General features: G+C 65.1%; 52 protein-coding genes and 1 riboswitch (2 of these 53 cut by a window edge). Of the genes, 24 read left to right on the forward strand and 28 right to left on the reverse strand.

All coding sequences use genetic code 11. The features are described 5' to 3' along the window. The 9 genes from AAHK21_RS16075 to gshB form a co-directional block, all read right to left on the reverse strand. On the reverse strand, window positions 1-678 hold the 5' portion of the coding sequence (locus AAHK21_RS16075; protein ID WP_367857759.1) for a dihydroorotase. It extends 594 nt beyond the left edge of the window; only the first 678 of its 1,272 coding nucleotides appear in the window; its start codon is at window positions 676-678; its stop codon lies beyond the left edge, outside the window. Then, the gene (locus AAHK21_RS16080; protein ID WP_038706925.1) at window positions 675-1,679 is read right to left on the reverse strand and encodes an aspartate carbamoyltransferase catalytic subunit; all 1,005 of its coding nucleotides are present in this window, start codon (window positions 1,677-1,679) and stop codon (window positions 675-677) included. Before AAHK21_RS16080 ends, AAHK21_RS16075 begins: the two co-directional genes overlap by 4 nt. Before the next feature lie 12 nt (window positions 1,680-1,691). Further along, window positions 1,692-2,210, reverse strand: a complete 519-nt coding sequence (pyrR, locus tag AAHK21_RS16085; protein WP_102682235.1) for a bifunctional pyr operon transcriptional regulator/uracil phosphoribosyltransferase PyrR — start codon at window positions 2,208-2,210, stop codon at window positions 1,692-1,694. Window positions 2,211-2,262: 52 nt separating this feature from the next. Beyond that, window positions 2,263-2,688: a Holliday junction resolvase RuvX gene (gene ruvX, locus AAHK21_RS16090; RefSeq protein ID WP_028688357.1), complete on the reverse strand. Its 426-nt coding sequence runs from the start codon at window positions 2,686-2,688 to the stop codon at window positions 2,263-2,265. Next, complete coding sequence (locus AAHK21_RS16095) at window positions 2,688-3,257, reverse strand: YqgE/AlgH family protein (RefSeq protein WP_046853921.1); 570 nt, start codon at window positions 3,255-3,257, stop codon at window positions 2,688-2,690. Before AAHK21_RS16095 ends, ruvX begins: the two co-directional genes overlap by 1 nt. 139 nt (window positions 3,258-3,396) lie before the next feature. After that, window positions 3,397-3,567, reverse strand: a complete 171-nt coding sequence (locus tag AAHK21_RS16100; RefSeq protein WP_367857760.1) for a hypothetical protein — start codon at window positions 3,565-3,567, stop codon at window positions 3,397-3,399. After that, window positions 3,564-4,541, reverse strand: coding sequence for an ankyrin repeat domain-containing protein (locus AAHK21_RS16105; RefSeq protein ID WP_367857761.1), 978 nt, complete (start codon window positions 4,539-4,541; stop codon window positions 3,564-3,566). Before AAHK21_RS16105 ends, AAHK21_RS16100 begins: the two co-directional genes overlap by 4 nt. A gap of 82 nt (window positions 4,542-4,623) precedes the next feature. After that, window positions 4,624-5,523 (reverse strand): energy transducer TonB, encoded by a 900-nt coding sequence (locus AAHK21_RS16110; RefSeq protein ID WP_023631717.1) that lies wholly within the window; start codon window positions 5,521-5,523, stop codon window positions 4,624-4,626. 147 nt (window positions 5,524-5,670) lie between these two features. Then, a complete protein-coding gene (gene gshB, locus AAHK21_RS16115) occupies window positions 5,671-6,624 on the reverse strand; it encodes a glutathione synthase (protein WP_110702117.1) in 954 nt (317 codons plus the stop codon). A gap of 185 nt (window positions 6,625-6,809) precedes the next feature. Here gshB and pilG point away from each other — a divergent pair, with 185 nt between their 5' ends. The 7 genes from pilG (at window position 6,810) to AAHK21_RS16150 (ending at window position 16,720) form a co-directional block, all read left to right on the forward strand. Next, the gene (pilG, locus tag AAHK21_RS16120; protein ID WP_046853924.1) at window positions 6,810-7,211 is read left to right on the forward strand and encodes a twitching motility response regulator PilG; all 402 of its coding nucleotides are present in this window, start codon (window positions 6,810-6,812) and stop codon (window positions 7,209-7,211) included. A gap of 46 nt (window positions 7,212-7,257) precedes the next feature. Beyond that, a complete protein-coding gene (gene pilH / locus AAHK21_RS16125; protein ID WP_046853925.1) occupies window positions 7,258-7,623 on the forward strand; it encodes a twitching motility response regulator PilH in 366 nt (121 codons plus the stop codon). Then, window positions 7,620-8,174, forward strand: a complete 555-nt coding sequence (locus AAHK21_RS16130; protein WP_367857762.1) for a chemotaxis protein CheW — start codon at window positions 7,620-7,622, stop codon at window positions 8,172-8,174. The genes pilH and AAHK21_RS16130 overlap by 4 nt, the downstream gene beginning before the upstream one ends. Window positions 8,175-8,237: 63 nt before the next feature. After that, a complete protein-coding gene (locus AAHK21_RS16135) occupies window positions 8,238-10,262 on the forward strand; it encodes a methyl-accepting chemotaxis protein (protein WP_156177729.1) in 2,025 nt (674 codons plus the stop codon). Window positions 10,263-10,273: 11 nt separating this feature from the next. Beyond that, complete coding sequence (locus AAHK21_RS16140; RefSeq protein WP_367858996.1) at window positions 10,274-15,568, forward strand: Hpt domain-containing protein; 5,295 nt, start codon at window positions 10,274-10,276, stop codon at window positions 15,566-15,568. After that, entirely contained in the window at window positions 15,561-16,034 is a 474-nt protein-coding gene (locus AAHK21_RS16145; protein ID WP_367857763.1) for a chemotaxis protein CheW, read from the forward strand. The genes AAHK21_RS16140 and AAHK21_RS16145 overlap by 8 nt, the downstream gene beginning before the upstream one ends. A 68-nt stretch (window positions 16,035-16,102) precedes the next feature. After that, window positions 16,103-16,720, forward strand: a complete 618-nt coding sequence (locus AAHK21_RS16150; RefSeq protein WP_046853930.1) for a hemolysin III family protein — start codon at window positions 16,103-16,105, stop codon at window positions 16,718-16,720. On the opposite strand, the gene AAHK21_RS16155 is transcribed toward AAHK21_RS16150, so the two are convergent. The 3 genes from AAHK21_RS16155 to AAHK21_RS16165 form a co-directional block, all read right to left on the reverse strand. Then, window positions 16,717-17,436: a 16S rRNA (uracil(1498)-N(3))-methyltransferase gene (locus AAHK21_RS16155; RefSeq protein WP_367857764.1), complete on the reverse strand. Its 720-nt coding sequence runs from the start codon at window positions 17,434-17,436 to the stop codon at window positions 16,717-16,719. The two genes, AAHK21_RS16150 and AAHK21_RS16155, sit on opposite strands and share 4 nt — an antisense overlap. 81 nt (window positions 17,437-17,517) lie before the next feature. Then, window positions 17,518-18,924 (reverse strand): adenosylmethionine--8-amino-7-oxononanoate transaminase, encoded by a 1,407-nt coding sequence (locus AAHK21_RS16160; RefSeq protein ID WP_367857765.1) that lies wholly within the window; start codon window positions 18,922-18,924, stop codon window positions 17,518-17,520. Window positions 18,925-18,997: 73 nt separating this feature from the next. Further along, entirely contained in the window at window positions 18,998-19,429 is a 432-nt protein-coding gene (locus AAHK21_RS16165) for a hypothetical protein (RefSeq protein ID WP_367857766.1), read from the reverse strand. Window positions 19,430-19,633: 204 nt separating this feature from the next. Here AAHK21_RS16165 and AAHK21_RS16170 point away from each other — a divergent pair, with 204 nt between their 5' ends. From AAHK21_RS16170 to AAHK21_RS16180, 3 genes are all read left to right on the forward strand, one after another. After that, window positions 19,634-21,475 carry an FAD-dependent oxidoreductase gene (locus AAHK21_RS16170; RefSeq protein ID WP_367857767.1) on the forward strand — a complete coding sequence of 614 codons (1,842 nt, stop codon included), beginning with the start codon at window positions 19,634-19,636 and terminating at the stop codon, window positions 21,473-21,475. A 213-nt stretch (window positions 21,476-21,688) separates the two neighbouring features. Then, on the forward strand, window positions 21,689-22,240 hold the full coding sequence (locus AAHK21_RS16175) for a cytochrome b (protein WP_367857768.1): 552 nt from the start codon (window positions 21,689-21,691) through the stop codon (window positions 22,238-22,240). Between the two features lie 34 nt (window positions 22,241-22,274). Then, window positions 22,275-22,874 (forward strand): YceI family protein, encoded by a 600-nt coding sequence (locus AAHK21_RS16180; RefSeq protein WP_367857769.1) that lies wholly within the window; start codon window positions 22,275-22,277, stop codon window positions 22,872-22,874. A 94-nt stretch (window positions 22,875-22,968) separates the two neighbouring features. On the opposite strand, the gene AAHK21_RS16185 is transcribed toward AAHK21_RS16180, so the two are convergent. The 5 genes from AAHK21_RS16185 to ahcY all read right to left on the reverse strand — a co-directional run bounded on the left by AAHK21_RS16185 (window position 22,969) and on the right by ahcY (window position 29,509). Next, window positions 22,969-24,876 carry a DEAD/DEAH box helicase gene (locus AAHK21_RS16185; protein WP_367857770.1) on the reverse strand — a complete coding sequence of 636 codons (1,908 nt, stop codon included), beginning with the start codon at window positions 24,874-24,876 and terminating at the stop codon, window positions 22,969-22,971. A gap of 222 nt (window positions 24,877-25,098) precedes the next feature. After that, the gene (locus tag AAHK21_RS16190; RefSeq protein WP_367857771.1) at window positions 25,099-25,899 is read right to left on the reverse strand and encodes a substrate-binding periplasmic protein; all 801 of its coding nucleotides are present in this window, start codon (window positions 25,897-25,899) and stop codon (window positions 25,099-25,101) included. A gap of 36 nt (window positions 25,900-25,935) precedes the next feature. Continuing rightward, the gene (locus AAHK21_RS16195) at window positions 25,936-27,012 is read right to left on the reverse strand and encodes a hypothetical protein (RefSeq protein WP_367857772.1); all 1,077 of its coding nucleotides are present in this window, start codon (window positions 27,010-27,012) and stop codon (window positions 25,936-25,938) included. Window positions 27,013-27,112: 100 nt separating this feature from the next. Further along, window positions 27,113-27,958, reverse strand: a complete 846-nt coding sequence (metF, locus tag AAHK21_RS16200; RefSeq protein ID WP_046853938.1) for a methylenetetrahydrofolate reductase [NAD(P)H] — start codon at window positions 27,956-27,958, stop codon at window positions 27,113-27,115. A gap of 141 nt (window positions 27,959-28,099) precedes the next feature. After that, window positions 28,100-29,509: an adenosylhomocysteinase gene (ahcY, locus tag AAHK21_RS16205; protein WP_046853939.1), complete on the reverse strand. Its 1,410-nt coding sequence runs from the start codon at window positions 29,507-29,509 to the stop codon at window positions 28,100-28,102. Between the two features lie 21 nt (window positions 29,510-29,530). Further along, window positions 29,531-29,627, reverse strand: a riboswitch (S-adenosyl-L-homocysteine riboswitch). A gap of 177 nt (window positions 29,628-29,804) precedes the next feature. On the opposite strand from ahcY, the gene AAHK21_RS16210 reads away from it, so the two are divergent. After that, window positions 29,805-30,206 (forward strand): acyl-CoA thioesterase, encoded by a 402-nt coding sequence (locus tag AAHK21_RS16210; RefSeq protein ID WP_003257757.1) that lies wholly within the window; start codon window positions 29,805-29,807, stop codon window positions 30,204-30,206. 33 nt (window positions 30,207-30,239) lie between these two features. Here the strand turns inward: AAHK21_RS16210 and AAHK21_RS16215 are convergent, their stop codons facing one another. Continuing rightward, window positions 30,240-31,475, reverse strand: a complete 1,236-nt coding sequence (locus AAHK21_RS16215; RefSeq protein WP_023629467.1) for a sodium:proton antiporter — start codon at window positions 31,473-31,475, stop codon at window positions 30,240-30,242. Between the two features lie 218 nt (window positions 31,476-31,693). Between AAHK21_RS16215 and AAHK21_RS16220 the strand changes: the two genes are divergently transcribed. Then, a complete protein-coding gene (locus AAHK21_RS16220; RefSeq protein WP_263159952.1) occupies window positions 31,694-32,527 on the forward strand; it encodes an EamA family transporter in 834 nt (277 codons plus the stop codon). A gap of 31 nt (window positions 32,528-32,558) precedes the next feature. Beyond that, complete coding sequence (locus AAHK21_RS16225; RefSeq protein WP_367857773.1) at window positions 32,559-32,945, forward strand: MAPEG family protein; 387 nt, start codon at window positions 32,559-32,561, stop codon at window positions 32,943-32,945. A 61-nt stretch (window positions 32,946-33,006) separates the two neighbouring features. Here the strand turns inward: AAHK21_RS16225 and AAHK21_RS16230 are convergent, their stop codons facing one another. After that, window positions 33,007-34,158 (reverse strand): murein transglycosylase A, encoded by a 1,152-nt coding sequence (locus AAHK21_RS16230; RefSeq protein ID WP_046853942.1) that lies wholly within the window; start codon window positions 34,156-34,158, stop codon window positions 33,007-33,009. Window positions 34,159-34,277: 119 nt separating this feature from the next. Here AAHK21_RS16230 and AAHK21_RS16235 point away from each other — a divergent pair, with 119 nt between their 5' ends. Further along, window positions 34,278-34,724 (forward strand): cytochrome c, encoded by a 447-nt coding sequence (locus tag AAHK21_RS16235; protein WP_046853943.1) that lies wholly within the window; start codon window positions 34,278-34,280, stop codon window positions 34,722-34,724. A gap of 53 nt (window positions 34,725-34,777) precedes the next feature. Here the strand turns inward: AAHK21_RS16235 and AAHK21_RS16240 are convergent, their stop codons facing one another. The 4 genes from AAHK21_RS16240 to AAHK21_RS16255 form a co-directional block, all read right to left on the reverse strand. Then, window positions 34,778-35,170, reverse strand: coding sequence for a DUF1090 domain-containing protein (locus AAHK21_RS16240; RefSeq protein WP_023632841.1), 393 nt, complete (start codon window positions 35,168-35,170; stop codon window positions 34,778-34,780). A gap of 117 nt (window positions 35,171-35,287) precedes the next feature. Further along, window positions 35,288-36,988 (reverse strand): NAD-dependent DNA ligase LigB, encoded by a 1,701-nt coding sequence (ligB, locus tag AAHK21_RS16245; RefSeq protein ID WP_367857774.1) that lies wholly within the window; start codon window positions 36,986-36,988, stop codon window positions 35,288-35,290. Window positions 36,989-37,132: 144 nt separating this feature from the next. Continuing rightward, complete coding sequence (gene metK / locus AAHK21_RS16250; protein WP_367857775.1) at window positions 37,133-38,323, reverse strand: methionine adenosyltransferase; 1,191 nt, start codon at window positions 38,321-38,323, stop codon at window positions 37,133-37,135. Window positions 38,324-38,342: 19 nt separating this feature from the next. Next, window positions 38,343-39,335, reverse strand: a complete 993-nt coding sequence (locus AAHK21_RS16255; protein WP_367857776.1) for an ArsR/SmtB family transcription factor — start codon at window positions 39,333-39,335, stop codon at window positions 38,343-38,345. 228 nt (window positions 39,336-39,563) lie between these two features. On the opposite strand from AAHK21_RS16255, the gene tkt reads away from it, so the two are divergent. The 9 genes from tkt to AAHK21_RS16300 all read left to right on the forward strand — a co-directional run bounded on the left by tkt (window position 39,564) and on the right by AAHK21_RS16300 (window position 49,045). After that, on the forward strand, window positions 39,564-41,561 hold the full coding sequence (tkt, locus tag AAHK21_RS16260) for a transketolase (RefSeq protein WP_367857777.1): 1,998 nt from the start codon (window positions 39,564-39,566) through the stop codon (window positions 41,559-41,561). Window positions 41,562-41,690: 129 nt separating this feature from the next. Next, window positions 41,691-42,752, forward strand: a complete 1,062-nt coding sequence (epd, locus tag AAHK21_RS16265; protein ID WP_046853947.1) for an erythrose-4-phosphate dehydrogenase — start codon at window positions 41,691-41,693, stop codon at window positions 42,750-42,752. A gap of 12 nt (window positions 42,753-42,764) precedes the next feature. Then, a complete protein-coding gene (locus tag AAHK21_RS16270) occupies window positions 42,765-43,928 on the forward strand; it encodes a phosphoglycerate kinase (RefSeq protein WP_046853948.1) in 1,164 nt (387 codons plus the stop codon). 32 nt (window positions 43,929-43,960) lie between these two features. Further along, window positions 43,961-44,179 (forward strand): hypothetical protein, encoded by a 219-nt coding sequence (locus AAHK21_RS16275; protein WP_031315764.1) that lies wholly within the window; start codon window positions 43,961-43,963, stop codon window positions 44,177-44,179. 160 nt (window positions 44,180-44,339) lie between these two features. Next, a complete protein-coding gene (locus AAHK21_RS16280; RefSeq protein ID WP_023631711.1) occupies window positions 44,340-44,669 on the forward strand; it encodes an MliC family protein in 330 nt (109 codons plus the stop codon). Window positions 44,670-44,769: 100 nt separating this feature from the next. Beyond that, on the forward strand, window positions 44,770-45,834 hold the full coding sequence (fba, locus tag AAHK21_RS16285) for a class II fructose-bisphosphate aldolase (protein WP_023631710.1): 1,065 nt from the start codon (window positions 44,770-44,772) through the stop codon (window positions 45,832-45,834). 237 nt (window positions 45,835-46,071) lie between these two features. After that, on the forward strand, window positions 46,072-48,189 hold the full coding sequence (locus tag AAHK21_RS16290) for a bifunctional diguanylate cyclase/phosphodiesterase (RefSeq protein WP_046853949.1): 2,118 nt from the start codon (window positions 46,072-46,074) through the stop codon (window positions 48,187-48,189). Window positions 48,190-48,227: 38 nt separating this feature from the next. Further along, window positions 48,228-48,728 (forward strand): M48 family metallopeptidase, encoded by a 501-nt coding sequence (locus tag AAHK21_RS16295; protein ID WP_367857778.1) that lies wholly within the window; start codon window positions 48,228-48,230, stop codon window positions 48,726-48,728. A gap of 14 nt (window positions 48,729-48,742) precedes the next feature. Further along, a complete protein-coding gene (locus AAHK21_RS16300) occupies window positions 48,743-49,045 on the forward strand; it encodes a helix-turn-helix domain-containing protein (protein ID WP_023631707.1) in 303 nt (100 codons plus the stop codon). 31 nt (window positions 49,046-49,076) lie between these two features. Here the strand turns inward: AAHK21_RS16300 and AAHK21_RS16305 are convergent, their stop codons facing one another. Beyond that, window positions 49,077-49,529, reverse strand: a complete 453-nt coding sequence (locus tag AAHK21_RS16305) for a GNAT family N-acetyltransferase (RefSeq protein ID WP_046853950.1) — start codon at window positions 49,527-49,529, stop codon at window positions 49,077-49,079. Window positions 49,530-49,741: 212 nt separating this feature from the next. Here AAHK21_RS16305 and AAHK21_RS16310 point away from each other — a divergent pair, with 212 nt between their 5' ends. Further along, a complete protein-coding gene (locus AAHK21_RS16310; RefSeq protein ID WP_367857779.1) occupies window positions 49,742-50,479 on the forward strand; it encodes a substrate-binding periplasmic protein in 738 nt (245 codons plus the stop codon). A 27-nt stretch (window positions 50,480-50,506) separates the two neighbouring features. On the opposite strand, the gene yccS is transcribed toward AAHK21_RS16310, so the two are convergent. The 4 genes from yccS to mdtD all read right to left on the reverse strand — a co-directional run. Beyond that, window positions 50,507-52,690 carry a YccS family putative transporter gene (gene yccS, locus AAHK21_RS16315; protein ID WP_046853952.1) on the reverse strand — a complete coding sequence of 728 codons (2,184 nt, stop codon included), beginning with the start codon at window positions 52,688-52,690 and terminating at the stop codon, window positions 50,507-50,509. Window positions 52,691-52,897: 207 nt separating this feature from the next. Further along, window positions 52,898-54,079 carry an NAD(P)/FAD-dependent oxidoreductase gene (locus AAHK21_RS16320; protein ID WP_367857780.1) on the reverse strand — a complete coding sequence of 394 codons (1,182 nt, stop codon included), beginning with the start codon at window positions 54,077-54,079 and terminating at the stop codon, window positions 52,898-52,900. Window positions 54,080-54,180: 101 nt separating this feature from the next. Beyond that, window positions 54,181-55,518 (reverse strand): ATP-dependent RNA helicase DbpA, encoded by a 1,338-nt coding sequence (gene dbpA / locus AAHK21_RS16325; RefSeq protein ID WP_367858997.1) that lies wholly within the window; start codon window positions 55,516-55,518, stop codon window positions 54,181-54,183. Between the two features lie 112 nt (window positions 55,519-55,630). Then, window positions 55,631-56,141, reverse strand: the end of a protein-coding gene (gene mdtD / locus AAHK21_RS16330; protein WP_023632381.1) for a multidrug transporter subunit MdtD. 917 nt of this gene lie beyond the right edge of the window; only the last 511 of its 1,428 coding nucleotides appear in the window; the start codon falls outside the window, past its right edge; it ends in the stop codon at window positions 55,631-55,633.

Here is a 56,141-nt window from a genome sequence, read left to right on the forward strand (position 1 = left end):
GCCGCTCTGCTCGACCAGCAGCAGGTTGCGGGCCAAGGCCACGGTTTCGGCGGTTTCCGGGATGCCGGGCAGGCCGAGGAAGCTGGCCATCGGGCCCTCGTGGGCGAGGCCGCCCTGGGCCAGGTCGCGGTCCTGGGAATGGAACACCACGGTCAGGTCGAAGGTTGCGGCGTATTCCAGGGCGCGAGCCAGGGTGCGGTTGTTGGGGATCTCTTTCAGGCCGTTGCCGAAGGCCACGCAGCCGGTGTCGCGCAGGGCGACCAGTTCGGCCAGTTGCTCGCCTTCCAGGCCTTTGGTCAGGGCGCCGATCGGATAGACCTTGCTGTTGGCGGCTTCGCGGGCGCGGTCGAGGATCAGTTCGGCGACCGCCGAGGTGTCCAGTACCGGCTTGGTCTGCGGCGGGCAGCACAGGCTGGTGACGCCGCCGGCGACCGCGGCGCGGGTTTCGCTGGCGATGTTGCCCTTGCGGCTGTAGCCCGGTTCGCGCAGGGAGACGCCGAGGTCTACCAGGCCGGGGGCGGCGACCAGGCCTTCGGCCTGGATCGTGCGGCTGGCGCTGAAGCCGGCCGGGGCCGCGCCGATGGCGGCAATGTGCCCGCCATCGAGGTGCAGGTCGGTGATGGTGTCCAGGCCGCTGGCAGGGTCGATGACCCGGGCGCCGATGATGCTTAGGGTCACTGGGCGTTCTCCTGCTCGAATTGACGTTGCGCGTTCTGCCCGCTCATGGCCATGGACAGCACGGCCATGCGCACGGCGATGCCGTAGGTGACCTGGTTGAGGATCACCGAGTGCTTGCCGTCGGCCACCGCCGACTCGATCTCCACGCCCCGGTTGATCGGACCCGGGTGCATGACGATGGCGTCGGGCTTGGCCCCGGCCAGGCGTGCGGTGGTCAGGCCGAACAGGCGGTAGAACTCGCCTTCGCTGGGCAGCAGGCCGCCGGCCATGCGCTCACGCTGCAGGCGCAGCATGATCACCACGTCGACATCCTTGAGGCCTTCGGCGAGGTCGGTGTAGACCTTCACGCCGTACTGCTCGATGCCGATCGGGATCAGTGTCTTCGGGCCGATCACGCGGATGTCCGGGCAGCCCAGCGCCTTGAGCGCGAGCATGTCCGAGCGGGCCACGCGCGAGTGCAGGATGTCGCCGACGATGGCCACCGACAGGTTCTCGAAGCTGCCCTTGTGCCGACGGATGGTGAGCATGTCGAGCATGCCCTGGGTCGGGTGCGCGTGGCGGCCGTCACCGCCGTTGATCACGGCCACGTCCGGGCACACGTGCTCGGCGATGAAATGGGCGGCACCGGAGTCGGAGTGGCGCACGACGAACATGTCGGCGGCCATGGCCTCCAGGTTGCGCAGGGTATCGAACAGGGTCTCGCCCTTGCTGGTCGAGGAGGTCGACACGTTCAGGCTGATCACGTCCGCCGACAGGCGCTGGGCGGCCAGCTCGAAGGTGGTGCGGGTACGGGTGGAGTTCTCGAAGAACACGTTGCACACGGTCTTGCCGCGCAGCAGCGGGACTTTCTTCACGGCCCGGGCGCCGACTTCGAGGAACGAGTCGGCGGTGTCGAGGATCTCGGTCAGCAGTTCGCGGGGCAAACCGTCGAGCGAGAGGAAGTGGCGCAGCTGGCCCTGATCATTGAGCTGCAGCGGGCGCTTGGCGTCGAATGGCGTCATCGCGGGGGACTCTTAAAGGGCGGATGCGGGAGCGAGGTCCTGGCGCTCGAGGGCGAGCGGCGTGGGTCCGGTCAATTTTACCCGTTCATGGGCGGCCAGGGACAGCGTGGCGCCAAGCACATTCGGGCGGATCGGCAGTTCGCCGGCATCCAGGTCGAGCAGGCACACCAGCGTCACGCTGGCCGGGCGGCCGTAGTCGAACAGCTCGTTGAGAGCGGCGCGGATGGTACGCCCGCTCATCAGCACGTCGTCCACCAGCACCAGGTGCTGGCCTTCGATCTCGAAAGGCAGTTCCGAGGGGCGCACCTGCGGGTGCAGGCCGTTCTGGCTGAAATCGTCACGGTAGAAGGAGACGTCCAGGGTACCCAGCGGGCTCTGGTCGCCGAGCTCGGCCTGCAGGGCCTGGGCCACCCACACGCCGCCGGTGCGGATACCGATGAAGCGTGGCTCGGCGATCGTGCGGCGGGCCAGGTGGGCGCGAAGGTCGACGGCCATCTGCCGGATCAGGTCGGCGGGATTGGGTAGGCTCATTGCGTGCTCCTCGGAAGGCGGGCGCCGGCAAGCAGCCGGCGGCAAAGCGGATTTAAGTGTTGGCCTCCAGCCAGCCTTGCAGCAGCAGGGCCGCGGCGATGGCGTCGACCGGGTTGTCGCGGTAGCTGCCGTGACGGCCGCCACGGGCCATCTGCTCGCCCTTGGCTTCGAAGGTGGTGAGCCGTTCGTCGTGGGTGTGTACTGGCAGGTTGTAGCGGCCGTGCAGGCGACGGGCGAATTTTTCGGCGCGTTCGCTCATCTCGCTGGGCGTGCCGTCCATGTTCAGCGGCAGGCCGACGACGATGGCGTCGGGTTTCCATTCCTTGATCAGCTTCTCGACCTGGTTCCAGTCCGGCACGCCGTTCTGTGCCTTGAGCGTGCACAGTTCTCGGGCCTGGCCGGTGATCACCTGGCCGACGGCCACGCCGATCTGCCGGGTGCCGTAGTCGAAGCCAAGCAGCAAGCGCAGTTCGGCCATCAGGCGTGGCCCGCCTGGCTGGTCAGCAGGCTGAGGTTGATCCCCAGGCTGGCGGCGGCGGCGCCCAGGCGCATGTCGCTGGCCATGCCGAAGATGATCTCTGGGTCGAACGGGCAGTTGAGCCAGGCGTTGTCGGCAAGCTCGGCCTCCAACTGGCCGGCTTCCCAGCCCGCGTAGCCCAGGGTGATCAGGCTCTTGCGCGGACCGTCGCCGGCGGCGATGGCGAACAGCACGTCCTGGGAGGTGGACAGCGACAGGCCCTCCAGTTCGACCGTGGCCTGGTAGCTGCGATCGTTGCTGTGCAGCACGAAGCCGCGGTCGGTCTGCACCGGGCCGCCCTGGTAGATCGGGACGTGCAGGGTGCTGGCCGGCGGCTCATCGTCCGGGCGCAACTGTTCGAGGATGTCGGCCAGGTTCAGCTCCTGCGGGCGGTTGACCACCAGGCCCATGGCGCCGTGGGCATTGTGCTCGACGATGTAGGTGAGGGTCTGGGCAAAGTTCGGATCGGCCATGTGCGGCATGGCGATCAGGAACTGGTGCTTGAGGTAGCTGGGGGCGAGGGTCTTCATGACCGCTAGTGTGGCGCCAGGTGGCGAGGCTGACAAGGTGCCAGGGGCACCTTGTCAGCGACACTACGGGTTACTGGAACAGCTTCACCACTTCGGGCGAGTACAGGCTGCGGGGTTCCGCTGTACGGGACAGGATGTACTACCTGACCGTTTCCTGCTCGGTATCCGGGAAGTTCTTCATGTAGGTCGGCGAATGGGCGGGTGCCTCCGGGTCGGCACCTGCGGCGATCAGTGCCGCAACACAGTCCGGGTTGTTCGAGCGGGCGGCCTCCAGCAGTGGGGTATGGACCGCCGTGCCTGGGGAAGTCACTTGAACAGCTTGACGATCTCGGCGGGATACAGGTCCGGCTCGGCGTCGGCCTGGGACAGTACATAGGCCTTGATCGTCTGTTGCCTGGCGGTCGGGTACTGCGCCAGGTAGCTCGCCGGGTACACCGGGGCCTGGGGGCTGGCGCCGGCCTTGATCAGGGCGGCGACGCAGTCTGGGTTGTTGCTCATCAGCGCTTCCTTGAGCGGCGTGCCGATCGGGAAGGTGCCTTGCTGCTCGTGAATGGCATCGATGGAGCTGCCCTTCTTCAGCAACAGTGCGATGCGCTGGTTCGCCTGAGGGTCCGGCTGGCCATTGAGTTCATAGGGGCGTTGGCAGACAAAGTGCAGAGGGGTGGAACCCGCGCCTGTCACCTGGTACGGGTTGGCGCCGGCCTCGACCAGCAGCTTGATCACCTCCAGGTTCGAGGCGCCTTTGCCGGTCAGGGGCGTGAAGTTGTTGGCCAGGGTGGCCTTGGCATCGGCGCCGGCGGCCAGCAGCAATTTTACCAGCTCTGGCGAGCCCTTTTCCGCCGCGGTGTTGAGGGGCGAAGCCGTGTCTTCCTGGGCCTGCACGTTCACATTGGCTTTTGCTGCGATCAGCGCCTTGACCATGCTCAGGTCGGCCTTGGAGGCCGGCTGCTCAGCCTGGTTGAGGGTCAGTAGCAGCAAGGTTTCGCCGTTTTCCTGAATCGGGGCATTGACGTTCACTTTCGGCAGGAACAGCTCGAAAGGTGCGGTCGCCTTGTAGGAGGCCGCCAGGAACACCGGTTGACCATCAGGATCGGCGCCCTGGTCGAGCAGGGCCTTGATGGCGGCCAGGCGCTGCGGGGTTTCGTCGTAGTGGTATTCGCCTACTTCGTCGATCAGTTTCTGCGTCAGGGCGGCGGCATCGGCGCACGCCACGGCGGGCAGTGCGAAGGTGCCAAGGGCAAAGACAAAGGCAGCGGTATTGCGGGCGAAGAGGGCGCGCGCCATGGAAGAGTCCTTTCTCTGTGGGATCCAAAGGCGCGCATGATTACAGAAGGGCTATTGTTTTGCCATCAGGTAAGCCCTGATGTCAGTTGCTCTGCAGCCGGTCACCCCTGGCAAAGCGCCAGGTACGGATGATCTCCAGGCGGTCGAACTCCGCCAGGTCCCCGGTGAACGGCGCGAAGGGCGCCGCCAGGCGCACGATGCGCTGGGCGGCCTGGTCCAGCACTGGCTGGCCGGAGGACTCCAGCACCAGCACCTCATACAGCGAGCCGTCGCGGTTGATCGACACCATCATCCGCAGGCTGCCGTACATCTGCTGGCGCCGGGCTTCTTCGGGGTAGTTGAGGTTGCCGATGCGCTCGACCTTCTTGCGCCACTCTTCCTTGTACCAGGCGCCCTTGTCGCGCAGGGTCGAGGCGGCGTTCAGGCGGTGGATGCGCGGGCGCTTGGCGTAGAGCTGCTGTTCCTGGGACAGCTCGGCCTCGAGGCTGGCGATCTGGCTGGACAGCTGCGAGCTGTCGAAGTCCGGAACCTTGGCCTGGGGCTGGGGTTGCGGCTTGCTTTCCTTCGGCTTGGGCTCGACTTTCTGCGGCTTCGGCGCCTGGGTGGCGACCACGGCCTTGGCCGGTGCCGGGGGTGTTTGCGGTTTCGCCGCCGGGGGCGGGGTGATCTTGTTGATCTTGCTGTCCTGGAACGGCGCGACCTCGGTGGTCTTGGGCACCGCTTTCTTGTCCAGGGTGCCGCTGCCCTGCTGGTTGTCCTGGGCCTGGAAGTCGGCCTTCTCGGGCGCTTTCTCGCTCTTGAAGGTGGCCAGGGTGATGTCCATGGCGTGACGAATCTCGGCCGGTTTGACCACGGTGAAACCCACGCCCAAGATCAGCGCCAGGTGCACCAGGGCGGCCAGGAACAGGGTGAAACCAAGCCGGTCCACCGGGCGGACGCGCGGTGGCAGCAGGTCGGGTGGGATGTCAGCGGGGAGCGTCATCGGGTATCCAAAGGCAGCTTCGAGTTACAAGCTGCAAGCTTCAAGTAAAAGCGGCTCGGTGCAGGCCTGCACATACTTGCGGCTTGCAGCTTGAAGCTTGCGGCTGCGCATCATACCCCACTGCGCGGTGTTGCCACGTGTCCTCGGTCAGCGCGCCTGAAGCTTGCGATCAATGGCGTCCATCAATTGCCCGCCGATATTGGTGTTGAAGGCGGCGTCGATCTCGCGGATGCAGGTCGGGCTGGTGACGTTGATTTCGGTGAGGTAGTCGCCGATCACGTCCAGGCCGACGAACAGCAGGCCCTTTTCACGCAAGGTTGGGCCGACCTGGGCGGCGATCCAGCGATCGCGCTCGCTCAACGGGCGGGCTTCGCCGCGACCGCCGGCGGCCAGGTTGCCGCGGGTCTCGCCGCTGGCCGGGATGCGCGCCAGGCAGTAGTCCACCGGCTCGCCGTCGATCATCAGGATGCGCTTGTCGCCGTCCTTGATCGCCGGCAGGTAGGCCTGCGCCATGATCTGCTGGGCGCCGAGCGCGGTCAGGGTCTCGAGGATCACCGACAGGTTGGGGTCGCCGACCCGGTGACGGAAGATCGAAGTGCCACCCATGCCATCCAGCGGCTTGAGAATCACATCACCATGCTCGGCGGCGAACTCGCGGATGATGTCGGGGCGACGGCTGACCAGGGTGGGGGGCGTGCACTGCGGGAACAGCGTGGCGAACAGCTTTTCGTTGCAGTCGCGCAGACTCTGCGGTCTGTTGACCACCAGCACGCCCTCGGCCTCGGCCTGTTCCAGCAGGTAGGTGCTGTAGACGAACTCCATGTCGAAGGGCGGGTCCTTGCGCATCAGGATCACGTCCAGCTCGGCCAGGGTGCTGTCCTGCTCTTCGCCCAGTTCGAACCAGCGGGCCGGGTCGGCGAACACCTTGAGCGGGCGCATGCGTGCGCGGGCCTTGCCCTGGCCCTGGTACAGGTCGCGCTGCTCCATGTAGAACAGGCTCCAGCCGCGGGCCTGGGCGGCCAGCAGCATGGCCAGCGAGCTGTCCTTTTTGTAGGAGATGGACGCGATGGGGTCCATGACAATCCCGAGGCGAACGCTCATGGGGTGGTTCCTCTTGGCGGCGCTTGGCCGCATGGCACGAAAGAAAAAGTGGCTCAGGGTGGCGCCGGGCGCGCCCACGGTCAAGGGGTGGGCGGATGGAATGGCCTTCGGGAGTGTGCTAAAAAGGCCAGGCACATGGCCTGCACGGCCTTTTGGCGAATTCGCTCCCAGGCAGAAGCGCAACTATGGAACAACCCCTGAAGGTGATGGTGATCGACGATTCCCGCACGATCCGCCGCACCGCGCAGATGTTGCTCGGCGAGGCAGGCTGCGAGGTGATCACCGCCAGTGACGGCTTCGACGCCCTGGCCAAGATCGTCGACCACAAACCGCGGGTCATCTTCGTCGACGTGCTGATGCCGCGCCTCGACGGCTACCAGACCTGCGCCATCATCAAGCACAACAGCGAGTTCAAGGACACCCCGGTGATCCTGCTTTCTTCCCGCGACGGCCTGTTCGACAAGGCCCGCGGCCGGGTGGTCGGTTCCGACCAGTTCCTGACCAAACCTTTCAGCAAGGAAGAACTGCTCGACGCGATCCGTGCCTGCGTGCCCGGCTTCGCTGCGCAGGATCCACACGCACCCTGACGCGCCCACGCAAGGCGGCGTCTCTATTTCCTGATGGGGAAACAGCATGGCCCGAGTTCTGATTGTCGACGACTCGCCGACAGAGATGTACAGATTGACCGAATGGCTGGAGAAGCACGGCTATGGGGTGCTCAAGGCCGACAACGGCGCCGACGGCGTGGCCCTGGCGCGCCAGGAAAAGCCTGACGCGGTGCTGATGGACATCGTCATGCCCGGCATGAACGGTTTCCAGGCCACCCGCCAGTTGAGCAAGGACCCGGAAACCAGCGCCATCCCGGTGATCGTGGTCACCACCAAGGACCAGGAAACCGATCGGATCTGGGCCCAGCGCCAGGGCGCCCGCGACTTCCTGACCAAACCTGTGGAAGAAGACGCGCTGATCGCCAAGCTCAAAGAAGTGCTGCAGGCTTGACCACCCGGCCCCAGGGCGCGTCGCTGACCGCCTTCGAGCTGCTGCTGGACATCGACCGGCGCTGCCGCCTGCTGGTGGCCGACCAGCCACCACAGGACCTCCGCCTGCAACAATGGAGCGGCATCGGCTTTCGTGTTGCCGGGCAGTGGTTCGTCGCGCCCATGGGCGAAGTCGCCGAAGTGCTGCGCGAACCCCGCGGTAGCCGGGTGCCGGGTGTGCAGCCCTGGGTGCGTGGGGTGGCCAACCTGCGAGGGCGGCTGCTGCCGGTGATGGACCTGTGTGCGTTCTTTGGCCTTGGCCCGGCTGCAGCGGGCAAGCAACGGCGGGTGCTGGTGCTGGATCATGAAGAGCTGTTCGCCGGGCTGCTGGTGGACGAAGTGGTCGGCCTGCAGCACTTCGCCCTGAGCAGTCTCGAGCTGTCACCGCCGCAACCGTTGATCCGTGCGGCCGCGCCCTTTGTGCAGGGCCATTTTCCCCGTGAGCGCAATTGGGCGATCTTCAGCCCGTTCGCCCTGGCCCAGGCGCCGGGCTTTCTCGATGTGGCGTTGTAGAGGACTTTCGACGTGAACAAGCCAGGACCCACCGTTGCCGCAGCCGGCGTCTCGCCCGCCGCCGTGGCCCAACGCCCGCGCAGCACCGCGCAGATCACCGTGCTGTTCGTGGTGCTGATCCTGTCGATCGTCCTGTTGTTCGCCAACTTCGCCTACCTCAACACCCAGGCCAACCACGACAAGCAGTACATCGGCCATGCCGGCGAGCTGCGCGTGCTGTCCCAGCGCATTGCCAAGAACGCCACCGAGGCGGCGGCGGGCAAGGCGTTGGCGTTCAGGCTGCTCAGCGATGCGCGCAACGACTTCGAGCGGCGCTGGAGCTACTTGCGCGAGGGTGACAAGACCACCGGCCTGCCCGCAGCGCCCGTGGCGGTGCGCGATGAAATGGACGCGGTACGCCAGGATTGGGAGAACCTGCGCAAGAACACCGACACCATTCTTGCCAGCGAACAGACCGTGCTGTCGCTGCATCAGGTCGCGGCCACCCTGGCCGAGACCGTTCCGCAGTTGCAGGTCGAATACGAGAAAGTGGTGGAAATCCTGCTGCAGAGCGGTGCGCCGGCCAATCAGGTGGCCGTGGCCCAGCGCCAGTTGCTGCTGGCCGAGCGCATTCTCGGCTCGGTCAACACCGTGCTCGCCGGTGACGAGACCTCGGTGCAGGCCGCCGATGCCTTCGGCCGCGACGCCAGCCGCTTCGGCCAGGTGCTCGAGGGCATGCTGGCCGGCAACCCGGCGATTCAGGTCACCCGCGTCGAGGATGCCGATGCCCGGGCACGGCTGGCCGAGATCGCCGAACTTTTCCAGTTCGTCTCGGGCTCGGTGGACGAAATCCTCGAGACTTCGCCGGAGCTGTTCCGCGTGCGCGAGGCTGCCGGCAACATCTTCAGCCTGTCGCAGACCCTGCTCGACGAGGCCTCGCACCTGGCCAACGGCTTCGAGAACCTGGCAGGCGGGCGTACCCTCGACACCGTAGGTGGCTACGTGCTCGGCCTGCTGGCACTGGCTTCGATCATCCTTATTGGCCTGGTGATGGTGCGCGCCACCCACCGCCAGCTCCGCGAGACCGCCGAGAAAAACGAGCGCAACCAGCAGGCGATCATGCGCCTGCTCGACGAGATCGAGGAACTGGCCGACGGCGACCTGACCGTCACCGTCTCGGTGACGGAGGACTTCACCGGGGCCATCGCCGACTCGATCAACTTCTCGGTGGACCAACTGCGCGACCTGGTGGCCACCATCAACCACAGTGCCGAGCAGGTCGCCGCTGCGGTGCAGGACACCCAGAACACCGCCCGCCAACTGGCCAAGGCGTCAGAGCACCAGGCCGAGCAGATCAGCGAGGCGTCCGAGGCGGTGGGCGACATGGTCGAATCGATCGACCGGGTTTCTGCGCATGCCTATGAATCGGCCAAGGTGGCCGAGCGCTCGGTGGCCATCGCCAACAAGGGCAACGAGGTGGTGCACAACACCATCCACGGCATGGACAACATCCGCGAGCAGATCCAGGACACCGCAAAGCGGATCAAGCGCCTGGGTGAGTCCTCCCAGGAGATCGGCGATATCGTCAGCCTGATCGACGACATTGCCGAGCAGACCAACATCCTCGCCCTCAACGCGGCCATCCAGGCATCGCTCGCCGGCGAGGCCGGCCGCGGCTTTGCCGTGGTCGCCGACGAGGTGCAGCGCCTGGCTGAGCGCTCGTCCTCGGCAACCCGGCAGATCGAGGCGTTGGTGCGCACCATCCAGGCCGACACCAACGAGGCGGTGATCTCCATGGAACAGACCACCGCCGAAGTGGTGCGCGGCGCGCGCCTGGCCCAGGACGCCGGCGTGGCCCTGGCCGAGATCGAAGGCGTATCGCAGACGATGGCCGACCTTATTCACAGCATCTCCGATGCCGCTCAGTTGCAGACGTCGTCTGCCGGGCAGATTTCCCACACCATGGCGGTGATCCAGCAGATCACCGCACAAACCTCCGCCGGCTCCGGCGCCACGGCTGACAGCATTCGCCACCTGGCACGCATGGCCAGCGAGATGCGCCGTTCGGTATCCGGTTTCACCCTGCCCAAACCGGTGGAGCGGTCGTGAGCGGGGCCAGCATGGCCGGCCCGGGCAGTACGGCCGGCGAGCGCCACGACACGGTGGCCCTGGCCTGGATCAAGGCCCCCATCCTTGATTGCCTGGCGCAGGCGCGCCAGGCCCTGGAGCGTTTCTCGGCAGAACCGGGCGACCTGTCGATGCTGGCGTTCTTCGTCGACAACCTGCACCAGGTGCACGGTTGCCTGCGCCTGCTCGAATTGCCGGGCGCGACGCGCCTGGCCGAGGAACTGGAGCTGCTTGGGCGGGCCATGGCCGAGGGCCAGGTGAGCCCCCGTGGCGACTGCCTGGGCGCGCTGTTCCGGGGGCTCGAGCAATTGCCGCCCTACCTGGATCGCCTGCGCGGGGCACGCCACGACCTGCCATTGGTGGTCATGCCCCTGCTCAACCAGCTGCGGGTCTGTCGCGGTGCCGAACCCCTGGCCCAAGGCAGCCTGCTGGGTGACCTCGGGCAGCGTCTGGCTGGCGCGGCGGACTTGGCCAACCTCGACCTTTCCCTGGGGAGCTGGCGTGAACACATGCAGGCCGGCCCTGGGCGCGACGCGCTGCGTTCGGTGGTGATGGCGCTGTGCGATGACCTGATGCGCATCAAGGACCGACTCGACCCCTTCGTCAGTGGCGAGCATCCGCCACGCGAACCGCTGGAGACGTTGCTGCCGCCCCTGCGCCATGTCGCCGACACCCTGGCAGTGCTGGGTTTCCAGCAGCCACGACGCGTGATCATCGACCAGGTGCTGGCGCTGCAGGCGCAGGTCGAGAAGGACGGCGCGGTGGACGAGGCATTGTTGATGGATGTCGCCGGGGCGCTGTTGTACGTCGAGGCCACCCTCAACGGCATGGTTGGCCCGCTGGAGGAGACCTCGCCAGGCAACCTGCCTGGCTCTGACCTGGCCGAGATTCGCCAGCTGGTACTCAACGAGTCGCTCAATGTGCTGCAGCAGGCCAAGGACCTGATCGGCGACTGCCTGGAGTCGGACTGGTCGCGTCAGCGCCTGCAGGCCTTGCCCGGTCTGCTGCAGCAGGTGCGCGGGGCGTTGGCGATGTTGATGCTGCCGGCTGCCGCCGAAGTGTTCGGTGGGTGTGCGGGATATGTGCAGGGCTGGCTGGTCCATGTGGAGGACGAGCCGCTGCCCGATGAGCTGGCCCATCTGGCCGATGCCCTGTGCGCTGGCGAGGCCTGGTTGCAGTGGCGGGTGGCCGATCCACTGGCCGATGCCCAGCGTTTCATCGACATGGCCCACGCCAGCCTGACCGCCTTGGGCGTGCAATGCCCACGACTTGAACGCCCCTTGGCTGGCTCCCGGATGGCGGACGGTATCGATGACGAGTTGCGCGAGGTGTTTCTCGAAGAGGCCGGCGAACTGTTGCCTGAAATCGAGCGGCAATGGCTGCGTTGGCGTGCCGACAACGGTTTGCGTGATTCACTGATCGAGGTGCGTCGCGCGCTGCATACGCTCAAGGGCAGCGGGCGGATGGTCCACGCAGAGGCCGTGGCGGAACTTGCCTGGGGCGCCGAGCACCTGCTGAACCGGGTGTTGGAGGGGCGCATCACGCTGAGCGCCGAAGGCCTGGTGGCTTTGCAGCAGGTCTTCGTGCGCCTGCCCGACCTGCTCGCCGACTTCGCCGCCAGCCAACTGCCGCCCACTGCGGAGATCGAGCAACTGGCCGGGCATCTGCACGCGCTGGCGCTCAATGACACGCCGGTCAGTGCCAGCATCGACGGTCTCGATCCGCAGTTGCTGGAGATTTTCCGTAACGAGGCCCAAGGGCACCTGGCCGGGCTCGATGCTTTCCTGCAGGTGGCTGATGCTCAAGGCTCAGTGGTCAGCGACAGCCTGCAACGCGCCTTGCACACCCTCAAGGGCAGCGCCGCCATGGCCGGCGTGATGCCGGTGGCGGAACTGGCCACCGCGCTCGACCGCCTGGTGCGCGAGTACAAAGGTCACCACCTGCCTTTGCAGCAGGCCGAGATCGAGCTGCTGGAGGCTGCGCGTGCGCTGTTCCACCTGGGGCTGGCCCAGCTGGACAGCACGCCATTGGCTGCCATTCCGGGGGCTGCGGCGTTGATCGAGCAGGTCGGGCAAACGGTCGATGCCAGGCTGGCCAGGCACCAGGCCGAGGCGCACCCGGCACGCCGGGCCCGGCGTGACCCGCAACTGACGGCCACTTTCCTGACCCTGGGCATGGATATCCTGCTCGACGCCGAGGCGCGGCTGGCCAACTGGCAGGCCGACCCCACGCAGCATCATGAGCTGCACCTGCTGCTCGAGGAAATGACCACCCTCAGCCATGGCGCGCACCAGGCCGAGCTGTGGCAGGTGGATGAAGTCTGCGAAGGGCTGCTCGACCTGTACGGTGCGGTCGAAGAGGGCAGCCTGGCGGTGACGCCGCGTTTCTTCGCCATCGCCCGGCAGGCCCACGAAGCACTGTTCGACCTGTTCGACGAAATAGCCGCCGGGCAGGATCCGACAGCACGCCCCGATTGCCTGGCCGCCTTGCACGGCTTGCTTGATGATGCCCTCGACCCGGCGGCCCTGGGGCTGGTCGGCGCAGCTGGCGCGACAACGCTGCCTATCGCAGGTCAGCTACCGGACCCCGCGGTCGTCGATCTGTTCCTCGAGGAAGCCGCCGATATTCTCGAAGGCGCCGACCAGGCGCTGCGGCAATGGAAGGACGATCCCGAAAGCCTGTCACCGCTGTCTGCGTTGCAGCATGATGTGCTGACCCTCAAGGGCGGCGCGCAGATGGCTGCGATCGGTGCCATCGAAGTGCTTGCCCAGGAGCTCGCGCTGCTCTACGAAGGGCTGGTGGACCGGCGGATCGGGGCAAGCCCGGGGCTGTTCGAGCTGCTCGCACGCAGCCATGACGCCCTGGCCGGGATGCTGCGCAGTTTGCACGAGGGCCAGTCACCGCTGTCGGCGGTGGAGTTGCTGGGTGAGCTGCGCGATTTCCGTCACAACGCTCCGCCACCTGGCCCGGTCGAGGCGCAGGACGACACGCAGGCAAGCGAAGGCGACAAGGAGCTGCTGGAAGTTTTCCTCGAGGAGAGTTCCGATATCCTCGAAAGCGCGGCCCAGTCCCTGGCGCGCTGGCAGGCCGACCCGCGCAACACGGTCGAGGTGGAGAACCTGTTGCGCGACCTCCACACCCTCAAGGGTGGGGCGCGCATGGTCGAGATCGCCGCCATCGGCGACCTGGCCCATGAGCTGGAATTCCTCTACGAGCTACTGGCGGCCGCACGGCTGCCGTCGACGCCGGCCTTGTTCAGCCTGCTGCAGAACTGCCATGACCGCCTGGCGCACATGCTCGACGCTGCGCGCCTGGGCGAGCCGCTGCATGCGGCGACGGCGCTGATCGACTATATCCGCAACTTCTCCAGCGCCGCGCTGACCGACAGCGCCGCCGGGCAGCCCCAGGCCGAGCCCGCCCCGGCCGAAGCACCGGCTGTGGCCCCCGAGCGGGCCGGGGACATGGTCAAGGTCGATGCCGAACTGCTGGACGACCTGGGCAACCTGGCCGGCGAGCATTCGGTGATCCGCGGGCGCATCGAGCAGCAGGTCAACGATGCGCAGTTCGCCCTCAACGAGATGGAGACCACGCTGGAGCGCATGCGCGACCAGCTGTTGCGCCTGGATATCGAGACCCAGGGGCGGATCTCGAGCCGGCACCAGTTTGAGGGTGATGCCTACGACGACTTCGACCCACTTGAGATGGACCGCCATTCGCAGTTGCAGCAATTGTCGCGGGCGCTGTTCGAGTCCACCTCGGACCTGCTCGACCTCAAGGAAACCCTGCTGCAGCGGGCCCAGGAGGCGCACAGCCTGTTGCAGCAGCAGGCGCGGGTCAACAGCCAGTTGCAAGAGGGGCTGACCGCCACCTTGATGGTACCGTTCGAGCGCCTGGTGCCGCGTTTGCAGCGGGTGGTGCGGCAGGTGGCCAGCGAACTGGGCAAGCAGGTCGAACTGGTGGTCGGCAATGCCGAGGGCGAGCTGGACCGCAGCGTGCTCGAACGCATGGTCGCGCCGCTCGAGCACATGCTGCGCAATGCCGTCGACCATGGCCTGGAAGCCCGCGAGGCGCGCCTGGCGGCGGACAAGCCGGAGCAGGGCACCATCCACCTGAACTTGCTGCACGAAGGCGCCGACATCGTCATCGAGATGAGCGACGACGGCGCCGGGGTGCCGCTGGAGGCGGTGCGCAACAAGGCGATCAAACGCGGCCTGCTCGATCCGCAGGCGCGTCTGAGCGACCACGAGATCCTGCAGTTCATCCTGCGCCCGGGGTTTTCCACGGCCGAGAAGATCACCCAGATCTCCGGGCGCGGCCTGGGCATGGACGTGGTCCATGAAGAGGTCAAGCAGCTGGGCGGTTCGATGAGCATCGAGTCCAGCCCCGGCAAGGGCGCGCGCTTCCTGATCCGCCTGCCCTTCACGGTGTCGGTGAACCGGGCGCTGATGGTGCATGTGGAGGATGAGCAATACGCAATTGGGCTGAACACCATCGAGGGCATCGTGCGCGTGCCGCCAGCGGAGCTGGAGGCCTGCTACCGGCTGGACCCGCCACGCTACAGCTATGCCGGGCATGACTACGCACTGCGTTACCTTGGCGAACTGTTGCAGGAGGGCACGCAGCCCAACCTGCTGGGCCAGAGCGTACCGCTGCCGGTGCTGCTCACCCATTCCCACGAGCAATCGTTCGCGATCCAGGTCGACAGCCTGTCGCCCAGCCGCGAGATCGTGGTCAAGAGCCTGGGCCCGCAGTTCGCGGCGGTGCCGGGGCTGTCCGGTGCCACCCTGCTTGGCGACGGGCGGGTGGTGCTGATTCTCGACCTGCTCGGCCAGTTGCGCGGCCAGCAGCGACGCCTGGCGCGCCTGCCGGGCGTGGCGCAGGGGCAGCATCTGCTGACGGGGCCCGTGCCGCGTCGGCCACTGCTGGTGATGGTGGTGGACGACTCGGTGACCGTGCGCAAGGTCACCAGCCGCCTGCTCGAACGCCACGGCATGAGCGTGCTGACCGCCAAGGACGGGGTAGATGCCATGGCGCTGCTCGAAGAGCATCGCCCGGACGTGTTGTTGCTGGACATCGAGATGCCGCGCATGGACGGTTTCGAGGTGGCCACGCGCATCCGCCGCGACCAGCGCCTGGCGCAGTTGCCGATCATCATGATCACCTCGCGCACCGGGCAGAAGCACCGCGACCGGGCCATGGCCATCGGCGTCAACGAATACCTCGGCAAGCCTTACCAGGAGTCGGTCCTGTTGCAGAGCATCGCCCACTGGAGCCAACCCCATGCTTGAACATATCGCCGGCCAGCGCAGCAGTCTCACCGGCCTGCTGTTGCCCTTGGGCGACCGCACCCTGGTACTGCCCAACGTGGCGGTGGCCGAATTGATTGGTCATCGCGCCATCGCCTGCGAGCAAGGGGAGCCGGCCTGGCACCTGGGCTGGGTGGACTGGCGCCAGCAGCGCCTGCCGTTGATCGGTTTCGAGGCGGCCTGTGGCGGGCAGACCACTTGCGGCGAGCGGGCACGGGTGGTGGTGCTCAATGCACTGGGGGATACCGGCCTGCGCTTCCTGGCGTTGCTGCTGCAGGGTATTCCGCGCTCGTGCAAGCTCGACAGCCAGTTGAACTATGTTGATGTGCCACTGGCCGCGCTGGAGTTGGCGGCAGTGCAGGTGGGCGAGCAGGTGGCGCGGGTGCCGGACCTGGCCGGGCTGGAAAGATTGGTGCGTGACGCTGATCTGCAATCTGCAGCTGGCTAGGATGATGGTTGAGCGGGCCCTGTCGCGGGGCTCAGGAACCCTGACTGCTGCGGGAGGTCTGTGCTTGCATGTATTACGGTGAACGCTTCAACGCCTGGACCCACCTGGTCGGCGCGGTACTGGCCTGCATCGGCGCGAGCTGGCTGATCGTCGTGGCGGGCCTGCAGGGCGATCCCTGGAAGATCGTCAGTTTCTCCATCTACGGTTTCACCCTGCTGTTGCTCTACAGCATCTCCACCCTCTACCACAGCACCCGCGGGCGGGCGAAGCGGGTCATGCGCAAGCTCGACCACCTGTCGATCTACCTGTTGATTGCCGGCAGCTACACGCCGTTCTGCCTGGTCAGCCTGCGCGGTCCCTGGGGCTGGAGCCTGTTCGGGGTGGTCTGGGGGTTGGCGCTGATAGGCATGTTGCAGGAGATCAAGCCGCGCTCGGAGGCGAGGATCCTGTCGATCGTCATCTATGCGCTGATGGGCTGGATCGTGCTGGTGGCGGTGAAACCGCTGCTGCACAGCCTGGGGGCCGCCGGCTTCGCCTGGCTGGCGGCCGGCGGTGTGTTCTACACCGTCGGCATCATCTTCTTCGCCTTTGACAGCCGATTCCGCCATTGGCATGGCATCTGGCACCTGTTCGTGATTGCCGGCAGCCTGATGCACTTCGTCGCGGTGTTTTTCTACGTGCGCTAGAAATCGCCCCACAGTTGCTGTGCCACCGACAAAGCCACCACTGGGGCGGTCTCGGTACGCAGCACGCGGGGGCCGAGGCGGGCGGCTTGGCAACCGGCGGCCTTGGCCTGCTCGACTTCCGCTTCGCTCAGGCCGCCCTCGGGGCCGATCAGGAAGGCCAGCCTGGCCGGTTTGGCATGGCTGGTCAGTGGCTCGGCCACCGGGTGCAGCACCAGCTTGAGGTCGGCTTCGGTGCTTTTCAGCCACTCGGCCAGGGTCACGGGCGGGTGGATCACCGGCACGGTCGAGCGCCCGCACTGCTCGCAGGCACTGACAGCCACCTGGCGCCAGTGGGCCAGGCGCTTGTCGGCGCGTTCGTCCTTCAGGCGTACTTCGCAGCGTTCGCTGACGATCGGGGTGATTTCATTGACACCCAGCTCGGTGGCTTTCTGGATTGCCCAGTCCATGCGCTCGCCACGGGACAGGCCCTGGCCCAGGTGAATGTGCAAAGGCGAGTCGGCCTGGCCGGGGAGGGCCTGGTCGAGGCTGACGCGCACGGTTTTCTTGCCGACTTCGAGCAGTTGGCCGAGGTATTCCTGGCCGCTGCCGTCGAACAGCTGCACGGCGTCGCCAGCGGCCATGCGCAGCACGCGGCCAATGTAGTGGGCCTGGGCTTCGGGGAGCTCGTGCTCGCCAAGGCCCAGTGGGGCGTCGATGAAGAAGCGGGAGAGTCTCATGGGCTTGCTCTGGAAAAAGGCTGACGCAGATCCTGTAGGCGCGGACGCGCCGGCACCTACAGGTTTCGGGTGGCTCTGGGGCTAGCCCGGATCGCGGAAATCCGGATGGAAGTCGGCCGGCACGGCAACGCTCACCTTGTCGCGCGTGGCGATATCGATCCCTTCGCTGGCCACCTCGGCCAGGAAGTCGATCTGTTCGGGTGTGATCACGTAAGGCGGCAGGAAATACACCACGCTGCCCAGCGGGCGCAACAGCGCGCCACGGCTCAGGGCGTGCTCGAAGACTTTCAGGCCGCGGCGCTCCTGCCAGGGGTAGGCGGCCTTGGTGGCCTTGTCCTGGACCATCTCGATGGCCAGGACCATGCCGGTCTGGCGGATCTCGGCGACGTGGGCATGGTCGGCCAGGTGCGCGGTGGCGCTGGCCATGCGCGCCGACAAGGCCTTGTTGGCCTCGATCACGTTGTCCTGCTCGAAGATGTCCAAAGTGGCCAGGGCCGCGGCGCAGGCCAGCGGATTGCCGGTGTAGCTGTGCGAGTGCAGGAAGGCGCGCAGGGTCGGGTAGTCGTCGTAGAAGGCCTGGTAGACCTTGTCGGTGGTCAGGCAGGCGGCCAGCGGCAGGTAGCCGCCGGTCAGGGCCTTGGACAGGCACAGGAAGTCCGGGGTGATGCCGGCCTGCTCGCAGGCGAACATCGTGCCGGTGCGGCCGAAGCCAACGGCGATCTCATCGTGGATCAGGTGCACGTCGTAACGGTCGCAGGCCTCGCGCAGCAGCTTGAGGTACACCGGGTGGTACATGCGCATGCCGCCGGCGCCCTGGATCAGTGGCTCGACGATCACCGCGGCGATGCTGGCGTGGTGTTCGGCCAGGATCTGCTCCATGGCCGCGAACATGTTCCGCGAGTGCTCTTCCCAGCCCATGCCTTCCGGACGCAGATAGCAGTCCGGGCTTGGCACCTTGATGGTGTCCAGCAGCAACGCCTTGTAGGTTTCCGTGAACAGCGGCACGTCGCCCACCGACATCGCGGCGATGGTCTCGCCATGGTAGCTGTTGGTCAGGGTGACGAAGCGCTTCTTCTGCGGTTTGCCGGTGTTCTGCCAGTAGTGGAAGCTCATCTTCAGCGCCACTTCGATGCACGACGAGCCATTGTCGCCGTAGAACACCCGCTCCAGGCCGGCCGGGGTGATCGCCACCAGGCGCTCGGACAGCTCGATCACCGGCTGGTGGCTGAAGCCGGCGAGGATCACGTGTTCGAGCTGGTCGACCTGATCCTTGATGCGCTGGTTGATGCGCGGGTTGGCATGGCCGAAAGCGTTGACCCACCATGAGCTGACGGCGTCCAGGTAGCGCTTGCCCTCGAAGTCCTCCAGCCACACGCCCTCGCCGCGCTTGATCGGGATCAGCGGCAGCTGTTCGTGGTCTTTCATCTGGGTGCAGGGGTGCCAAAGGACCTTAAGGTCACGCTGCATCCACTGATCGTTGAGGCCCATGGGCACTTCTCCTGGCGTTACGGCTCGGTTTGACCGCGTAAGCCTAAGCAATGCCGGGGGGCAGGACAACCGCTCAATGTCGCCAGGCCGGGCGCCATTCCAGCTGGCGGATATGCACGGTGCACTGCGGCAGGGTGGACAGGGTCAGGCGGTCGAGCGGGCCGGGCACGTCGTGCCAGGAGGTGCCGTGGCTGCCGGGGCCGGGCGTGAACTCGGTGTAGTCCTGGTCGCGCAGGGTCAACCAGTAGGCGGTCGAAACGGCCTTGCCGAGCGTGTTGATGTCCACTTCGAGCAGCAGGCAATCGACCGTCTGGCCGAAGATGAATTCGATATCGCACTGGCCATGGATGATCAGTTCCGTGCCGGTGCGCCCCTCGTCGGTCTGGTAGCGCGCGCTGTAGACAATGCCATTGGAAACAATGCTCAGGCCGGTGGGCGCGTGCCAGGAACACTCGGGCAGCGGCGCCGAAGGCGTCCACCTGGCAAAGTCTTCGGTGTAGATCACTGCTGTTCCCCGGCTCAATGCTTGAGTGCCAGCCAAGGCTGCACGACTCGGCGACCCACCGCCACTGACAAAATTACCAGTTGCCAAAGGCACTTGATGTCACTGCGGTGGCAGGGTGGGCAGAGGTGACGTATTCTTAACGCATCTCTCCCGGGGCATTGCTCCCCGTCTCTTCTATCGCTTCTCTGACCGGAGTTCGCCATCATGGCTGCTGCTTGGGTGCGCCTGTGCGCGTTGGTATTGATCGGGGTGACCAGCGGTGTCGCGCTGGCCAAGGACAAGACGGCAATCGTCGTCGGTGGTGGCCTGGCGGGCCTGACTGCGGCCTACGAGCTGCAGAGCAAGGGCTGGCAGGTCACCCTGCTGGAAGCCAAGTCGGGCATGGGCGGGCGTTCGGGCCTGGCCACCAGCGAGTGGGTCGGCAACAGCAAGACCCAGCCGGTGCTCAATCAGTATCTGGAGCAGTTCAAGGTCGCCACCCTGCCGGCCCCGGAGTTCGTGCGCAACCCCGGCTACCTGATCGATGGTGAATATTTCAGCGCCACCGATCTCGCGGCCAAGCAGCCGGCTACTGCCGAAGCGCTCAAGCGCTACGAGAAAACCCTCGACGACCTGGCCCGCTCCATCGAAGACCCGCTCAATCCCGCGGCAAACAGCACCCTGTTCGCCCTCGACCAGATGAACGTGTCCACCTGGCTCGACAAGCTGCAGCTGCCAGCCACCGCCCGTCAGTTGGTCAACCAGCAGATCCGCACCCGTTATGACGAACCGTCGCGTCTGTCGCTGCTGTACTTCGCCCAGCAAGGCCGGGTCTACCGCAATGTCAGCGACCGTGACCTGCGCGCCGCGCGCCTGCCGGGCGGCAGCCCGGTGTTGGCCCAGGCCTTCGTCAAGCAGCTGAAAACCATCAAGACCAGCTCGCCGGTCACCGCCATCGTCCAGGACAAGGACGGTGTGACCGTCAAGGTCGGCGGTGTTGGCTACCAGGCTGACTATCTGGTCATGGCCGTGCCGCTGCGTGCACTGGCCAAGATCCAGATGACACCGGGCCTGGACGGGCAGCACCTGGCCGCCTTGAAGGGCACCAACTATGGCTGGCGCGACCAACTGATGCTCAAGTTCAAGAACCCGGTATGGGAGAGCCGTGCACGCATGTCCGGCGAGATCTTCAGCAACACTGGCCTGGGCATGCTGTGGATCGAGCCGGCGCTCAAGGGCGGCGCTAACGTGGTGATCAACCTGTCCGGCGATAACGCCCGCTTGCTCCAGGCTTTTGGTGACAAGCAGATGGTCGACCAGGTGCTGATCCGCCTGCACGCCTTCTACCCGCAGGCACGCGGCGCCTTCACCGGTTATGAAATCCGCCGCTACAGCACCGACGCCGGCATGGGCGGTGCCTACCTGGCCTACGGCCCGGGGCAGATCAGCAAATACTGGCGGCTGTGGGAGCGTCCGGTACAACGGATCGCCTTTGCCGGCGAACACACCGATGCGCTCTACCCAGGTACCCTCGAAGGGGCCCTGCGTAGCGGCCAGCGTGCCGCAGGGCAGGTCCAGGACCTGGCGGCGGGCAAATCCTTCGACCCGGCCAAGGCTGCATCGGTAGCCGCCGCAGCGGCTACTGGAGCGGCCGGCGCCGCGGCTGTGAAGGACAAGGGCGGGTTCTTCTCCAACCTGTTCGGCGGTTCGTCCGACAAGGCCCCCGCCAAGGCAGAGCCAGTGAAGGTCGAGCAGGCCAAGCAGGACAAGCCAGGCTTTTTCTCGCGCCTGTTTGGTGGCGGTGACCAGCCAGAGGTCAAGGCTGCGCCGATCGCCAAGGCCGAAGAGGTTGTACCGGTGCCTGCACCAGCTCCCGTGCCGGTCGTCCCGGCGCCTGTGGCCAAGGATGAACCGGTGAAACCTGCCGTCACCAAGCCCGTTCAAGCCAAGCCTGCGACCAAGCAGGCCCACAAGCCTGCAGCCAAACCGGCGCCGGTGAAGAAGGCCACCGCCAAGTCGGAACCGGCCAAGAAGCCGGTGGTCAACAGCCAGGCCAAGGCCGGCTGATCCCGGTATAGCTGCCAGCGCGGGGCCCTGTGTGAGCGGGCTTGCCCCGCGATGGCGTCGGATCTTCCAAACGTCTATCGTTAATGTTTCCTTAATAGGAAGCTTGCAGAATTAATATCTGGTTTTTCGATAATCAGAAGCTGTTTTTTACGCTTTTATTCGATGCATTACGCGTTAGTCTTGTGCACAGCTTTCACGGGGAAATACGCCAACATGCAACTGCGCAATTCATCTTCTCGCTATGGCCTGGTCAGCATCGTCCTGCACTGGGGTGTGGCGCTGGCGGTCTTCGGGCTGTTTGGCCTGGGCCTGTGGATGGTCGGCCTTGATTACTACGACCCATGGCGCAAGTCCGGCCCGGACCTGCACAAGAGCATCGGCCTGGTGTTGCTGGCACTGATGCTGTTGCGGGTAATCTGGCGTTTCGTCAGCCCGCCGCCACCGGCACCGGCCAACCATGGCACGGTCACTCGCCTGGCCGCCAAGCTGGGCCATCTGGCGCTGTACCTGGGCCTGTTCGCGGTGATGATAGCGGGCTACCTGATTTCCACCGCCGACGGCGTGGGCATTCCGGTGTTCGGCTTGTTCGACGTTCCCGCGCTGGTCAGCGACCTGCCCGACCAGGCCGACCTGGCGGGGGTGATCCACCTCTGGCTGGCCTGGGGCCTGGTGATTTTCGCCGTACTGCACGCATTGGCGGCACTAAAACATCATTTCATCGACCGTGACGCGACCCTGACCCGCATGCTGGGCCGCAAAGCTTGACTCTCAACCTCAATTGCAAAGGAAGGAAGTAAGGATGTTGAAAAAGACTTTTGCCGCCCTGGCGCTCGGTACTGCTCTGATCTCCGCCGGCCAGGCCATGGCCGCCGAATACAAGATCGACAAGGAAGGCCAGCACGCGTTCGTTGACTTCAAGATCAGCCACCTGGGTTATAGCTTCATCACCGGTACCTTCAAGGACTGGGATGGCAACTTTAGCTGGGATCCGGCCAAGCCTGAGGCCAGCAAGATTGACGTCACCCTGAAGACCGCGAGCCTCGACACCAACCACGCAGAGCGTGACAAGCACATCAGGAGCAAGGACTTCCTCGACGTGGAAAAGTACGCCACCGCGACCTTCAAGTCGTCGAAGGTGACCCCAACCGGCAAGAACGCCGAAGGCCAACTGACCGCCGATGTGACCGGTGACCTGACCCTGACTGGCGTCACCAAACCGGTCGTCATCAAGGCCACCTTCATTGGCGAAGGCAAGGACCCGTGGGGAGGCTATCGCGCCGGCTTCGAAGGCAAGCTGGACATCAACCGCAAGGACTTCGCGCCGAAGTCTATGGACCTCGGTCCGCTGTCCGAAAAGGTCGAGTTGTACTTCGTGTTCGAAGGCGTGAAGCAGAAGTAATTCGCTTCGCCAGCAACAAAAACGCCGCCCAATGGGCGGCGTTTTTGTTGGTTTTGCATGGCCTCATCGCGGGGCAGGCCCCGCGATGGCGGGCTCACCCCTTGCGGGTCAGCAGCGCCGGGCGCTCACCGCGTGGGCGGCTTGGCAGGTCGTCCAGTTGCTCGGGCGTCGGGTAGCGGTCGAGCTTGGATTCCTTGCGGATGATCACTGGCGCGCTCTGCGACTCGCGCGGGTTGCGCACAGCCGGTTCCTGGCGGGACGAATCTTCACGGCGGGCACGGCCGCCGTTGTTGTCGCGTCGGGCGCCACCATTGCTGCCGCCGCCGTTGCGCGGGCGCTTTTCACCGGAGCCCTGGCCCTGGCCCTGGCGCTGCTGGCCATTGCCACGGCCCTGGGCTTGACCCTGGCCCTGGCCGCCACCACTGCGTTGGCCTTGCCCTTGGGCTTGGCCACCGTTGCCGCCCGGGCGACGGTTGCGGCTCTGGTTCTTGGCGTTCTGGTACGGGCTGACGTAGTCGGCGCGGTTGCCGAAGTTGTCGACGTCGTCGTCGAGGAACTCTTCAGGGTCGCGATTGGGTGCGGCGACAGGCGCGGCTTTCTGGCCGTTGTTCTGTTGCTGGCGTGGCTTCTGGTCGCGCGGCTTGCGCTGCTGGCCCTGCTGCTGTTTCTCGCCGGACTTGTCCTTTTCCGCGGACTTCTCGGACGAAGGCTTGTTGCGGCCTTTGTCCTTGCCTTTGTCCTTGCGCCCGCCACTGCCTTCCTTGCCGCCTTCGCCGCGAGGTTGCTGGTTGCGGCCACCGCGGCCATTGTTCGGCTGGCGCTCGCGCACTTCCGGCTTCTCGGCCTCGACCTGCGATGCGTCAAAGCCCATCAGGTCGCCATCCGGGATTTTCTGGCGGGTGACGCGCTCGATGCTCTTGAGCAGCTTTTCTTCGTCTGGCGCGACCATCGAAATGGCTTCACCGGAGCGACCGGCACGGCCCGTACGGCCGATGCGGTGTACGTAGTCTTCCTCGACGTTGGGCAGCTCGAAGTTGACCACGTGGGGCAACTGGTCGATGTCCAGGCCGCGGGCGGCGATGTCGGTGGCGACCAACACGCGCACGGTGTTGGCCTTGAAGTCGGCCAGCGCCTTGGTGCGGGCGTTCTGGCTCTTGTTGCCGTGGATCGCCGCAGCGGTCAGGCCGTGCTTCTCGAGGTACTCGGCCAGGCGGTTGGCGCCGTGCTTGGTGCGGGTGAACACCAGCACCTGTTCCCAGGCACCCAGGGTGATCAGGTGCGCCAGCAGGGCGCGCTTGTGGCTGGCCGGCAGGCGGTAGACCCGCTGCTCGATACGCTCGACGGTGGTGTTCGGCGGCGTGACCTCGATGCGCTCGGGGTTGTGCAGCAACTTGTCGGCGAGGTCGGTGATGTCTTTGGAGAAGGTCGCCGAGAACAGCAGGTTCTGGCGCTTGGCCGGCAGGCGCGCCAGCACTTTCTTGACGTCGTGGATGAAGCCCATGTCGAGCATGCGGTCGGCTTCGTCCAGCACCAGGATCTCGACCCGCGAAAGGTCGACGCTGCCTTGGCCTGCCAGGTCGAGCAGGCGGCCCGGGCAGGCAACCAGGACGTCGACGCCCTTGGCCATGGCCTGGACCTGCGGGTTCATGCCGACGCCGCCGAAGATGCAGGCGCTGATGAAGTTGAGGTCGCGGGCATAGACCTTGAAGCTGTCATGCACCTGGGCAGCCAGCTCGCGGGTGGGGGTCAGCACCAGCACGCGCGGCTGGCGCGGGCCATGGCGTTGCGATTTGTCGGGGTGGCCGCCCGGGAACAGACGCTCAAGGATCGGGAGCGCGAAGCCGCCGGTTTTACCAGTACCTGTCTGAGCGGCGACCATCAGGTCGCGACCTTGCAACACGGCGGGAATGGCCCGCTGTTGCACCGGAGTGGGCTGGGTATAGCCCGCTGCCTCGATAGCGCGGACAAGAGCCTCGGAGAGACCGAGGGAAGCAAAGGACATGGGCAATCCTGTTCTCGTGGGGGCTAGGCCCGATGGGGTGTTCTGCCTGGCGCGACGGGCATCGGAGGGATGCGATCGCGTCCGGTCCAGCTGGGCGTTCACTGCGCATCCTGGAACCGGCGGGCGGGCACCAAAGGTGCGCGGCTGCGGGTCGAGATGCCTGTTGCGAGGCCGAGCGTCCGGGCGTGAGCCGGGCGGGAAGGCCCGAGTATAACAGAGCAATCAGCGTGTGCCGCGTTCCTGCTGCTCAACGGCGAAAGGAAAATCCTGATTGCCGAGGTAGCGGGCACTGATCGCCGCATAGGCTGGCTCCTGTTTGAAGCGCCGCAGCTCCTCGCTGAAGGCCCGCGCCAACTGCTCGCGGCCGGGCTTGCGGGCCAACCCCAGGTACTGCGGGCGACGGCTGACCACCAGGGGCAGCTCTTCAACGGTCTGCTCCAGGCCCAGGCGGCGGCTCACATAGCGGCCGACCCGGCGATCGGTTACAACAAGGTCTATACGCCCGAGCGCCAGCTTGCCGAAGTTTGCCTCGTGGCTGGGCGCGGGCTCGCGGTGGAACAGCGGCGATTCGGCGAAGGCGCCCTCGTAGGTATACCCCGGCGAAGTGCCGATGGTCAGACCGGTCAGGTCCTCGAGGCGCTCGATCGGGTGGGGACGCGAGCGGGCCTGGTAGAGAACGAACTCGACCTGGGACATCGGTTCGTCCGGGTAAATCAGGTAGCCCTGGCGTGAGTCGACCTGAAAGATGTCCATCACCCCGTCCGCCAGGCCCTGTTCGACCATGGCCAGGCATCGCTTCCAGGGCATGAACTCCCACTGCACCTGGACGCCGAGGCGTTTGAACACCTCATTGGTCACTTCGTAGTCGATGCCCTTGGGTTGGGCACCTTCCAGATAGAGGTATGGTGCCCAATCGTCACTGACGATCCGCAGGCGCTCGCCGTGGGCCAGCGAGCTGAGACCGACAAGCACTACCAGGCCGAGGAGGCGCATGCGCCTGGACAGGCGCCCTGTCAGGGACATGGCTTACACCCGAATGGCGGCATGTCCGTCATGGTTTCAGGCCTGCCGTTTCTGCAGCAGATGGTCCTCGACCTCCTGAAGACGCTTGCCCAGCGCCAGGCGCAGGCCGGGCTGACGCAGGCACTGGCGCAGCTGTTCCGGGTCTGGTACGCCCTGGCGTTGTGCAAAGTTTTCCAGGGCTTTGTCCCACCAGGCCGAGGCGCAGGCACGGTCGAACTCGTTTTCGTAGGGATAGCAGCCATTGAGCAGTTCGCGGGCGAACTGCCGCTGCTTGGCAGGCAGCGTCAGCGTCAGCGCTTTGTAGCCGAGGCGCTGCAGCGCCGGGGGGCGCGGCAGCTGATCGTTTACCCGCGCCACGTCTGCCAGCGCCGCCTCGCTGAGTGGGGCGTCAGCGTGCTTGCGCAACCAGGCTTGGATCTTGGCGCGGAACTGCGCCTTGCGGCTCCAGTAGTGATGAATGACGTCGGTGCACGCATTGAGCTTGAGCGTGCGGTAGGCCACCACCGCCAGGCAGAACTCTTCGAGGGTGTAGGCCTCCCGGGCCAGGGGGTGGAACTCGTCCATCAGGGCGATGGAGTGGTCCAGTACCGAGGCGTCCTGCGCAGTCAGGCCGATCACCCCGGAATTGACCAGTGGCATCTCACGGTCGGCCAGACCGCGCTCCTCGAGGATTTGTAGCAGGTTCTTGTACAGCAGGCACTTCTGATTCTCGCCATAGCGCCCGCCAATGGCGTTGCACAACAGGCTGCCGGGCGCGACTCGGTCGAACAACTGCATGGGCGAGGCGCGGAAGAAGGTATCGGTATCGATGAGCACGGCCATCGGGTGCTGGGTCAGGACCTGGCGTAGCAGGACGTGCTTGCTGCGGAAGTGATAGCCGTGTGGCTGGTTCCAGGCCTTGCGCGTCGCCTCGTCGAGCAGATGCACCGTCACTGGCAGGTCGCGATAGGGCTCGGTGTTGTCGGTGTAGACCTGGATATCCATGGTCGCGCCGGGTGTGCTTCGCAGGTGGGCCAGGGCGCTGATGATGCTGAAGCAGGCTTCTTGATGATAGGTGGCCGGACCGAATGCCAGGTAGACGAGTTGAGGATGGGCGGAGTTTGGGTGCTGCATGCTGGCCGGTAACCTGTTGGGAGGCAAAAGTAAAGAAGGCCTTAGCCTAAGCCAAAGCCTTCTTCCTGGCTGCAACTAAATGCTAGTGGCAGCGCTTTTTTCAGCGTGGCAGCTTCAGGTTGTTCCAGATCGCCAGGCTCGGTTCGGCCTGGTTCAGGGTATAGAAGTGCAGGCCCGGTGCGCCGCCTTGCAGCAGTTGTTCGCACATGCGGGTGATCACTTCCTCGCCGAATGCCTGGATGCTGGCGGTGTCGTCGGCATAGGCTTCCAGCTGCTTGCGGATCCAGCGTGGGATCTCGGCGCCGCAGGCGTCGGAGAAACGCGCCAACTTGCTGTAGTTGGTGATCGGCATGATGCCGGGCACCACCGGGATCTCGACGCCCAGTTTCTGCGCGCGCTCGACGAAGTAGAAGTAGCTGTCGGCGTTGAAGAAATACTGGGTGATGGCACTGTCGGCGCCAGCCTTGACCTTGTGCACGAAGTTGGCCAGGTCGCTCTCGAAGTTGCGCGCCTGCGGGTGCATCTCCGGGTAGGCGGCCACTTCCAGGTGGAAGTGGTTGCCGGTTTCCTGGCGGATGAACTCGACCAGGTCGCTGGCGTAGCGCAGTTCGCCGCTGGCCATGCCCATGCCCGACGGCAGGTCGCCACGCAGGGCGACGATGCGCTTGATGCCGGCGGCCTGGTACTCGGCCAGCAGGGCGCGCAGGTCGTCCTTGCTGTCACCCACGCAGGACAGGTGCGGGGCGGCAGGGACTTTCACCTCATTTTCCAGCTGCAGCACGGTGTTGAGCGTGCGGTCGCGGGTCGAGCCACCGGCACCATAGGTGCAGGAGAAGAAGTCCGGGTTGTAGCTGGCCAGCTGGCGGGCAACGCCCATCAGCTTTTCGTGACCGGCATCGGTCTTGGTGGGGAAGAATTCGAAACTGTAGCGGCGTTCTTGTGACATCTCTGGTTCCTTCGGCAGTGAGCCTGGGCTGCTGCCTGCAAATAAAAGCCAGGACGGTGGGGGCCGGCCTGGCTCGGACATCGGTTCGAAACGTTGCCTGCCAGTGCCGGGCAAGAATACCTGGCACTGGCAACCAGCCGCTTAGTAGCGGTAAGCGTCCGGCTTGAACGGGCCTTCGACGGTCACACCGATGTACTCGGCCTGCTGCGGGGTCAGCTGGGTGACCACGCCGCCGAAGCCGCGGACCATTTCCAGGGCCACTTCTTCGTCGAGTTTCTTCGGCAGCACTTCCACGGTCAGGCGCTCGGCCTTCTTCGCGGCAGGCAGCGCGGCGAACTTCTGCTCGAACAGGAAGATCTGCGCCAGGACCTGGTTGGCGAACGAACCGTCCATGATGCGGCTTGGGTGGCCGGTGGCGTTGCCCAGGTTCACCAGGCGGCCTTCGGCCAGCAGGATCAGGTAGTCGTCGTTCTGCGGGTCGAACACGCCGGCACCGGTGCGGTGGATCTTGTGCACCTGTGGCTTGACCTCTTCCCATGCCCAGTTCTTGCGCATGAAGGCGGTGTCGATCTCGTTGTCGAAGTGGCCGATGTTGCAGACCACGGCGCGCTTCTTCAGGGCCTTGAGCATGTTGGCGTCGCAGACGTTGACGTTACCGGTGGTGGTGACGATCAGGTCGATGCGGCCGAGCAGGTCCTTGTTGATGCCGGCTTCGGTACCGGTGTTGATGCCGTCCTTGAATGGCGAGACGACTTCGAAACCGTCCATGCACGCTTGCATGGCGCAGATCGGGTCGACTTCGGTGACCTTGACGATCATGCCTTCCTGGCGCAGGGACTGGGCCGAGCCCTTGCCCACGTCGCCGTAGCCGATCACCAGGGCCTGCTTGCCCGACAGCAGGTGGTCGGTACCGCGCTTGATGGCGTCGTTGAGGCTGTGACGGCAGCCGTACTTGTTGTCGTTCTTGCTCTTGGTGACCGAGTCGTTGACGTTGATCGCCGGGACTTTCAGCTCGCCCTTGGCCAGCATGTCCAGCAGGCGGTGCACGCCGGTGGTGGTCTCTTCGGTCACGCCGTGGATCTTGTCCAGCATGGCCGGGTATTTCTTGTGCAGGATCTCGGTCAGGTCACCACCGTCGTCCAGCACCATGTTGGCGTCCCATGGCTGGCCATCCTTGAGGATGGTCTGCTCGATGCACCACTCGTACTCCTGCTCGGTTTCACCTTTCCAGGCGAACACCGGGATGCCGGCGGCAGCGATGGCGGCGGCGGCCTGGTCCTGGGTGGAGAAGATGTTGCACGACGACCAGCGCACTTCGGCACCCAGGGCGACCAGGGTCTCGATCAGCACGGCAGTCTGGATGGTCATGTGGATGCAGCCGATGATCTTCGCGCCCTTGAGCGGTTGCTCGGCTTGATACTTGCGGCGCAGGCCCATCAGCGCGGGCATTTCCGATTCGGCGATGATGACTTCCTTGCGGCCCCAGTCGGCCAGGGAGATGTCGGCGACCTTGAAGTCGGAAAAACCTGCAGGCGTGTTTACAGCGCTCATTGAGAGCCTCCATTCGTAGTGTGCGAATGGGCGCCGTTGTGCGTTGAGCGTCCGCTTGCGCGGACAACGCCCCAACCGAGCCTGACAGGCCGAGCCTGCTGCAGCGCCCCTCGGATGGGTGGCGGGATGGCCACCACTGTGGGGGACCATGTGAAACGGCGAGATTATAGCCGCGGGCGTGTGACACACCCAAGACTTTCTGTCGATTAATCGAGACGATAGTCGATGTTCAATGGAGCGTGACCGAGCGGTCTGCCATCATTAGCGCATGTCAGCAAGCAGGTCAGGAGTACAGATGAACTTTCACACCCGCAAATGGGTAAAACCCGAAGACCTCAATCCCAACGGCACCCTGTTCGGCGGCAGCCTGCTGCGCTGGATCGACGAGGAGGCGGCGATCTACGCCATCGTCCAGCTGGGCAACCAGCGCGTGGTGACCAAGTACATTTCCGAGATCAACTTCGTCAGTGCTTCGCGTCAGGGCGACATCATCGAGCTCGGCATCACCGCCACCGAGTTCGGCCGCACCTCGATCACCCTCAAGTGCGAAGTACGCAACAAGATCACCCGCAAGGCGATCCTGACCGTCGACAAGATGGTGTTCGTCAATCTGGGTGAGGATGGCCTGCCGGCCGCCCACGGGCGCACCGAGATCAAGTACATCCAGGACCAGTTTCCCGATTCTGCGGTCGAGTGATAAAGCCGGGGCCGCAGGGCGGCCCCGGCGTTTTCATGCCGGTGTGCTGACCTTGCGCACTACCTTGCCGACCGTCAGGCCTTGAATCAGGATCGACGACAGCACCACGATGTAAGTGATCGACAGCAGCAGATCACGCTCGGCGCCCTGCGGCAGCGACAGCGCCAGGGCCACCGACACGCCACCGCGCAGGCCGCCCCAGGTCAGTACGCGAATGGTGCCCTGCGGCACGCTGCGCCAGCGGCGCAACAGCACGATCGCCGGCGCCACGGTCAGCAGCCGCGAAGCCAGCACCGCCACCGCCAGCACGCCACCGGCCGCCAGGTGCAGCCAGTTGAACGGCAGCAGCAACAGCTCCAGGCCGATCAGGGCGAACAGCAGGGCGTTGAGCATGTCGTCGATCAGTTCCCAGAAACCGTCCATGTAGCGGCGGGTCATGTCGTTCATCGCCAGGTTGCGCCCCAGGTTGCCGATGATCAGGCCGGCCACCACCATGGCGATCGGCGCCGACACGTGCAGCTCGTAGCACATGGCCGAGCCGCCGATCACCAGCGCCAGGGTCAGCATCACTTCCACCTGGTACTGCTCGACGCTCTTGATCATGCGGTAGGTGGCGTAGCCGATCAGGCCGCCGAAGGCGATGCCACCCAGTGCCTCGCGGGCGAACAGGATGGCGGTGTCGGCGACGCTCGGCGTCTCGCCCAGCTGGATGATGCCCAGCAGCACGGTGAACACCACGACCGCCGTGCCGTCGTTGAACAGCGACTCACCGACGATGGTGGTCTTCAGCGGCTTGGAGGCGTTGGCGGTGCGCAGTGCGCCGAGCACGGCGATCGGGTCGGTTGGCGAGATCAGCGCGCCAAACAGCAGACAGTAGATCAACGGCACGTTCCAGCCGAACAGGGCGAACACCCAGTGCGCCAGGTAGCCGATCACCACGGTGGCGATGAGCACGCCCAGGGTGGCCAGCAGGCCGATCGGCCAGCGGTAGCTGCGCAGGTCGGCGAGGTTGACGTGCAAGGCGCCGGCGAACAGCAGGAACGACAGCATCCAGTGCATCAGCAGGTCGTTGAAGTCGATCTGGTTCATCAGGCCTTCGACGCGTTCTTCCAGGCCAGGGAAGCCGATCAGGCTCAGGCCCTGCAGCATCAGGGAGAACAGCAATGCGGTGACCATCACGCCGATGGCCGGCGGCAGGCCGATGAAGCGGTAGTTCACATAAGTGAGGAGGGTGGTGAGGCAGATAAACGCGGCAACTAATTCAAGCATCCCGAATCCTGTGAAAGTGGCTTCCAAGTCGTTACCCGAATGGCTCGGGCAGTTCTTTGATGACCTGGCGCGGCAGTCGGGACACACCTTATGACCGGATTTCTCCAATTGGTTCCTGGCAGGCGATGGCTTGGGTGTGGGCTTGTCCTGCGATGAGGCCATAACAGGCCAGGCGCTATATAGTGGTCCCCACCAAACGACAACAAGGATTCCAAGGCGTGCTGGCAACTTCCCTCGTACTGGTCGCAGCCCTGCTCCATGCCACCTGGAATACCTTGATCAAGTTCAGCGCCGAGCGCTTGCTGGTGATCGCCAGCATGGACGTGGTGGCGCTGAGTTTCGCCCTGCTGGCGGTGGCCTTCGTAGATTTTCCGCCCGCCGGGATCTGGCCCTGGCTGTTGGCCTCGGCGCTGGCCGAGCAGCTGTACCGCTTTCTGCTGATCCAGGCCTATCGGGTCGGCGACCTGGGCCTGGTCTATCCGTTGATGCGTGGCCTGTCGCCCTTGGTGGTACTTGGGTTGACCCTGGCCTTTGCCGGCGAATCGCTGAGCCAGCAGCAGATCATCGGCATCCTGCTGATCCCCTGTGGCATGGCGTGCTTGCTTTGGCAGGGCGGCGGCGGCGACCGCCTGCCCTGGTCGATGCTGCCGGTGGTGGCGCTGATTGGCCTGTGCATCGGCTGCTACACCTGGTTCGACGGCCAGGCCGTACGCCTGTGGGGCAAACCGTGGGATTACCTGGTGTGGCTGAGCCTGCTCAGCTCCTGGCCGTTCCCGCTGCTGGCCGTGGTGGCCCGACGAGGCCCGTTCATGCTGTTCTGGCGAACCCAATGGAAGCTGGGCCTGGCAGTCGGGTTCTGCGTATTGTTCAGCTACGCTCTGGTGCTCTGGGCCATGCACCTGGGCTCGGTGGCCGAAGCGGCAGCGTTGCGCGAGTTGAGCGTGATCCTCGTGGTGCTGTTGGGCATGCGCTACCTCAAAGAACCTTTTGGCGGGCCAAGACTCCTAGCTTGCGGGCTGGTACTGGCCGGCATGCTGGTGATGAAGCTCTGAAGCGAACCTCTATGAACAAGGAGTCCTGTAGATGACCGTAGCCCTGTGGTGCATTCTCGTCGCGCTGGTCCTGCCGCCGGTGTGTGCACTGATCGCCAAACTCAGCAGCGGGTATTTCGGCCTGCGTGCCAATCACGATCCGCGTGCGTTCCTGGACAAGCTCGAAGGGCTGCCACGTCGGGCCCATGCCGCCCAGCTGAACGGCTACGAGGCGTTTCCCGCGTTTGCCGCGGCAGTGCTGGTGGCCGATATTGTCGGCAATGCCGAACAAGTGACCCAAGATGTCCTGGGCGTGATGTACATCACCAGCCGGTTGCTCTACATCATCTGCTACCTGGCGGATTGGGCGGTGTTGCGCTCGCTGGTGTGGTTCGTCGGGATGGCGCTGATCGTGTCGTTCTTTGTCGTTTCGATCTGAGTGCATCGTGGGGCAAGCTCGCTCCCGCGATGGAAGGGAGCTTGCCCGGCAACAACGCCAGTCAGAGGACCTTGGGGACGTCGGGTAGAGGCTGACCCTTGGGCCAAAGCATCCAGATCTGTCCTTGCTGTTTCATGTTCCCTGCCAGCTCGCCGGCCTCTGGCCCGGTGCCCCAGAACAGGTCCGCGCGGACCTCACCAGTGATGGCGCCACCAGTGTCCTGAGCGCCCACCGGGCGCACGACTGGCGCGCCGTCAGGCCGCGTGGTCGACAGCCATAACAGGCTGCCAAGGGGGATCACCTTACGGTCGATGGCCACGCTGTAGCCAGCGGTCAATGGGACGTTGAGCGAGCCGCGCGGACCTTCGTTGCTGTCCGGGCGGGTGCTGAAGAACACATAGCTCGGGTTGCTGGCCAGCAACTCAGGGACCCGCTGCGGGTTGGCCTGGGCCCAGGCGTGGATGCTGCCCATGGTCACCTGTTCCTTGGGCAGCTGGCCCTGGTCCACCAGCCAGCGGCCAATCGGCCTATAGGGGTGGCCATTCTGGTCGGCATACCCCAGCCGCAGCTGGCGGCCACCTTCCAGCTGGATGCGACCGGAACCCTGGATCTGCAGGAACTGCAAGTCCATCGGGTCGGTCAGCCAGGCCAGTACCGGTGCCTTGGCACCGTCGCGGTTGATCACTTCGGCGGTGTCATAGGGCTTGAGCACGCGGCCATCGAGGCGCCCGCGCAGGCGCTTGCCCTTGAGTTCGGGATACACACTGGCCAGATCGACCACGATCATGTCCTCGGGTACGCCGTACACCGGTACATGCGCGGCTTCGGTGCGTTCCAGACTGCCTGGATAGACCGGCTCGTAATACCCGGTGATCAGGCCGTTGGCGCTGTTCTGCGCCGAGCGCAGCCCGTACACCTGGAGATTCTGCTCGAGGAAGGTGCGTACCTGATCAGCGCTCGCCGTGGCTGAACCGGCTGCCTCGCAGGTTGCGGCCCACACCGGATCGCGCTTGAGCTTCTCGCAACCGTTGCGCCAGGCATAGAAACCGGCGAGCAGGTCGTCGTCGCTGACCTGGGGCAGGTCCTTCCAGGTCGCTGGCACATAAGTGGCGATGGCATGAGGCTCGGGCTTGGCACTTTCGCCGCCGTTGCAGCCGGCCAGGAGCGCCAGGGCGGGGAGGGCCCAGGCGAGATGGCGCAATACAGATTTCATCGGGAGGGTCCTGTGCTGGGCGAAACATGAACATTCGCCCTTGTTTTCTGTGTGGCTATTGGTCTTTGCCCGGCAGGCGGCGATACTGGCCACCCGTTTGCCTGGCCAAAGAGACCGTGATGTTCAAGCGATTGACCGTAGTACTGCTCGCCGCCCTTGCCCTGACCGCCTGTGACGGCGTCGACCCCAATTCGCCACTGGGCCAGCGCAAGGCGATCTTCAAGCAGATGCTCAAGACCAGTGAAGACATGGGTGGCATGCTGCGCGGGCGGTTGCCCTTCGATGGCGTGAAGTTCGCCGAGGGCGCGGTGAAGCTGGATACCCTGGCACATGAGCCGTGGCAGCACTTCCCGCAGGTGCGCGACGAGGGTGACAGCAGCGCCCGGGCGGATGTCTGGGAGCGTCAGGCGCGGTTCCAGGACCTGGCCCGGCAGCTGGAGGGCGTTACCGGCGAACTGGTGACGGTGACCCGCAACCCGTCGCTGGACGCAGCGCAGATGAAGGCACCGATGGACAAGGTCGAGGCGGCGTGCAAGGCCTGTCATAGCGAGTTTCGTAATCACTGAGCCGTGGAAGCTGTTGTGGGAGCGGGTTCGCTCCCACATCAAAGGCTGTTAGGTCAGCGCTCGAGCTCGTCCACGGCTTCTTGCAGTTCTTTCTTCGCCTCGGCCAGCTTGTCCTTGCGTTTGTTGATCTTTTCCGCGTCACCTTTCTTCATGGCCTTGTCCAGGTCCTTGGTGCGCTGGTTCACTTCGTGGCGGGCATCGAGCACTTTCTGCTCGCGCTCTTTGCGCAGGCCGGCTTCGGTGCAGTTGTCCACGCCACGCAGCGCCTCTTCGAGCCCGGCAACCTGGTCACTGTTGCCATGGTCACGGGCAATCTTCAGCTGGTTCTCGATGGCGCTGCGTTTGGCGGCGCAGCCGGTCAAGCCTGCATCCGGCTGGGCGGCTTGCGCGACGCCGGTCGCCAGGCCAAGGGTTGCCAGCAGGAAAAGAGCGGTGAAACGTGTCATGAAAAGCCTCCTGAGCGGGGCGGAGCAGCAAAAGTTGGTGGAATCCTGCCTTGGTTTGCCGGATTTAGGAACCCTTGGAGGGCTTTAAACGGCAAACTCGGAGTTACCCTACGCTCGTCATTGTTCGGCGGTGTCGTTCGAGTGCTGGAAACCGGCGATACGATACCCGCCCAGTTGCGCGGCAAGGGCTTGAACATCTTCTGTTGCAAAAAATACCTCGAGTTGTTTCGATCTTGCGCCACCGACGCCCGGCAAGGCTTGCCATGCGTCAGCCGATCGCGTTGCGAGTGTCGACCAGTCGACCTCCAGGGGCATCCCCTGAGGCAAGGGCGCGCCCAGCGCTGTCAACCACTGGAGGAAGGGGCGCAAGCGAGCCGCGCTGAAACTGTCATGAAGCTGTAGGGCCTTGGCATCGCCGAGACCCGGCACCTTCGCCAGGACTTGGGTATCGAGCTCCAGCCAGTCCACGAGGGTGGTCACCAGGCCGGCATTCACCAGTCGGCGCCAGGTGCCCGGCCCGATCCCTGGAAGGGCCAGCCCCTGCTTGCCGCTCAACCAGTTCAATCGGGCGATGAATTGCTCTTCGCAGCCAGCGCCAGCCCGCCAGCAAGTGTGGGCGTCATACTGGCCGGCAGCCGGTGAGGCCACGGGCTGTCGCACGACCGTGCGATGTACCACGTCGTCAAACTGCGGAACAGTGAGGCCGGCAAGGCTGATGGCCACCTGGTCGCCAGGGCGAATATCGAGTTTCCGCCAGCGAGCCAGGGAGCCAAGGCTGACCTGGGAAACCTGACGGTCGTCCAGCTCGACAGGCGCCAGATGGAGGATGGGGGTTACCTTGCCAGTGCGTCCAATGCGAAAGCGCACTTCGCGCACCTCGGCCAGTGCCTGGGAGAAGGGGTATTTCCAGGCCGCAATCCAGTAAGGGGCTTTGGCCTGCCAGCGTTCGGCGGGTGGGCGGCTGTCCTGGCGCAGGATCACGCCATCGGTGGCGAAGGGCAGGGCGGTGCGATACCAGTGCAGGCGCATCTCGGCGGCCTGCTCCGGGCTGTCGATTGCGACGCTGTAGCGCTGGCTGTCGGCAAAGCCCATGGCGGCCAACCGCTCGAGACGCTCCGTCTGGGTTTGCGGCCCGTTTGGCCAGTCCCAGACGAACAGGCCGATGCTCGCGCCGAGCTCGGTGTCCAGCTGCTTGCGTGCCATCAGCCCGGCCACGTTGCCGCGAGCATTGAGGCTGCCTGCCTGGGCCTGCACATGGCCCTCCAGGCGTTTGTACAGTTCCCCTTGCAGTACCAGGTCCAGAGGTTGCGGCAGCTGTCGGGTGATGGCGCCGAGCGAGGGAATATGCCGGCTCCAGTCATGGCCCTGGACGCCATCGCCGCGGCTGAGCAGTCGTACCAGCCGACCTTGCTGGTAAATCAGGGAAACCGCGACGCCATCGACCTTGGGTTGTATCCAGACGTCGCGTTTGCCGGCCAGCCAGCGATGCATTGCCTGTTCGTCGGGCAGCTTGTCGACCCCGGTGTGGACGATCGGGTGTGCAATCGGACCGCGTGCGCTTGCCAGTGGGGCGGGCGCCGCATCTGTCAGGTTGAAGCACCGCTGTAGCAGCAATTGGCGCTGGCGGCTCTGGTCATAGAGCTCGTCGGCTACCAATGACTTGCCCTGACGATGGTAGTGATCGTCCCAGCGGGCCAGGGTCTCGTCCAGCCGGGCCATTTCGGCATTCGCCTGGGATACGCTCCAGTCCGGACACTGGTCGGCCTGTGCGCTGGCGAAGAGCGTCGGCAGGAGCATGAATATCAGCAGTAACGGCATGGCTGGCATCCTTGCGAGGCGGTAAGGAGTCCTCAGCCTAGGTGTCAGTTGCTCGGTGCGACGTGCCGCATTGTCAGGCGATATGTCACGAAAAAGCCCCTGCCGATTGCTCGGCAGGGGCTTTCTTTTACTGCTGTAGGAGACTTACAGGCCGGCGGCGTCGCGCAGGGCGGCGGCGCGGTCGGTGCGCTCCCAGGTGAAGGTGGTGAAGGTGTCATCACCCACGGTCTTCTGCTGCGGCTCGCGGCCGAAGTGGCCGTAGGCAGCGGTTTCCTGGTACATCGGGTGCAGCAGGTCGAGCATGGTGGTGATGGCGTACGGACGCAGGTCGAAGCACTCGCGCACCAGTTGCACGATCTTCTCGTCCGAGACCTTGCCGGTGCCGAAGGTGTTGATCGAGATGGAGGTCGGCTGGGCCACGCCGATGGCGTAGGACACCTGGATCTCGCAACGCTCGGCCAGGCCGGCGGCGACGATGTTCTTGGCCACGTAGCGGCCGGCGTAGGCGGCGGAACGGTCGACCTTGGACGGGTCCTTGCCGGAGAACGCGCCACCACCGTGGCGAGCCATGCCGCCGTAGGAGTCGACGATGATCTTGCGGCCGGTCAGGCCGCAGTCGCCCACCGGGCCACCGATGATGAAGTTGCCGGTCGGGTTGATGTGGTACTGGGTACCCTTGTGCAGCAGCTCGGCAGGCAGGGTGTGCTTGACGATCAGCTCCATCACCGCTTCCTGCAGGTCTTTTTGCGAGACCTCGGGGTTGTGCTGGGTCGACAGCACGACCGCGTCGATGCCGACGACCTTGCCGTTTTCATAGCGGCAGGTGACCTGGGATTTGGCGTCCGGGCGCAGCCAAGGCAGCAGCTTGGACTTGCGCGCCTCGGCCTGGCGCTCGACCAGGCGGTGCGAGAAGCAGATCGGGGCCGGCATCAGCACGTCGGTCTCGTTGCTGGCGTAGCCGAACATCAGGCCCTGGTCGCCGGCACCCTGGTCTTCCGGGCGGGAGCGGTCGACGCCCTGGGCGATGTCCACCGACTGCTTGCCGATGATGTTCATCACGGCGCAAGTGGCGCCGTCGAAGCCGACGTCGGAGCTGTTGTAGCCGATGTCGATGATCACGTTACGCACCAGGTCTTCCAGATCGACCCAGGCCGAAGTGGTGACTTCACCGGCGATGATGGCGACACCGGTCTTGACCAGGGTCTCGCAGGCCACGCGGGCATACTTGTCCTGGGCGATGATGGCGTCCAGCACCGCGTCGGAGATCTGGTCGGCGATCTTGTCCGGATGCCCTTCGGACACGGACTCGGAGGTGAAAAGGGAGTATTCGCTCATCTCGATGGGTTCCTGAAATTTACCGATGTTGTATGTCGCCAGTGGCCCGCTGGAAATGCCGGACCTGGATCTGAAAACCGTTACGCAAGCCCACGTAGAGGCTGTCCCCGGGGGCCAGCCCTGCCGCGTTGGCCCAACGGGCCAGGTCGTCCTGCTCGAAGCCAAGCCACAGGTCGCCGCAGGCTTCGCGCGCCCACCCCTGGTCATGGCTGCACAGCTCGGTGACCAGCAGGCTGCCGCCCGCCTTCACCCGTCTGGCCAGCAGGCGCAAGGCCTGGGCCGGGTCGCTGAAATGGTGCAGGACCATGTTCAGCACAACACAGTCGGCTTCCACATCCGTTGCACCCAGTGCATCGGCCAACTGCAGGTTTACGTTATTCAATTCATTGCGCTCGCAGACCTGGCGGGCCAGCTCGAGCATGGTCGGGCTGTTGTCCATGGCCGTGACCTGGTCGAAGCGGCGAGCCAGGTCGGGCAGGAAACCGCCGTCGCCAGGCCCCACTTCCAGGGCGCTGGCGCCAGCGCTGAAGCTGAGCTTGTCGAGCAGCGCCAGCAGGCTTTCGCGGTACTGCGGCAAGCCGGCGATCAGGTCCTGCTGGGCGCGGAACTTCTCTTCGACGCGCTGGAAAAAGTCCTGGCTGGTCGCGGCGCGGCGCTGTTGCACCAGGGCGATACGCGCCTGTACGTCCACGGGCAGCGCGAGGTCGTCGGCCTCCTCGAGCAGCGCCGTATGCAGGCGGCCACCCAGGCGCTGACTGTCGGGCAGGGCGCGGCGGTAGAAGATCGCATTGCCCTCGCGGCGGGTCGCCACCAGGTCGGCCTGGGCCAATACCTTGAGGTGGTGGCTCATACCCGACTGGCCGATGTCGAAGATCTGCGCCAGCTCCAGCACGCCGAACGAGTCGTTGGCCAATGCGCGCAGCACGTTCAGGCGCAGCGGGTCGCCGCCGGCCTTGCACAGGGCGGCCAGCTCGTCGCTGCGTTGCGGGGTGATGGGCGCATTGAGGTTCATGGGGCGGGAGTCTAGTCAGGGGATGCTGTCGTCGCAATAGCAATATCAAAAAGTTTTGATATTGCTGGATGGATGGCGGTTGCGCAGGCGCATTTCTCGTGAAAAGCGGGCCAAACACAGGAAAAAAGCCCGACTGCGACCATACGTCATTGCCCCCGGCCCCCCCTGTGGGCGAAAATGGTCGCCTTTTTTCGCTTCACCACCTTTCAAGCCCCAGGAGACTCAGCGATGCCCAGCCGTCGTGAACGTGCCAACGCCATTCGTGCCCTCAGCATGGATGCCGTGCAAAAGGCCAACAGCGGCCACCCAGGTGCCCCCATGGGTATGGCGGATATCGCCGAAGTGCTTTGGCGCGACTACCTGAAGCACAACCCGAGCAACCCGAACTTCGCCGACCGTGACCGCTTCGTGCTGTCCAACGGTCACGGCTCGATGCTCATCTATTCGCTGCTGCACCTGACCGGCTACGACGTCACCATCGACGACCTCAAGGCCTTCCGTCAGTTGCACAGCCGCACCCCGGGCCACCCGGAGTATGGCTACACCCCAGGCGTCGAGACCACCACCGGCCCCCTGGGCCAGGGTCTGGCCAACGCCGTGGGCTTCGCCCTGGCGGAAAAGGTGCTGGGCGCCCAGTTCAACCGTGAAGGCCACAACATCGTCGACCACAACACCTACGTGTTCCTCGGCGACGGCTGCATGATGGAAGGCATTTCCCATGAAGTCGCCTCGCTGGCCGGCACCCTGGGCCTGAACAAACTGATCGCCTTCTACGACGACAACGGCATTTCCATCGACGGCGAAGTGCACGGCTGGTTCACCGACAACACCCCGGCGCGCTTCGAAGCCTACAACTGGCAGGTGATCCGCAACGTCAACGGCCACGACGCCGACGAGATCAAGATGGCCATCGACACCGCTCGCAAGAGCGACCGTCCGACCCTGATCTGCTGCAAGACCATCATCGGCTTCGGCTCGCCGAACAAGCAGGGCAAGGAAGACTGCCACGGCGCACCGCTGGGCAACGACGAAATCGCCCTGGCCCGCAAGGAACTGAACTGGAACCACGGTCCGTTCGAGATCCCGGCCGACATCTATGCCGAGTGGGACGCCAAAGCCGCTGGCGCCAAAGCCGAAGCTGCCTGGAACGAGCGTTTCGACGCCTACGCCAAGGCTTACCCGGAACTGGCTGCCGAGTTCAAGCGCCGTGACGCAGGTGACCTGCCGGCGGACTTCTCCGAGAAGGCCCAGGCCTATATCAACGAAGTCGCCGCCAAGGGCGAAACCATCGCCAGCCGCAAGGCCAGCCAGAACACCCTGAACGCCTTCGGCCCTCTGCTGCCGGAGTTCCTCGGTGGCTCGGCGGACCTGGCCGGCTCCAACCTGACCCTGTGGAAAGGTTGCAAGGGTGTCGAGGCCAATGACGCCAGCGGCAACTATGTGTTCTACGGCGTGCGCGAATTCGGCATGACCGCGATCATGAACGGCGTCGCCCTGCACGGCGGCCTGGTGCCTTATGGCGCGACCTTCCTGATGTTCATGGAATACGCCCGCAACGCCGTGCGCATGTCGGCGCTGATGAAGCAGCGTGTGATCCACGTCTACACCCACGACTCCATCGGCCTGGGCGAAGACGGCCCGACCCACCAGCCAATCGAGCAGCTGACCAGCCTGCGCAGCACGCCGAACCTGGACACCTGGCGTCCGGCTGATGCGGTGGAATCCGCCGTGTCCTGGAAAGCCGCCCTGGAGCGCAAGGACGGCCCGTCGGCGCTGATCTTCTCGCGCCAGAACCTGCAGCACCAGACCCGCGACGCCCAGCAGATCGCCGATATCGCCCGTGGCGGTTACGTGCTCAAGGACTGCGCCGGCGAGCCTGAGCTGATCCTGATCGCCACCGGTTCCGAAGTGGGCCTGGCCGTCCAGGCGTTCGACAAGCTGAGCGCCGAGGGCCGCAAGGTCCGTGTCGTGTCGATGCCGAGCACCAGCGTGTTCGACGTCCAGGACGCTGCCTACAAGCAGTCGGTCCTGCCACTGGAGGTCAGCGCGCGTATCGCCATCGAGGCTGCCCATGCCGACTTCTGGTACAAGTACGTCGGCCTCGAAGGTCGCGTCATCGGCATGACTACCTACGGCGAGTCGGCACCGGCCTCCGCGCTGTTCGAGGAGTTCGGCTTCACCCTGGACAATATCCTGGGCACCGCCGAAGAGCTGCTGGAAGACTGATGCACCCGGGAGGCTCCGTGCCTCCCGCCTGATCGCGGGGCAAGCCTGCTCCCACAAGGCATCCCGGTGCCTTGTGGGAGCAGGCTTGCCCCGCGATGGTCGTTCAACGCACCTGCACGTGAGTATCGAATGCCCCACCCGCGTCCCTACAAAGTTGCACTCAACGGTTACGGCCGCATCGGCCGCTGTGTCCTGCGCGCACTGTTCGAGCGGGGGGCGAAGGCCGGTTTCGAGATCGTCGCGCTGAACGACCTGGCCGACCAGGCCAGCCTGGAGTACCTGACGCGCTTCGACTCCACCCACGGGCGTTTCCCCGGTGAGGTGAAAGTCGACGGCGATTGTCTGCATATCAATGGCGATTGCGTGAAAGTGCTGCGCAGCGCCACCCCCGAAGGCATCGACTGGGCCGCCCTGGATGTCGACCTGGTGCTGGAATGCTCTGGCGCCTACAACACCCGCGCCGACGGCCAGCGCTTTCTCGATGCCGGTGCGCCACGGGTGCTGTTCTCGCAGCCGATGGCCAGTGAGGCCGACGTCGATGCCACGGTGGTCTACGGCATCAACCAGGGTTGCCTGACCGGCAACGAGCTGCTGGTATCGAACGCGTCCTGCACCACCAACTGCGGCGTGCCCCTGCTGCGGGTGCTGGACCAGGCCTTTGGCATCGAGTACGTACAGATCACCACCATCCACTCGGCGATGAACGACCAGCCGGTGATCGACGCCTATCACCATGAAGACCTGCGCCGCACGCGCTCGGCGTTCCAGTCGGTGATCCCGGTGTCCACTGGTCTGGCGCGGGGTATCGAGCGCCTGCTGCCGGAACTTGCCGGGAGAATCCAGGCCAAAGCGGTACGCGTGCCGACCGTCAACGTGTCGTGCCTGGACATCACCCTGCAGACCGCCCGCGATACCAGCGCGGCCGAGGTCAACCGGGTGTTGCGCGAGGCCGCCCTGGATGGCCCGCTCAAAGGCCTGCTGGCCTATACCGAGCTGCCTCATGCCAGCTGTGATTTCAACCATGACCCGCATTCGGCCATCGTCGATGCCAGCCAGACCCGTGTCTCAGGCCCTCGCCTGGTGAACCTGCTGGCCTGGTTCGACAACGAATGGGGGTTTGCCAACCGTATGCTCGACGTTGCCGAACACTATCTGCACGTCGTCCACCCAACCCGCAGCAAACAGCCCTGAAGGACTGCATTCATGACCGTGTTGAAGATGACCGACCTCGACCTGCAAGGTAAGCGCGTACTGATCCGCGAAGACCTCAACGTCCCTGTGAAAGACGGCGTGGTCGCCAGCGATGCGCGTATCCTGGCAGCGCTGCCGACCATCAAGCTGGCCCTGGAGAAGGGCGCGGCGGTAATGGTCTGCTCGCACCTGGGGCGCCCGACCGAAGGCGAGTTCTCCGCCGAGAACAGCCTCAAGCCGGTTGCCGACTACCTGGGCAAGGCCCTGGGCCGCGACGTGCCGCTGGTCGCCGACTACCTCGACGGCGTCGCGGTAAAGGCCGGTGACCTGGTGCTGTTCGAAAACGTGCGCTTCAACAAGGGCGAGAAGAAGAACGCCGACGAGCTGGCGCAGAAGTACGCCGCCCTGTGCGACGTGTTCGTCATGGACGCATTCGGCACCGCGCACCGCGCCGAAGGCTCCACACACGGTGTTGCCAAGTTCGCCAAGGTCGCCGCTGCTGGCCCGCTGCTGGCCGCCGAGCTGGACGCCCTGGGCAAGGCCCTGAAGGCTCCGGCCAAGCCGATGGCGGCCATTGTTGCCGGCTCCAAGGTGTCGACCAAGCTGGACGTGCTGAACAGCCTGAGCACTGTGTGCGACCTGCTGATCGTCGGCGGCGGTATCGCCAACACCTTCCTCGCCGCTGCCGGGCACCCGGTGGGCAAGTCGCTGTACGAGGCTGACCTGGTCGACACCGCCAAGGCCATCGCCGCCAAGGTCAATGTGCCGCTGCCGGTCGACGTCGTGGTTGCCAAGGAATTCGCTGAAAGCGCCGAAGCCACCGTTAAAGCGATCGCCGACGTGGCGGCTGACGACATGATCCTCGACATCGGCCCACAGACCGCTGCCAACTTCGCCGAACTGCTGAAGTCGTCGCAGACCATCCTGTGGAACGGCCCGGTCGGTGTGTTCGAATTCGACCAGTTCGGCAACGGCACCAAGGTACTGGCCAAGGCCATCGCCGACAGCGCCGCATTCTCCATCGCCGGTGGCGGTGACACCCTGGCAGCCATCGACAAGTATGGCGTTGGCGCCGATATCTCCTACATTTCTACCGGTGGCGGCGCGTTCCTCGAATTCGTCGAGGGCAAGGTCCTGCCTGCCGTGGCAATCCTGGAAGAACGGGCCAAGGCCTGAGTTTGAAGGCGCCTGGCAAAGGGAGCGACCTGATGGTCAAGCAATTGCCTGTGATGATCGTGGCCGTGTTGCTGGGCGCCTGCTCCAGCAACACGGGCAGCGAGGCTGACCCGGCGCAGCCGCCCAAGGGCGGTTGCTACCAGTCCCAGTGGCAGGCCGAGACGGCACCGGTGATCAACAAGCGCCTGGGCCCGGACGGCCTGGAAAAGTACGACGACGAGCACCAGCGCAAGGCACCGGGCTGCCCTTGATCGGGCGCCAGGCAACCAAGCCTGGGTTTTGTGGTCTTGAACATGGGGCCGCTGTGCGTCCCATCGCCGGCAAGCCGGCTCCCACAGGAATCGCACTGAACCCTGTGGGAGCCGGCTTGCCGGCGATGGGCTGCAGAGCAGCCCCGAACGGAGTGATTGAATGAAAGCGCTTCTGGCCGCATTGGCCCTGGCGACCCTGGCAGGCTGTTCGTTACTGCAACCCGCCCAACCCGCCCCGGCGGACAACTGGACCCGCTGGGTCTGCGACAGCCAGGCCGAGGTGTTGTGGCGCTTCGCCGATGCACAACAGGACGCGGTCGATGTACGCCTGGGTGGCGGCGACCAGGTCTACCGGCTCAAGGCCGAGCCGGGCGCCTCTGGCGCGCTGTACAGCGATGGCATGCTGGCCTTCCACACCAAAGGCGAAGAAGGCCTGGTGTACTGGGTGGCGACCAACGATCTGATTGGGCGGGGCTGCAAGGCACCGTGACTGGCCGGGCCGCGCAGGTGGCCCACACTACTTGAACAGCAACCGCCCCTGCGGCAGGCTTGCACGAAACAAACGACGCTTGTCGGGAGAGAGATACACAATGGCACTCATTAGCATGCGCCAGATGCTGGACCACGCCGCCGAGTTCGGCTACGGCGTTCCGGCTTTCAACGTCAACAACCTCGAGCAGATGCGCGCCATCATGGAAGCGGCCGACAAGACCGACTCCCCGGTGATCGTCCAGGCTTCGGCCGGTGCCCGCAAATATGCTGGCGCCCCCTTCCTGCGTCACCTGATCCTGGCTGCCATCGAAGAGTTCCCGCACATTCCGGTGTGCATGCACCAGGACCACGGCACCAGCCCTGACGTGTGCCAGCGCTCCATCCAGCTGGGCTTCAGCTCGGTGATGATGGACGGCTCGCTCGGTGAAGACGGCAAGACCCCGACCGATTACGAGTACAACGTCCGTGTCACTCAGCAGACCGTCGCCATGGCGCACGCCTGTGGTGTTTCGGTGGAAGGCGAGCTGGGCTGCCTGGGTTCGCTGGAAACCGGCATGGCCGGTGAAGAAGACGGCATCGGCGCCGAAGGCGTGCTCGATCACAGCCAGATGCTCACCGACCCTGAAGAAGCGGCCGACTTCGTCAAGAAGACCCAGGTGGACGCCCTGGCCATCGCCATCGGCACCAGCCACGGCGCCTACAAGTTCACCAAGCCGCCTACCGGTGACGTGCTGGCGATCGACCGCATCAAGGAAATCCACAAGCGCATCCCCAACACCCACCTGGTGATGCACGGTTCGTCCTCGGTGCCGCAAGAGTGGCTGGCGATCATCAACCAGTACGGTGGCGACATCAAGGAAACCTACGGCGTGCCGGTCGAAGAGATCGTCGAAGGCATCAAGTACGGTGTCCGCAAGGTCAACATCGACACCGACCTGCGTCTGGCCTCCACTGGCGCCATGCGCCGCCTGATGGCGCAGAACCCGAGCGAGTTCGACCCGCGCAAGTTCTTCGGTGAAACCGTCAAGGCCATGCGTGACGTGTGCATCGCCCGCTACGAAGCTTTCGGCACCGCCGGCAACGCCTCGAAGATCAAGCCGATTTCCCTGGAAGGCATGTTCCAGCGCTATGCCAAAGGTGAACTGGCGGCCAAGATCAACTGATCCGGCACCGTTCAACGAACGAGCCCGCAGCGATGCGGGCTTTTTTGTGCCTGCAGCCTTTGCGGCACGCTCAGGCCTGGGCCGTGCGTCGCCTGTCCGGCACTTATACCGTTAGTCGGCTAACATCAACTCCAGTGGCTTATAGCCATCCACCTGCATTGCGTCTTCGGAGGCCGAGACTAGAGTAACAATCGGATCCAATAACAGGTCGCAGTTGGACTTACCAAGAGAAGCAACATGGATGGCGCTTATTCTCAAACACCGGAAAGCAGTTCGGTTCTGTTGGTCGTAGACGACTATCCGGAGAACCTCATCAGCATGCGGGCCTTGCTGTCCCGCCAGGATTGGCAGGTATTGACCGCCAGTTCGGGGATGGAAGCCCTGAGCACCCTGCTCGAGCACGAGGTCGACCTGGTTCTGCTCGACGTGCAGATGCCCGAAATGGACGGATTCGAGGTTGCCCGCCTGATGCGCGGCAGCCAACGCACGCGTTTGACCCCGATCATTTTCCTGACCGCCAACGAGCAGTCCGACGCCGCCGTGCTCAAAGGCTATGCCAGCGGCGCTGTGGACTACCTGTTCAAACCGTTCGACCCGCAGATACTCAAGCCCAAGGTCCAGGCCCTGCTGGAGCAGCAGCGCAACAGGCGCATGCTGCAACGGCTGACCCGTGAACTGGAGTCGGCGCGGGCGTTCAACGCCTCGATCCTGGAAAATGCCGCCGAGGGCATCCTGGTGGTGGACGAAACGGGTTGCATCGGCTTCGCCAACCCGGCCATCTCGCGCCTGCTCGATGCGCCGGTGGACAAACTGCAAGGCGCGCACATGCTGGACCTGATCCAGCTCCCCTGCGCCAACCTGTGGCACGAGTCGGACTTCTACCAGGCCTATCTGCGGCGGCAGATCTTCCGGGTGCACGATGCCCAGCTGCGCACCCTCGGTGGCCAGCTGGTGCCGGTGGCATTGTCCTGCGCGCCGCTGCCCGCCGAACAGAAGGCCATGGTGGTGACGGTGCTGGACATGTCGGTGGTGCGCAGCCTGCACCAGCAACTGGAGTACCAGGCGGTGACCGACCCGCTGACCGGGCTGCTCAACCGCCGTGGCTTCTACCAGACCGCCGAAAGCGCGTTACTGCGCAACGAGCGCTCGGACAAGGCCAAGGCCCTGATGTACATGGACCTGGACGGTTTCAAGCGGATCAACGACCTGCTCGGCCATGAGGCCGGCGACAAGGTCCTGCGCTGGGTGGCCGACCAGCTCAAGGAGTGCCTGGGCAGCGAGGCGCTGCTGGCGCGTATGGGTGGCGACGAGTTCACCGCGTTGTTCGACGGTCTGCCGTACCCAGAACAGGCCGGCCGCTATGCCGAAAAGCTGCTGGAGCGCATGTCGAGCTTCCAGCAGGTGGATGGGCTCGAGGTCAACCTGGGGGTGAGCATCGGCATCGCCACCTACCCCGACTGCGGCGCCAACGTGGAGGGCCTGTTGCGTGCGGCCGATGCGGCGATGTACGCGGCCAAGCAGGCTGGGCGCCAGCAGTACCGCTTCTACGACCAGGAACTCAATGGCCGCGCCCGCTCACGGCTGATGCTCGAGGACAGCGTGCGCACGGCCATCGAGCAGAATGATTTCAGCCTGGTCTACCAACCCCAGGTGGCGTTCGCCGATGGCCGACTACGAGGCTTCGAGGCGTTGTTGCGCTGGCAGCACCCGAGCGTCGGCGACGTGCCGCCCGGACTGTTCATCCCGTTGCTGGAAGAAGCTCGCCTGATCAACCGCCTGGCCAGCTGGATCTATCGCAAGGGCGCCGCGCAGCGCAATGCCTGGAGCGATCGCTTTGGTTCGCAGCTGGTGCTGGGCATCAGCCTGAGCCGCGCCCAGTTCACCATGCCCGGGTTGGTCGATGAACTGGCCCAGGTGATCGACAAGCATCAACTGCAACCCGCCCAGTTGGAGGTGGAGGTTGCCGAGACCTCGCTGATGTACAACATCGACGCGGCGGTGAAGCAGGTGCACCGCTTGCGAGAGCTGGGCATTCGCGTGGCGCTGGACGACTTCGGCGCTGGCGACTGCTCGTTGCGCATGCTGCGCGACCTGCCTATCGACACGCTCAAGCTCGACCGTCACCTGGTCGCGCGGTTGCCGGACTCGGCGGCGGATATCGCCTTGGTGCGCAGCGTCATCGACCTGTGCGCGGCCTACGACATCACGGTAATCGCCGAGGGCGTCGAGACCCGGGCCCAGGCCGAATGGCTCAAGGGCGCCGGTTGCGCCTACGTGCAGGGGTTCCTGGTGGCCCGGCCGCTCACTGCCGACGCCGCTGGCGATTTCCCGGCGTTTTTCCCATGGGCGTCGTGATTGGCTAAACTCGCGTCTTCTCGTTTCGAACGCCTGCCATGACCGCCCTACGTTACCTGCAAGCCTACCCGCCGCACCTGCAGGAACAGGTGCGCCAGATGATCGCCAGCGATCGCCTGGGCGACTACCTGCGCCAGCGCTATCCCGAACGCCATGACGTGCAGAGCGACAAGGCCCTGTACGGCTATGCCCAGGAGCTCAAGCAGCAGTACCTGCGCAGTGCGCCGCCGCTGGACAAGGTCCTGTTCGACAACCGCCTGGACCTCACCCACCGTGCATTGGGCCTGAACACGGCGGTATCGCGGGTGCAGGGCGGCAAGCTCAAGGCCAAGAAGGAGATCCGCGTCGCCTCGTTGTTCCGCGAGGCAGCGCCGCAGTTTCTGCGCATGATCGTGGTGCATGAGCTGGCGCACCTGAGGGAGCGCGATCACAACAAGGCGTTCTACCAGCTCTGCCAGCACATGGAGCCGGACTACCATCAACTTGAATTCGACCTGCGCGTCTACCTGACCTATCGGGAACTGCCGGGCAACACCTGAGGGACAAGCACCCCATGACCACGGAAGTGAGCAAGACCCGCAGCAGCTTCTATCGCCGCCTTTACGTGGCCTGGCTGATCGACAGTCAGACCGCCACCAGTGTGCCGGCGTTGATGGAGGCCACCGGCATGCCCCGGCGTACCGCCCAGGACACCATCGCCGCCCTGGCCGACCTGGACATCATCTGCGAGTTCGAGCAGCAGGCCGGAGCGCGCAACCATGCCGGGCATTACCGGATTCACGACTGGGGCGCGATCGACAAGCAGTGGATCATCCAGCACCTGCGGCAGATCCGTGACGTGCTGGGCTACCCTTGAGCATCGCGGGGCTTGCCCCGCGACAATGTCCTCAGCCCTTGCGCATGCCGATATGCGGAATATCGTCCTCGAGGTACTCCTCGCCCACCACCTCGAAGCCATGGCGGTTGTAGTAGCCCTGCAGGTGCGCCTGGGCCGACAGGTACACCGGCGTCCCCGGCCAGCAGTGCGCCGCGCACTCCAGCCCCTTGAGCAGCAGTTGATGCCCCAGCCCACCCCCACGCGCCGACGGGGCGGTCACCACCCGGCCGATCACCACGTCGCCATTGTGTGATTGCGGGTCGAGCAAACGCAGGTAGGCCACCAGTCGGTCCCCGTCCCAGCCCATCAGGTGCAGGGTATCGCCTTGCAGATCGAGCCCGTCGACTTCCTGGTAGGCGCATCGTTGTTCGACCACGAACACCTCGGTGCGCAGTTGCAGGATGGCGTAGAGTTGTTCCTTGGCGAGGTCGCCATGGTGCTTGCAGATCCACTCGATGGACATGGGGGAGGACTCCTTCGGTTGACCGTCGATCATCGCAAATCCAGGCGGTCACGACGAGGGAGAATGACGCCGTCCAGGATTCGGCCAAAATAGAGGCTAAATGACATTATCGTCCGCTGTCGCCAGGATTTGGCTTGTGTAATCTGCAACCTCTGTTGCTAGTAGAGATCGCCGTCACCAGCGTGGGCCCCCAACTTCGAAAGGATTTGAGCATGCGGCCACTGCTTTGCGTTCTTGGATTACTGGGACTGTTGTGCACAGGGCCTGCCCTGGCCCATGGCAAGCTGCGGCTGGTGGCCGACAGCTGGCCGCCTTTCACCGATACCGGCATGCCCGGTGGCGGCCTGGCCACCAGCATCGTCACCACGGCGCTGACCCGTGCCGGCTACGCCACCGAGTTCGAGGAGGTGCCCTGGGCCAGGGCGCTGATGGGGGTGGGCGAGGGGCGCTACGATGTGCTGATCAATGCCTGGTACAACCAGGAGCGCACCCTGATCGGCCAGTTCTCCGCAACCTACCTGGTCAACCGTATCCGCCTGCTCAAGCGTGAAGGCGAGGCTTTTGCCTATGCTCGCCAGGCTGACCTGTACCCTTACACCATCGCCGTGGTGCGCGACTACGCCTATTCCCCCGAATTCGATAGCGACGAACGCCTGAACAAAGTGCTGGTGCGCAACTTTTCATCGGCGGTGCGCATGCTGGCGGCCGGGCGGGTGAACCTGGCGGTGGAGGATGAGTACGTGGCGCGCTACAACCTGCAGCGCGAGCCGCAGCAGGTGCGCGAGGGTGTGACCTTCGTCGACCCGCCGCTGGGCGAGAACAGCCTGCACATCCTGGTAAGCCTCAAGCACCCGGAGCACAAGAAGATCGTGGCGCGTTTCGAAAAGGCCATCGCCACCATGAAGGCCGACGGCAGTTACGCCCGCCTGATGCGCCAGCATGGTTTCTGAGCCCGCTCCTGGCGTGGGAGCGGGCGATCAGGCGGGTTGACCTTCCTTGATCAGATGCCCGGCCAAGGTCCGCAACGGCCCCAACTGCCGGCAGATCAGCGCCAATTGCGTCTGTACCAGGCGCTGATGCTCGTCCAGCTCCTCGGGCATCTGTTCCAGCGCGTTGGCCAGTGCCTCCTCGGCGTCGCTGTGGATCGCCACCGGCAAGCGTGCCGCCAAGCCATTGGCGATCTCGTCCAGGCTGCTGGCCAGGCTCCGCCCGGCACCATCGATCAACTGCTCGTGGACTTCGGCCGGCAGCGCTGTGTCGCGGTGCGCGCCCAGCCCCGAGAGGTAGCTCAGCAAGGTATGTGACAACACCAGGAAGCGGAAGCCGACGTCGGCCTCCTTACGGAAATGCCCCGGCTCCATGAGCATGTTGGCCAGGGTGGTCGACAGCGCCGCGTCGGCATTGTGCGCATTGCGCCGGGCCAGGCGGTAGGCCAGGTCGTCACGTTTGCCATGGGCGTATTGCTGCATGATCTGGCGCAGGTACTCGCTGGCGCAGGCGAGGGTGTTGGCCAGCACCTTGTTCAACCGTCGGCCTTGCCAGTCGGGCAGGAACAGGAACACCGCGAGGATGGCGATCAGGCTGCCGACCAGGGTATCGAACAGGCGTGGCAGGAACAGCCCGTAGCCATCGCCGATCTGGTTGAAGCAGAACAGCACCATCAGGGTGATCGCCGCCGTGGCCAGGGTGTAGCGGGTGGTGCGGTTGACGAAGAACACCACCCCCGCGACCACCGCGAACAACGACTGGACGATCGGGTTGGGGAACAGGTCGAACAGCGCCCAGCCCACGGTCAGGCCGATGGCGGTGCCGATGATCCGTTGCACCAGTTTGCGCCGCGTCGCGCCATAGTTGGGCTGGCAGACGAACAATGTGGTGAGGATGATCCAGTAGCCCTGGGTCGGGTGGATCAGGTGGACCATGCCATAGCCCACCGACAATGCCAGCGACAGGCGCAGGGCGTGGCGGAACAGCAACGAGGTGGGAGTCAGCTGGGTGCGCAGGCGTTTCCACACATCCTTGAAGTTGCGTGGCGAGCGGTCGAGCAGGCTGCTGTCGCTGGCATCGGCGAGGCTGTCCGGGTTGCTGGCGGCACTGAGCAGGCGGTCCAGCGTGGCCAGGTTGGCAGCCAGCGCCCGCAACGAGCGCAGCAGGCTGCGCCAGGCCGGGTTGTTCTGGGTGCGCAGGTGCTCCAGCGAGGCGTTTAGGTCTTCCAGTGCCTCGGGGTAGCCGCTGGCGAGCACGAACGGCTGGCGCAGGCGGATCGAGCGCGCCAGCTCCTGGCAGGACGAGCCCTGCTTGCGCAGCAGACGCTGGCAGCGGAACATCACGTCGCTGTGGAAGAACGCCTCGGTCAGGCCGTTGTACGGATAGTGCGAGGCGCTGACCCGCTCATGGATGTCCTGGGCCAGGAAGTACAGCTTGAGGTAGCGGCTGACCTTGGAGTTGGGCTGGCTGTTGCCGACCCGGTGCAGGATGATTTCCTTGGCGGCGTTGAGCGCGGCCACGACCTTGCCATTCTGCTTGGCCAGTTCCAGGCGTGTGGCCTCGACATCGAGGGTGCGGACCGGCTCGAACAGGCTGGCCTTGAGCTTGAGGTAGCTGCCCAGCTCGTAGAACAGCCTGGCCAGGCTCTGTTGCACCGGCTGGTTGGCGAACAATGCCTGCCACAGTACCGACAGCAGCCCGTACCATGCCGCCCCCGCCACCAGTAGCAAAGGCTCGTGCCAGAAATCACTGACCTCTCCGCCGCGCTGGTCGACGCCGATCATGGTGTAGACCGAGAGGATCAGGGTGGCCGAGGCGATCGCCCCATAGCGTTCGCCCAAGGCCCCGAGCATGGTCAGGGAAAAGGCCGCCAAGGCCAGCGCGACCGCGAAGATCCAGGGATAGGGGAACAACAGCTCGACCGACAGCGCGGCGATGGCGAAACAGCCCAGGGTGACCAGCAGGGCACTGAGCCGGCCCTGCCAACCATCGTCGGTCTCGGCCAGGGCGCTGGCGATGATGCCGAGGAACAGAGGGATGAGCAGGCTCATCTCGTTCTGGTACCAGCACCAGGCCATGCTGCCGGTGAGGGCGATGGTCACGCGGATGGCATAGCTGAACTTGTCTTGGCCCCACAGGCGACGCAATGAATGGCGGAACGAGCTCGATGACATGATGGCCCTGGGCTGTGAGCGGATGAATACCTTTCGAGGCCGCAGGGGGCCGCTGCGCGCCCCATCGCTGGCAAGCCAGCTCCCACAGGGATCACACCAAACCTGTGGGAGCTGGCTTGCCAGCGATGGGCTGCGAAGCGGCCCCGATCCTTGGCACTCCAGCACAGACCAGCAAGAAGCGTTCCGTGCTGCTGAATGGATTCTACTCTACACGAACTGCGCCGCCGCGTTGGCCGAAGCCCAGGCCCACTGGAAGTTGAAACCGCCGAGGTGCCCGCTCACGTCCAGCACTTCGCCGATGAAGTACAGCCCAGGGCTCTTCAGCGATTCCATGGTTTTCGAGGACACTTCGCGGGTATCCACCCCGCCCAGGGTCACTTCTGCAGTGCGATAGCCTTCGGTCCCCGCCGGAACCACTTGCCAGGCCGCCAATTTTTCGGCGACCTGCGCCAGTTCCGCAGGGGTGTATTGCTTCAGCGGCTTGGACTCGAACCGCTGCTCGGCCAGCAAGTTGGCCAGCTTGCGGGTGAATACCTCGCCCAGCACGGTCTTCAGCTCGCTGTTGGGACGCTCGGCTTGTTGGCCTTGCAGCCATTCCAGGGCGTCGCGATCAGGCAGCAGGTTGATCTCCACCGTATCGCCGGCCTCCCAGAAGGACGAGATCTGCAGGATCGCCGGCCCGCTCAGGCCACGGTGAGTGAACAGCAGGTTCTCGCGAAAGCTGGTGCCATTGCAGCTGGCGATGCAGTCCAGCGAGGTGCCGGACAGCTCGGTGCACAGTGCCTTGAGCTGGGGCTCGGTAATGGTGAACGGCACCAGGCCGGCGCGGGTGGGCAGCAGTTCGTGGCCGAACTGGCGGGCGACCTGGTAGCCGAAGCCACTGGCGCCGAGCGTCGGGATCGACAGGCCGCCGGTGGCGATCACCAGCGACTGGCAGGCGAATGGGCCGGCGCTGGTCTGCAGGGTGTAGCCGGCCTCGGTCTTTTCGATCTTGTCGATGCTGGTGTTCATCCGCAGCTCGGCGCCGGCCTGGTCGCACTCGGCCAGGAGCATGTCGAGGATGTCGCTGGACTTGTTGTCGCAGAACAGCTGGCCGAGTTTCTTCTCGTGGTAGGGCACGCCGTGCTTGCACACCAGCTCGATGAAGTCCCACTGGGTATAGCGGGCCAGCGCCGACTTGCAGAAGTGCGGGTTGTGCGAGAGGAAGTTGGCGGGTTCGGTGTACATGTTGGTGAAGTTGCAGCGCCCGCCGCCGGACATGAGGATCTTCTTGCCCGGTTTGTTGGCGTGGTCGAGCACCAGCACCCGGCGCCCGCGCTGGGCGCTGAGCAGGGCGCACATCAGGCCGGCGGCGCCGGCGCCGAGGATGATCACGTCGGTGGAGTGCACGGTGTTACCTCTTCAATAGCCGGGGCCGCTGCGCGGCCCATCGCCGCGGTTCGTCGCCACGACAAGCCGGCGATGGGCTGCGCAGCGGCCCCAAAAAGACTTCAGACGATACGGACTTTCAGGGCGCGACCCTTGATCTTGCCGCTGTTCAGCCGCTGCATGGCCTGTTTGGCCACTGCCCGCTCCACGGCCACGAACGCCACGAAGTCGAAGATGGCAATCTTGCCCACCTGCTTGCCCGGCAGCCCGGCATCGCCGGTCAGCGCACCGAGAATGTCACCCGGACGCAGCTTGTCCTTGCGCCCGGCGGCGATGCACAGGGTGGTCATTGGTGGCAGCAGCGGCTCGCCGCCTTTGCTTTTGAGGCTGTCCAGCTGTTCCCAGCGCAGCGGCTGCTTCTGCAGGTCTTCGATGGCCTGGGCGCGATGGCCCTCGGCCGGCGCCACCAGGCTGATCGCCACGCCTTTCTCGCCTGCACGACCGGTACGGCCAACGCGGTGCACGTGGATCTCGGCATCACGCGCCAGTTCGACGTTGATGACCATGTCCAGGCCATCGATGTCCAGGCCGCGGGCGGCGACGTCGGTGGCTACCAGCACCGAGCTGCTGCGGTTGGCGAACATGGTCAGCACCTGGTCACGGTCGCGCTGCTCCAGGTCGCCGTGCAGGGCCTGGGCGACGATGCCCTTGGCTGTGAGATGGGCGACCACGTCCTCGCACTGCTGTTTGGTGAAGCAGAACGCCACGCAGGACTGTGGACGGTAGTGGCCGAGAACACGGGTCACAGCGTCGAGGCGCTGCTCAGCGTCGATCTCGATGAAGCGCTGTTCGATCTGGTTGTCGCTGTGCAGCGCCTCGACCTTGACCTGCTGTGGCTGGCGCATGAAGGCCTTGGCCAACTGCTCGATGCCGGCCGGGTAGGTGGCCGAGAACAGCAGGGTCTGGCGGCGCGACGGGGTCTTGCCGATGATGCTGGCGATGGCGTCGAAGAAGCCCATGTCGAGCATGCGGTCGGCTTCGTCGAGCACCAGGGTGTTGAGGCCGTCGAGGACCAGTGTGCCCTTGTCCAGGTGCTGCTGGATGCGCCCCGGGGTGCCGACGATGATGTGCGCGCCGTGTTCCAGCGAGGCGATCTGCGGGCCGAGCGAGACGCCGCCGCACAGGGTGAGGATCTTGATGTTGTCCTCGGCGCGGGCCAGGCGGCGCAGCTCCTTGGCCACCTGGTCGGCCAGCTCGCGAGTCGGGCACAGCACCAGCGCCTGGCAGCCGAAGTAGCGCGGGTTGATCGGGTTGAGAAGGCCGATGCCGAAGGCGGCGGTCTTGCCGCTGCCGGTCTTGGCCTGGGCGATCAGGTCCTGGCCCTTGAGGATCACCGGCAGGCTCTGGGCCTGGATCGGGGTCATCGAGGCGTAGCCCAGGGCGTCCAGGTTGGCCAGCATGGCGGCGGACAGCGGGAGGGTGGCAAAGGCGGTGGTTTCAACGGTCACGAGGCGGGCCTGCGGTGCGAAGCGAAAAATGTCGCACAGTCTACCAGCCTCACAGCCATTCGCCCTACGACTCGACGTGTTCTTCCGGACGACGAGCGCGCCTTCCGTCTGTCGGCGCCAGTTGCAGGAAAATCGCCGCCGCCAGCATGGCCATCACGCCGATGGTGACGAAGGTCAGCTGGAACGCCCCCAGGGTGCTTTCGACGCCCTCGGCGCTGCCGGCCGCGGTGAAACCACCGAGCAGCGCGCCGGCGCAGGCCACGCCCAGGCTCAGCGACAGTTGCGCGACCACCGACAGCAGGCTGTTGCCGCTGCTGGCGCTGGCGTCGTCGAGGTCGATCAGGGTCACGGTGTTCATCGCAGTGAACTGCATCGAGTTCACCGCGCCCAGCATCGCCAACTGCGCCAGCAGCAGCGCATACGGCGTCTGCTCGTCGACCAGCCCCAGGCTGGCCAGCAGCAGGCCCAGCAGCAGGGTGTTGCCGGTGAGCACGATGCGGTAGCCGAGGCGCTCGATCAGCGGCCTGGCGACCGACTTGGCGAGCATCGCCGCCGCCGCCAGCGGAATCATGCTC

The sequence above is a fragment of the Pseudomonas sp. TE50-2 genome, assembly GCF_040813665.1.
In the GTDB taxonomy this organism is placed as follows: Bacteria; Pseudomonadota; Gammaproteobacteria; order Pseudomonadales; family Pseudomonadaceae; genus Aquipseudomonas; species Aquipseudomonas soli.

Excerpts from the sequence above, each read along its gene's own strand:
- AAHK21_RS16080 (WP_038706925.1), bottom strand. The coding sequence starts at position 1,679 with ATGACGCCATTCGACGCCAAGCGCCCGCTGCAGCTCAATGATCAGGGC.
- pyrR (WP_102682235.1), bottom strand. The coding sequence starts at position 2,210 with ATGAGCCTACCCAATCCCGCCGACCTGATCCGGCAGATGGCCGTCGAC.
- ruvX (WP_028688357.1), bottom strand. The coding sequence starts at position 2,688 with ATGGCCGAACTGCGCTTGCTGCTTGGCTTCGACTACGGCACCCGGCAG.
- AAHK21_RS16095 (WP_046853921.1), bottom strand. The coding sequence starts at position 3,257 with ATGAAGACCCTCGCCCCCAGCTACCTCAAGCACCAGTTCCTGATCGCC.
- AAHK21_RS16105 (WP_367857761.1), bottom strand. The coding sequence starts at position 4,541 with ATGGCGCGCGCCCTCTTCGCCCGCAATACCGCTGCCTTTGTCTTTGCC.
- AAHK21_RS16110 (WP_023631717.1), bottom strand. The coding sequence starts at position 5,523 with ATGACGCTCCCCGCTGACATCCCACCCGACCTGCTGCCACCGCGCGTC.
- gshB (WP_110702117.1), bottom strand. The coding sequence starts at position 6,624 with ATGAGCGTTCGCCTCGGGATTGTCATGGACCCCATCGCGTCCATCTCC.
- pilG (WP_046853924.1), top strand. The coding sequence starts at position 6,810 with ATGGAACAACCCCTGAAGGTGATGGTGATCGACGATTCCCGCACGATC.
- pilH (WP_046853925.1), top strand. The coding sequence starts at position 7,258 with ATGGCCCGAGTTCTGATTGTCGACGACTCGCCGACAGAGATGTACAGA.
- AAHK21_RS16140 (WP_367858996.1), top strand. The coding sequence starts at position 10,274 with ATGGCCGGCCCGGGCAGTACGGCCGGCGAGCGCCACGACACGGTGGCC.
- AAHK21_RS16145 (WP_367857763.1), top strand. The coding sequence starts at position 15,561 with ATGCTTGAACATATCGCCGGCCAGCGCAGCAGTCTCACCGGCCTGCTG.
- AAHK21_RS16150 (WP_046853930.1), top strand. The coding sequence starts at position 16,103 with ATGTATTACGGTGAACGCTTCAACGCCTGGACCCACCTGGTCGGCGCG.
- AAHK21_RS16155 (WP_367857764.1), bottom strand. The coding sequence starts at position 17,436 with ATGAGACTCTCCCGCTTCTTCATCGACGCCCCACTGGGCCTTGGCGAG.
- AAHK21_RS16160 (WP_367857765.1), bottom strand. The coding sequence starts at position 18,924 with ATGGGCCTCAACGATCAGTGGATGCAGCGTGACCTTAAGGTCCTTTGG.
- AAHK21_RS16170 (WP_367857767.1), top strand. The coding sequence starts at position 19,634 with ATGGCTGCTGCTTGGGTGCGCCTGTGCGCGTTGGTATTGATCGGGGTG.
- AAHK21_RS16175 (WP_367857768.1), top strand. The coding sequence starts at position 21,689 with ATGCAACTGCGCAATTCATCTTCTCGCTATGGCCTGGTCAGCATCGTC.
- AAHK21_RS16180 (WP_367857769.1), top strand. The coding sequence starts at position 22,275 with ATGTTGAAAAAGACTTTTGCCGCCCTGGCGCTCGGTACTGCTCTGATC.
- AAHK21_RS16185 (WP_367857770.1), bottom strand. The coding sequence starts at position 24,876 with ATGTCCTTTGCTTCCCTCGGTCTCTCCGAGGCTCTTGTCCGCGCTATC.
- AAHK21_RS16190 (WP_367857771.1), bottom strand. The coding sequence starts at position 25,899 with ATGTCCCTGACAGGGCGCCTGTCCAGGCGCATGCGCCTCCTCGGCCTG.
- AAHK21_RS16195 (WP_367857772.1), bottom strand. The coding sequence starts at position 27,012 with ATGCAGCACCCAAACTCCGCCCATCCTCAACTCGTCTACCTGGCATTC.
- metF (WP_046853938.1), bottom strand. The coding sequence starts at position 27,958 with ATGTCACAAGAACGCCGCTACAGTTTCGAATTCTTCCCCACCAAGACC.
- ahcY (WP_046853939.1), bottom strand. The coding sequence starts at position 29,509 with ATGAGCGCTGTAAACACGCCTGCAGGTTTTTCCGACTTCAAGGTCGCC.
- AAHK21_RS16210 (WP_003257757.1), top strand. The coding sequence starts at position 29,805 with ATGAACTTTCACACCCGCAAATGGGTAAAACCCGAAGACCTCAATCCC.
- AAHK21_RS16215 (WP_023629467.1), bottom strand. The coding sequence starts at position 31,475 with ATGCTTGAATTAGTTGCCGCGTTTATCTGCCTCACCACCCTCCTCACT.
- AAHK21_RS16225 (WP_367857773.1), top strand. The coding sequence starts at position 32,559 with ATGACCGTAGCCCTGTGGTGCATTCTCGTCGCGCTGGTCCTGCCGCCG.
- AAHK21_RS16230 (WP_046853942.1), bottom strand. The coding sequence starts at position 34,158 with ATGAAATCTGTATTGCGCCATCTCGCCTGGGCCCTCCCCGCCCTGGCG.
- AAHK21_RS16235 (WP_046853943.1), top strand. The coding sequence starts at position 34,278 with ATGTTCAAGCGATTGACCGTAGTACTGCTCGCCGCCCTTGCCCTGACC.
- AAHK21_RS16240 (WP_023632841.1), bottom strand. The coding sequence starts at position 35,170 with ATGACACGTTTCACCGCTCTTTTCCTGCTGGCAACCCTTGGCCTGGCG.
- ligB (WP_367857774.1), bottom strand. The coding sequence starts at position 36,988 with ATGCCGTTACTGCTGATATTCATGCTCCTGCCGACGCTCTTCGCCAGC.
- metK (WP_367857775.1), bottom strand. The coding sequence starts at position 38,323 with ATGAGCGAATACTCCCTTTTCACCTCCGAGTCCGTGTCCGAAGGGCAT.
- AAHK21_RS16255 (WP_367857776.1), bottom strand. The coding sequence starts at position 39,335 with ATGAACCTCAATGCGCCCATCACCCCGCAACGCAGCGACGAGCTGGCC.
- tkt (WP_367857777.1), top strand. The coding sequence starts at position 39,564 with ATGCCCAGCCGTCGTGAACGTGCCAACGCCATTCGTGCCCTCAGCATG.
- epd (WP_046853947.1), top strand. The coding sequence starts at position 41,691 with ATGCCCCACCCGCGTCCCTACAAAGTTGCACTCAACGGTTACGGCCGC.
- AAHK21_RS16270 (WP_046853948.1), top strand. The coding sequence starts at position 42,765 with ATGACCGTGTTGAAGATGACCGACCTCGACCTGCAAGGTAAGCGCGTA.
- AAHK21_RS16275 (WP_031315764.1), top strand. The coding sequence starts at position 43,961 with ATGGTCAAGCAATTGCCTGTGATGATCGTGGCCGTGTTGCTGGGCGCC.
- AAHK21_RS16280 (WP_023631711.1), top strand. The coding sequence starts at position 44,340 with ATGAAAGCGCTTCTGGCCGCATTGGCCCTGGCGACCCTGGCAGGCTGT.
- fba (WP_023631710.1), top strand. The coding sequence starts at position 44,770 with ATGGCACTCATTAGCATGCGCCAGATGCTGGACCACGCCGCCGAGTTC.
- AAHK21_RS16290 (WP_046853949.1), top strand. The coding sequence starts at position 46,072 with ATGGATGGCGCTTATTCTCAAACACCGGAAAGCAGTTCGGTTCTGTTG.
- AAHK21_RS16295 (WP_367857778.1), top strand. The coding sequence starts at position 48,228 with ATGACCGCCCTACGTTACCTGCAAGCCTACCCGCCGCACCTGCAGGAA.
- AAHK21_RS16300 (WP_023631707.1), top strand. The coding sequence starts at position 48,743 with ATGACCACGGAAGTGAGCAAGACCCGCAGCAGCTTCTATCGCCGCCTT.
- AAHK21_RS16305 (WP_046853950.1), bottom strand. The coding sequence starts at position 49,529 with ATGTCCATCGAGTGGATCTGCAAGCACCATGGCGACCTCGCCAAGGAA.
- AAHK21_RS16310 (WP_367857779.1), top strand. The coding sequence starts at position 49,742 with ATGCGGCCACTGCTTTGCGTTCTTGGATTACTGGGACTGTTGTGCACA.
- yccS (WP_046853952.1), bottom strand. The coding sequence starts at position 52,690 with ATGTCATCGAGCTCGTTCCGCCATTCATTGCGTCGCCTGTGGGGCCAA.
- dbpA (WP_367858997.1), bottom strand. The coding sequence starts at position 55,518 with ATGCTGGCCAACCTGGACGCCCTGGGCTACGCCTCGATGACCCCGATC.